Below are 57,076 nucleotides of genomic sequence, written 5' to 3' on the forward strand. Positions count from 1 at the left end.
GCGAAGGCCACCCGGAGGACGCCCCCTACGACCGGGTGATCGCCACCTGCGCCGTACGGGCCGTGCCGTACGCCTGGATCGAGCAGACCCCGCCCGGCGGGATCGTGCTCGCGCCCTGGGAAACGCCCTGGCTCTCCCACGGACTGCTGCGGCTCACCGTGGAAGGCGACGGCACCGCCTCCGGCTGGTTCACCCCGCACTCCGCCTGCATGCCCCTGCGCGCCCACCGCGTCAACCTGCGCATCCTCCGAGACGTCGTACGCGAGGAGCACGTCCCGGAGGAAACCACCACCGGCGTCTCGCCGTTCGCCGCCACCGGCAACGACTGGAACGCCCGGTTCGCCATCGGCCTCCAGACCCGGGACATCTGGCACACCTGGCAACACGGCCCCGGCATCGACGGTGTGGCCTCCCGCCTCTGGCTCGCCACCACCGACACCACCTCCTGGGCCGCCATCGACCACGACGGCCGGAACGACGAGCGATTCGCCGTCCTGCAACACGGGCCCCGACGGCTCTGGGACGAGGTGACGGCCGCGCTCACCTGGTGGCACCAGACCGGTTCCCCCGGGCCCGAGCGGTTCGGGATGACCGTGCAGCCGGACGGGACCCATCACGCCTGGCTGGACACCCCCGTTTACCCCATCCCGCAGACCGGTTGAGGGACCCCGGAGGCCGGCCCCTGAGCAGTTGACCGGCGGCCGGCCGAGACGGGCCATGCCCCGTACGGCTGACCACCGCATCTGCCCGACACGTCAGACGAGTTCAGTACTCGCCGTCGAGGGCGGAGGCGGAGGCCGCGCGATAGCAGGCGGAGACCACCGAGAAGTTGAGCATCGTGTCAGGCCCCTCGTGCTTGAGGGCGGTGACGTTCATGGCGAACTGCTCGGCCTTGTTCTCCGCGTAGATTTCCGGGCTCTGGGCCTTGCTGTTGGCCTTGCCGTCCTTGGTGATCGTCCAGCCGTTCTCCTTGAGCGCCTTGCGCAGATTCGCCATGCCGGTGTCGACCTGCTCATCAGTCAGGCCGTACACCGACCACGGGTGCGTCGTGGAGAAGAGATCGTCGCCGTACTCGTAGCAGCGCGAGACCCTCGGCCCGGGCTCGGTGACTTTGCCCTTGACCCCGGTCATCTCCAGCAGACGACTGGAGACCTCCTTCGCCTTCTCGCGCGCAGGACCGGGATCCATCCGCACCGGCGTGTAGTCGAGACCCCGCATGCTCGAACACCCCACGGCCAGTGTGGAAAGCGACGCGACAATCACGGCAAGCGCCGGCACCCTCGCCCCGAAGACCGCACGCGCCCGGCCGGTCCTGCTCAACAAGTCATCCCCCAGTGGTCGGTGCGGTTGTCGAAACCGCCCGCCGACGCCATGGTATTGCCACTCCGGCAAGTCGACCGACTCGCCGGAGGCGGGCCATGGGCACCGATGAGGCGGCGCACAGTGTGGCACAGGCCGCCGAGCCAGCCGGCGGGGTCAGCCATGGTCATCCCGGTCGGTGGCGCAGAAACCGGGCCGCCGAGGCCCTTCGCCGGCCGGCCGGGCGGCCTCAGACCCCGAAGGCAGCCGGGTACTGGATCGTGCCGGTCGGGAGGGGGCGGGAAGGGGTGAGGGGGAGGGCGAGGAGAGCTTCGTCGGGCGCGGGGAAGGGGGCGCGGATGCCGAGGCGGGAGGCGGGGGTGAAGCCGAAGCGCGGGTAGTAGGCGGGGTGGCCCAGGACGACGACGAGGTCCTCGTCCAGGGCGCGGGCCGCGTCGAGGGCGGCACGGATGGCGGCGGTGCCGGCGCCGGTGCGCTGGGCGGCGGGCAGGACGGCGCACGGGGCCAGGGCGAGGGCGGGGGCGCCGTCGATGTGGCAGCGGGTGAGCAGGGCGTGCCCGGTGGGGGTGCCATCGGGGGCGGCGGCCAGCAGGGAGAGGCCGTCGATCCACGCTCCGGGGTCGGCGCGCAGGGCGTCCACCAGGTCGGCCTCGGCGGCCGTCGGGAAGGCGGCCAGGTTGATGGCGCGGACGGCCGGGAGGTCGCCGGGGGTCTCCGGTCGGGTGAGCCAGGCGGTCACGGGGTCCGCCCGGTCACCACCGCGCCCCGCGCCGGTGAGGTCGCCGTACGGGCGGTGCGGCAGGTGCCGGAGGCGCGGAGGGCGGCGGCCACGGTGGCGGCGGCCTCCTCGTCCTTGACCAGGAACGCCGTCGTGGGCCCCGATCCGGAGACCAGCGCGGCCAGGGCGCCGGCCGAGGTGCCGGTGGCGAGGGTGTCGGCCAGCGCGGGACGCAGGGAGAGGGCTGCGGGCTGGAGGTCGTTGGCGAGGGCACCCGCCAGGGCGGTCGGGTCGCCGGACCGCAGGGCGTCCAGCAGGGCGGGCGCGGCGGCCGGGGGCGGGACGTCCGTCCCGGCGGTGAGGCGGTCGAACTCCCCGTACACCGCCGGGGTCGAGAGCCCCCCGTCGGCCACGGCGAAGACCCAGTGGAAGACGCCGCCGACCTCCAGCGGGGTCAGCAGTTCACCGCGGCCGGTGCCCAGCGCGGCGCCGCCCAGCAGGGAGAAGGGGACGTCGCTGCCCAGCTCGGCGCAGATGGCGAGGAGCTCCTCGCGAGACGCCGGGGACGAGGCGCCGGCCGACCAGAGGGCGTCGCAGGCGAGCAGGGCGCCGGCGCCGTCCGCACTGCCGCCCGCCATCCCGCCGGCGACCGGGATGTCCTTGGCGATGTGGATGTGCACGTCGGGCGCGATGCCGTACCGGGCGGCCAGCGCCTCGGCGGCGCGGGCGGCGAGGTTGGTGCGGTCCAGCGGCACCTGGTCGGCGTCCGGCCCGGAGCAGGTGATCCGCAGCGACTCGGCCGGGGTGACGGTGATCTCGTCGTAGAGGGAGACGGCGAGGAAGACATTGGCCAGGTCGTGGAAGCCGTCGGGCCGGGCGGCGCCGACCGCGAGCTGCGCGTTGACCTTGGCGGGCACCCGTACGGTCACCGAGGAGCCGGGGACGGAGAGGACGGTCACGGCGGGGGCGGCCCCGGAGGCGCCGGACGCGGCCCCCGGGCGGACGCTCCCCGGGCGGCCGGTCACGGAAGAGCCGGTCCCGGAGGAACCGGGCGTGGAAAGGAAGGGCCCGGCGGGGGGCGGGGTGGTGTTCACGCTGGACGGGCCTCCGCGACGCGGGCGAACTCTTCGACGGTGAGCGACTCGCCGCGTGCCTGGGGAGAGATCCCGGCGGCGGTCAGGGCGGCCTCGGCGGCGGCGGGCGAGCCTGCCCAGCCGGCGAGCGCGGCCCGCAGGGTCTTGCGGCGCTGGGCGAAGGCCGCGTCCACCACGGCGAACACCTGCCGCTTGGTGGCGGTGGTGGCGACCGGTTCGGCACGGCGGACGAGCGAGACGAGCCCGGAGTCCACATTGGGCGCCGGCCAGAAGACATTGCGGCCGATCGCACCGGCCCGCTTGACCTCGGCGTACCAGTTGGCCTTGACCGAGGGGACGCCGTACACCTTGTTCCCGGGCCGCGCGGCGAGCCGGTCGGCCACCTCGGCCTGCACCATCACCAGGGTGCGCTCGATGGTCGGGAAGCGGTCGAGCATGTGCAGCAGCACCGGCACGGCGACGTTGTACGGGAGGTTGGCGACCAGCGCGGTGGGCGCGGGCCCCGGCAGTTCGCGCACCAGCATGGCGTCGGAGTGCACCAGGGCGAACCGGTCGGCGCGGCCGGGCATCCGGGCGGCGACGGTGGCGGGCAGCGCGCCGGCCAGCACGTCGTCGATCTCCACGGCGGTGACCCGGTCGGCCGCCTCAAGGAGCGCCAGGGTCAGCGAGCCGAGCCCGGGGCCGACCTCCACCACCACGTCGTCGGGGCGCACCTCGGCGGTGCGGACGATCCGCCGCACGGTGTTGGCGTCGATGACGAAGTTCTGACCGCGCTGCTTGGTGGGCCGTACGCCCAGCGCCGCGGCCAGTTCGCGGATGTCGGCGGGGCCGAGGAGGGCGTCGGGCTCAGTGGTGCTCACCCAGTACAGCCTACGGCCCCCCGGACGGCGCTCCTCCCGGGCCCGCGCCCCGCGGGGCCCACCCCGTTCCCGCGTGCCCGGACGCCGTACCCGTACCCGTACGGTCCGCCTGCCCGCACGCCCCCCGTACGGCCCCGGACGCCTCAGGAGCGCAGCCGGATGCCGCAGTGCGGCCAGGGACTGGCGCCGCGCTGGATGTAGAGCTTCTTGGCCCGGTGGGTCTGCTCGGCGGCCGAGGCCTCCTGGGCGGTGCCGGTGCCGCCGAGGGCGTGCCAGGTGGCCGGGTCGAACTGGTAGAGCCCGCCGTACGTCCCCGAGGCGTCCACCGCGTCCGGGCGGCCGCCGGACTCGCACAGGGCGAGCGCGGCCCAGTTGAGCCCGTCGGCGCCGGGGACCGGGCCGTGGCCCGGGCGGGGCCGGGGCCGGGTGCCGACCCGGACCAGCCGGGCGACCGGCGCCCGGACCAGTTCGTCGGAGATCCGGCGCGGCTTCTGCCGGACCCCGTTGACCGTGCGGACGGCGTAGGTGATCCGGCGGGCGCCCGGGCGGCCCTGGCGGTCGATCACCTCGGTGCCGGTGAGCAGGGCGGGGTCGTTCCGGCGCTCCACCGGGTACGGGACGGCCACCTCCCGCACCTCCTCGCTCGCGCTGATCCGCATGACGGTGATCGTCTGGCCGTCGCGCGGGAAGCTGTCCAGCGGTACGGAGGTGGTGTCCTGCGGCCCGAGGGTGAGCCCGGCCCGCTCGACGGCCTCCCGGACGGTGGCGGCGTTGGTGCGGACGGTGCGCTCGCGGCCGTCGGCCATGAAGGTGACGGCGCGCTCGGTGCGTACGTCCAGGGTGAGGCCCTGGCGGGCGATGGGCGCCGAGCGGGAGACCGAGAGGTACGCCCCCTCCGCCCGGACGCCGAGCTGGCGCAGCGCCTCCGCCACGGTGCCGGCGGTGGTCCACACCTGGCGCCGCCGGCCGTCCAGGGTGAGGGTGACCGGGCGGCCGTAGCGGACCACCACCTCGTCGCCGTTGGCCAGGGCGGCGCCGGCTCCGGGGGCCACGATGTCGTGCGGGCCGACCGGTACGCCCTCGTGGGCGAGCAGCTCGTCCACGTCGTCCGCGAAGGTGTGCAGGGTGCGGGGCGTCCCGTCGACGGTGAGCAGCACCTCCTTGTCGTCGGCGACGAAGGCGGTGGTGCCGCCCGCGAGCGCGGCGACCACCAGCGCCCGGGGCACCAGCCGCCGCAGCGCCTGGGGCGAGGCGAGCCCGCGTCCGAACCCGGGCCCGAGCCCGAGCGCGGGTCCTAGTCCGAGCGCGGGTCCTAGTCCGAGCCCGGCGGCGGGGCGGCGGGCGGCGGGCCGGGGGACGATCACGGTCCTGGCCTCGTCCGGCACCGGGACGGGCGGGGGCGCCGCCGCCCGGGCCGCCCCCGGATGGACGAACCACGGCTGCTCGGGACCCCAGGAGGGAGCGGCCTCCGGCTGCGGCGGGGCGGCGGACCCCGCCGGGGCAGGGAGGGAGGCGGCGGGGACGGTGGGGAGGGAGGCGGCGGGGAGGGAGGCGGCGGGGACGGTGGGGCACTCGGCGAAGCCCCACCCGGGCGAGTCCGGAAGGCAGCCGGGAGGCGGTCCCTCGGGCTCGGGGGAGACGTGGCCGCCGCCCCAGCCGGAATGGTGGCCGGGGCCACAGCCGTCATCGCGGTCATAGCCGTAGTCGCAGCCGTAGCCGTAGTCATAGCCATAGCCGTCATCACGGTCGGCGGAGCAGTCGTCGGGGGCACCGAGGTAGGTGTCGTACAGCAGGGTGTACGCCTCGGTGGGGCCGGGCGGTGGACCGTACGCGGACGGCGGCGGGGCGTACGCCGGTGGCGGCGGGCCGTACGCGTACGCGGGCGGTCCGTACACCGGCGGCGCGGGCTCGTACGCCGGCGACGGGGACCCGTACGCGCCCGGGGGCCCGTACACCGGTGGCGGGCCGTACCCCGGGGGCGGGGGGCCGAACTCGTACGGCGGCGGCCCGTACGCGTACAGCGGGGGCCCGAAGCCCTCCCCGGGCGGCGGCCCGTACGCGTACGGCGGGAGGCCCGGCGGCTCGAAGCCGTCACCCGGCGGGCCGGAGCCGTACGGCGGGGGGCCGGAGCCGTACGGCGCGGTCCCGTCCTCGGGCGGCGGGGGCGCGGCCCCGGCGTGGGGGCTGCCCTGGGAGGTGCTCACGAGGCCCGGACCCTAGCGGAGCGCCCGTCACTCTCCAAAGCGGCTCGGCCACCCGGCGTCACCGACCGGGCGTCAGTACGTTTCGGTGCGCCCCGACGCGTCAGTAGTCGAACGCCCGGGCGGTGTTGTCCGCGATCGCCGCCGCCAGCACGTCCTCGTCCAGCCCCTTCACCGCCGCCATGGCGCGCAGGGTGACCGGGATCAGATAGGGCGCGTTGGGCCGGCCCCGGTAGGGCGCCGGGGTGAGGAAGGGGGCGTCGGTCTCGACCAGCACGAGTTCCGGCGGGGCGACCGCGAGCGCGCCCCGCAGCGGCTGGGCGTTCTTGAAGGTGACGTTCCCGGCGAAGGACATGAAGTAGCCGGCGCCGGCGCAGATCCGGGCCATCTCGGCGTCGCCCGAGTAGCAGTGGAAGACGGTCCGCTCGGGCGCGCCCTCCTCCGCGAGGATCCGCAGCACATCGGCGTGGGCCTCGCGGTCATGGATGACCAGCGCCTTGCCGTGCCGCTTGGCGATCTCGATGTGGGCCCGGAAGGAACGCTCCTGGGCGGCCATCCCCTCGGGCCCGGTGCGGAAGTGGTCGAGCCCGGTCTCCCCGACGGCCCGCACCTGGTCCAGGGCGGCCAGCCGGTCGATCTCCGCCAGCGCCTCGTCCAGGGCCGCGTCGCCGCCCGCCTCCCTGGCCCCCTGCCGCGACCAGCCGTCCTGATCCCCCAGGACGATCCGGGGCGCCTCGTTCGGGTGCAGGGCCACGGCGGCGTGCACCCGCTCGTACTGGGCGGCCGTCTCCGCCGCCCACCGGGAGCCCTTGAGGTCGCAGCCGACCTGGACCACCGTCTCCACGCCGACGGCGGCGGCCTTGGCGAGGGCCTCGTCCACCGTGCCGGACTGCATGTCGAGGTGGGTGTGCGAGTCGGCGACCGGCACCCCGAGGGGCTCGGGCAGCGGCGGCGGGGCGTCCTTGGAGCTCATGCCCCGATCGTACGAGGGGGCGGGGGCGCGGGAGTCCGGAGGTATCGGGTGCACTCCGGTACGCGCCGGGGCCCGCACGCTCCGGTACGCGCCGGGGCCCGCGCCCCGTCGGCACGGGAGGCGCGGGCCCCGGTGGTTCTGGTCCCGGCCCCGGCCCCGGACCGGGTTCGGGTCCCGGATCCGGTTCGGTTCCGGTCCCTTCGGCTTCAGCGGCGGGGGAGCCGGGGGCGGCTCAGCGGCGCTGGAAGGGGTGGAACAGGTCCGAGAGGTGCCACTGCCTGCCCTCCGGCAGCACCGGTTCGGCGGGGAGTTCCCGGGCGGGCTCCTGGCCGAGCGGTCCGGCGGTGGCGATCGGGGCGGCGGCGGCCGCGGCGGGGTGGCTCCCCGCGCTGGTGGCCCCGGCACCGGTCCCGGTCCGGGTGCCGTTCCGGGCGTGCCGGGCGGCCCGGGTGGACCGGCGGGACTGCGCGGCCATCAGGTCGAGGACCGAGGACACCTGGCCCGAGCGCATGATGCGGACGACATGGCCGCCGCAGTTGAGGCAGGTGGGGCGGGAGAGCGGTGACGGCACCCGATTCCCGTTCGCCTTGTAGACGACGAACTCGCCCCCGTGTATGTCGGTGTGGTGCTCTATCTCGTACGCCTGCTCCCAGCCGTAACCGCAGCTCATGCAGGCGAAGGCATAGGCCTCGTGGGCGACCGGAGTGCTGGTGGTCTCGCTCATGCCGGCTCCTTTCCACTTGTCCCAGTGGACGCCTTCACCGGCGGGAGCGCCTAGCCACCTAGTCGAATGTTGGACCGGTCTTTTGGCTTCCCATGCCGAAGGGCGGGGCGCACGGTCAGGTCTTTGCTTTTTACGATAGTCCTTTACTCCGACCGGGGCCTTCCCGCTCCGCATTCTTTGCCGCCACCACGGCATCGAAGACCTCGCGCTTGGGTAGCCCGGTTTCGGCCGCGACCGCCGCGATGGCCTCCTTCCGCCGCTCCCCCGCCTCCTCGCGCACCCGCACCCTGCGTACCAGCTCAGCGGAGTCGAACGCGTCCGGCCCGGCCTCCGGGGCGCCGGAGACGACGACCGTGATCTCGCCACGTACGCCCTCGGCGGCCCAGGCGGCCAATTCGGCCAGCGGCCCGCGCTTGACCTCCTCGTACGTCTTGGTCAGCTCCCGGCAGACGGCGGCCCGCCGCTCCCCGCCGAACACCTCGGCCATCGCCGCCAGGGTGTCGTCCAGCCGGTGCGGCGCCTCGAAGTAGACGAGGGTCCGCCGCTCCTGGGCCACCTCGCGCAGCCGCCCGAGCCGCTCGCCCGCCTTGCGGGGCAGGAAGCCCTCGAAGCAGAAGCGGTCCACCGGCAGCCCGGAGAGCGCCAGCGCGGTGAGCACGGCGGACGGCCCGGGCACGGCGGTGACCCGGACGTCCCGCTCGACGGCGGCGGCGACCAGCCGGTAGCCGGGGTCGGAGACCGAGGGCATCCCCGCGTCGGTGACCAGCAGCACCCGGGCGCCACCGGTCAGCGCCTCGACCAGCTCGGGGGTGCGGGCCGCCTCGTTGCCCTCGAAGTACGAGACCACCCGGCCGCGCGTCTGCACGCCGAGCGCCTGGGTGAGCCGCCGCAGCCGCCGGGTGTCCTCGGCGGCCACCACATCGGCCGCCGCCAGCTCGGCGGCGAGGCGGGGCGGGGCGTCCGCGATCTCCCCGATCGGGGTTCCCGCGAGTACGAGCGTTCCGGTCGTTCCGGTCACCGTTCCAGTCACACCCGCCATCCTCCCAGGTGCGCGGCGCGCCCCCGGTCCCGCCCGGGGCGCCGGACCCGCACGGCTCGTGCGGCAGGTGCGCCTCCGGTCCCGCGCGGCCGGTGCGCCCGGCCGCCACCCGGCGGCGCGGGCCGGGACCGCGGTGGCCACCCGGTCGGCCGCCCGGCGCCCGCGACCGGTCCGTACGCCAGGCCCCCGGACGGTCCGCCGGCCGCCCGCGGGCCGCCCGGTGGCGGGGGCCCGCGCCCGTGCGGGATCAGTGGCGGAGACCCGGCCCCGGTGGCGGGTTCCCTACCATGGCGCGGTGACCAGTACAGCGCCCCAGGCCCGCCCGGCCCCCCAGCAGGACGCCCCACCGCCGCCGCCCGCCTGGCAGCGGCGGCTGCGCCGGTTCGGTCACGTGCCGGCGCCGGTCACCGGGCTGCGCGAGCGGCTGGTCCCCCCGTACGTCCGGCCCTCGGACCGGTTCCGGACCGTCCTCGGGGCCGGGCCCGAGCGGGCCGAACGGCTCTGGCGGCTGACCGCCTGGGCCGGGCCGCTGCTGGTGGCGCTGGTCGCCGGGGTGCTGCGGTTCTGGCGGCTGGGCGAGCCCCGGGCGGTGATATTCGACGAGACGTACTACGCCAAGGACGCCTGGGCGCTGATCCACCAGGGGTACGAGGGTGCCTGGCCGAAGGACGTCGACGCGTCGATCCTGGCGAACCCGGACGCGGTGCCGGTGCCGTCCGACCCCGGGTATGTGGTGCACCCGCCGGTCGGCAAGTGGGTCATCGGGGCGGGCGAGTGGCTGTTCGGCTTCGATCCGTTCGGCTGGCGGTTCATGGTGGCGCTGCTCGGCACGCTCTCCGTGCTGATGCTGTGCCGGATCGGGCGGCGGCTGTTCCGCTCGACGTTCCTCGGCTGTCTGGCCGGGCTGCTGCTGACGGTGGACGGCCTGCACTTCGTGATGAGCCGGGCCGCGCTGCTGGACCAGGTCGTCATGTTCTTCGTGCTGGCCGCGTTCGGCTGTCTGCTGCTGGACCGGGACCGGAGCCGGGCCCGGCTGGCCGCCGCGCTGCCGGTGGACGAGGACGGGGTGCTGCGGCCCGACAACCGGGTGGCCGAGAACCTGGGCCTGGGGTGGCGGCCCTGGCGGCTCGCGGCCGGGGTCATGCTGGGCCTGGCGTTCGCCACCAAGTGGAACGGCCTCTACATCCTGGCCGCCTTCGCGCTGATGGCCGTCCTCTGGGACGTGGGGGCGCGCCGGACGGCGGGTGCCTACCGGCCGTACCGCGCGGTGCTGCGCCGGGACGTGCTGCCGGCCTTCCTCTCCACGGTGCCGGTCGCCCTGGTCACGTACCTCGCCTCCTGGTCCGGCTGGATCCTCACCGACCGGGGCTACTTCCGCGACTGGGCCGAGCGGGACGGCGCGGGCAGCTCCTGGTCCTGGCTGCTCCCCGACTGGCTGCGCAGCCTCTGGCACTACGAGAACGAGGTCTACACCTTCCATGTCGGGCTGACCTCGGGCCACACGTACCAGTCCAACCCCTGGAGCTGGCTGGTCCTGGGCCGCCCGGTCTCCTACTTCTACGAGGACCCGGGCCCCGGCAAGGACGGCTGCCCGGTGGACGCCACCGAGAAGTGCGCCCGCGAGGTCCTGGCCCTCGGCACCCCGCTCCTCTGGTGGGCCGCCTGCTTCGCCCTGCTGTACGTCCTCTGGCGCTGGTTCTTCCGCCGCGACTGGCGGGCCGGCGCCATCCTCTGCGCGGTCGCGGCCGGCTGGGGGCCCTGGTTCCTGTACCAGGAGCGCACGATCTTCCTCTTCTACGCGGTCGTCTTCGTCCCGTACCTCTGCCTGGCGGTCGCCATGATGATCGGCGCCCTGCTCGGCCCACCCGGCCCCGACGGCACCCGGGAACGCCGCCGCACGGTGGGCGCCGTGGCCGCCGGCGTCCTGGTGCTGCTGATCGTCTGGAACTTCATCTACTTCTACCCGCTCTACACCGGGCAGCCGATCCCCATGGACGGCTGGCGGGCGCGGATGTGGCTGGACACGTGGGTGTGAGGGGGCGGGGGACGCGATCGGACTCGGTGCCCGCCGGGGTGCGCCGCGAGAGCGAGGCGGAAGCCCGGACTCACTTCGAGGAGTTGCTGGACGCGGCCGGTGAGGGCCGGGTGGTGACCGTGCGCCGGGGGCCGGGGCGGGCGGCGGCGGTCGTGGACGCCGAGCGGCTGCGCCACCACCTGGCCCTGGCCTGCCCGCCCAAGGCCCAAGCCGTGGCGGAGGGCGGTGGCTGGTCGATCTCGATCCCCGGGCTGCCGGTGACGGCCGATGGGGCGACCTTCGACGAAGCCGTCGCCGAGATGGCCGACGCTCTGCGCGAGTACGCCGAGGACTGGCAGGACCGGTTGCGCACAGCGCCCAACCACCGTGACCACTGGGGGCTGGTGCAGCTGATCGCCCTGAGCGACGACGAGCAGCTGACCGCGTGGCTGGTGGGGACGGGCCGTTGAGCCGACCGCTGCCGAACCGGAGCGCGGGGGGGGCGGAACTGGCCGGGAATCGGTGGGAGATGGCGGATAGTCGCGGCTGAACGGGCCGGTGATCGAACAAGGGTTCACGGTCGGGTAACGGACGGGCTCCGGTGGGTGGGTGTCCCGTACAGTGGTCGGCGCCTTTCTCTTGAACGCGTTCAAGGTGCTCGGGAGAGGCGGGCAGGGGGGTCGAGCCAACGGGGAGGGACCGGGAATGCGCAGTGGGGCCAAGACCGCCGTCATAGGCGGGGTGTTCGCCGTGGTGGCGAGCGGGGTGGGCTACGCGGGCTACAACCTGTGGAGCGGGATGACCGGCGGGACGGCCACCGCCGCCGCCGAGGCGCCGGTGAAGCGGACCGGGCCGGTGACGGCGGACGAAGTGGACGCCACCGTGAAGGACTTCTTCGGCGCCTGGGCGGAGGGGAACGAGGCAAAGGCGGCCCAGTTCACCAACGACCCGGTCGCCGCCGAGCCGGTGCTCGCCGCGTACCGGGCGGACGCGCACATCGGGGCGCTGAAGCTGACCCCGGGCAAGGCGACCGGGCCCAAGGTGCCGTTCACGGTCAATGCCACGCTGTCGTACGAGGGTGTGACCAAGCCCTTCCGGTACGCCTCCGAACTCACCGTCGTCCGGGGCCTGTCCACCGGGCTGCCGCGCGTCGAGTGGCAGTCGTCGGTGGTGCACCCGCAGTTGAAGGACGGTGAGCAGCTGCGGATCACCACCACCGGCGCGCCGCCCGTCAAGGCGGTGGACCGGAAGGGCCGGGAGCTGACGGCGAAGGCGTACCCCTCGCTGCGTCCGGTGCTGGAGCAGCTCCGGGTCGCGTACGGCACCAAGGCGGGCGGCAAGCCGGGCATGGAGCTGGTCGCCGCCCCGGCGGACGGCGCGGCCGGCGCGGGCACCACCGCCGCGCCCCGCACCCTGCTGGCGCTGCGCCCGGGCACGGCGGGCGAGCTGCGTACGACGATCGACGCGGAGGTGCAGGCGGCGGCCGAGCGGGCGGTGCGGGGCTTCCCGGAGTCCTCGGTGGCCGCCGTCGAGCCGAGCAGCGGCGCGATACGGGCGGTCGCCAACAACCGGTCGGACGGCTTCAACGCCGCCTTCCTCGGCAAGCAGGCGCCCGGCTCCACGATGAAGATCGTCACGGCGGCGCTGCTGCTGGAGAAGAACCTGGTCGCCGCCGACCGCCCGGCCGAGTGTCCGCGCGAGGCGATGTACCAGGGGCGGGTCTTCCACAACCTGGACAACTTCGACCTGCCGGCCGGCAGCCCCTTCAGCGAAAGCTTCAAGCGCTCCTGCAACACCGCCTTCATCAAGCTGATCGACGACACCAAGGACGACGCCGCCCTCGCCAAGGAGGCCCGGGACGTCTTCGGCATCGGGCTCGACTGGGGCACCGGCGTCCCCTCGCAGGACGGCTCGGTGCCGGAGTCGAGCGGCGGTGAGGCGGCGGCCCAGTACATCGGACAGGGCACGGTCCAGATGAACGCCCTCAATGTGGCCTCGCTGGCCGCCACCGCCAAGAGCGGCGGCTTCCGGCAGCCGGTGCTGGTGGACCGCTCCCTGAACGACAAGCCGCCCGCCACCGCCGCGCGCCCGCTGGACCCGTCCGCCGCCCGGCAGCTCCGCGCGCTGATGCGGGCGACCGCGACGAGCGGCACCGGCGCCAAGGCGATGGCCGGGGTCGGCGGTGACAAGGGCGCCAAGACCGGTTCGGCCGAGGTCGACAACCAGGGCCAGTCGAACAGCTGGTTCGCGGGGTACGCCGACGACCTGGCCGCCGCGGCGGTGGTCCAGTCCGGCGGCCACGGCGGCGACGCGGCCGGCCCGGTGGTGGCGGCGGTGCTCAAGGCCCGGTGAGGGGGCTGGGCGGGGTTCGGTCCGGAGGCCTGCCGGGCCGGAGGCCTGCCGGGCCCGGCAGCCTCAGGGCCCGGACTGTGGTCGCGCCGGACTGTGCCGGACCGGGGCCGCGCGGAACCCGGTTGGACCGGGACCGCGCCGGTCCGGGACCGTGCCGAACCCGCGGCGGGCCGCCGGGCCCACGACCCGGCTCCCCGGCCCCACCCCCCGGGCCCGGACCCGGCTCGGCCCCGGCGTGCCGAAGGTCACTCGCGTGGCTGTTACATGTACCGCTAGCGTGCGGGGCATGAACGCCTCCGCGAACCACCGCGCCCGGGGCCGGGCGGCGCGCACCGGACGTGCCGAACGTAACGGACATACCGGACGTACCGCATGACGCCGCTGGTCGCCGCCGCCGTACTGATCGCCGCCGTGACGCACGCGAGCTGGAACGCCGTCGCCCATCACATCCGCGACCAGCTGCTCTCCTTCACCCTCATCTCCGGCGGCGGGGCGGCCATCGGCGCCGTCCTCGCCTGCTTCGCCCCGTTCCCGGCCGCCGGCGCCTGGCCGTACCTGGCCCTCTCGGCCGCGATCCACGTCGGCTACATGGGGCTGCTGATGCGGTCGTTCCGGCTCGGGGACTTCGGCCAGATGTATCCGATCGCCCGTGGTACGGCTCCGCTGGTGGTCACCGTGGTCGCCGCGCTGCTGCTGCACGAGGTGCCGGACGGCTGGGGCCTGACCGGGGTCGCGGTGGCCAGCGCCGGACTGGTGGGGCTCGCCCTCTGGGGCGTCCTCCCCCTGGGCGGCCGGCGCCGGACGGGAGGTCACCCCGGCTGGCCCGCCGTGACGGCCGCGCTGGCGACGGGGCTGGCGATCGCCGGGTACACCGTGGTGGACGGCATCGGCGTCCGCGCCTCGGGCACCCCGCTCGGCTACATCGCCTGGCTGATGATCGTCCAGGGCCTGGTCATCCCGCTGTACGCCCTCCACGCCCGCCGCGCCCGCCTCGCCGCCGACCTGCGCCCGCACGCCGCCCGCGGCCTGCTGGGCGCCGCGCTCTCGGTGGCGGCGTACGGCCTGGTCCTCTGGGCCCAGACCCGCGCCCCGCTCGCCCCGATCGCCGCCCTCCGGGAGTCCTCCATCATCGTCGGCGCGGCGATCGGCGCCCTGTTCTTCAAGGAACGCTTCGGCGCCCCGCGCATCGCCGCCGCCGGTCTGATGGTCGTCGGCATCGGCCTGATGCTGCACTCGGGCTGACGGCCGGGCGCACGCCGATCCTCCGGGTGCGTCCCGGGGCGTCAGCCCTCCCGCAGCCGCGTGAACCGTTACGGCGACGGGATGAGGCGCACTGCTGTCACGGTGAGTGCCGCCCGGGCCACGTAGTAGACGACGAAGGCGCCGCCGACTGTGACGGTGCGACGGTCCCGCTCACCGTTCATCGCCACGGATCCATGCCCGTAGGGGTCCCGTCCCAGGGTGCGCTCCATCGCGGACCGGAAGGAGTCGGGGTTACGCATCCGCTTGAGAGCATCCTCGGCGGGCGGCGCGTAGGCGATCACATATCGGCTCACGCGGCGCCCCCCTCGGCGCGCAACCGCGCGAAGATTTCCTCGTCCTCCTCGTCCGAGGCCAGTACCACGATCCACCGCCGGACGATGTCGTACAGCTCGTCCACGTCGGCGGCGTCGATCTCCTTGTCGAACCGCTCCCGATCCTCCGGCGGAAGTGCCGCGCGGATGCCGCCGATCGTGGCCGGCACCTCCACCCGCTCGCCCCGTCGCATCGTCCAACGGACATCGCCCTCGGCCATCGCCGCCTCCTGTCTGCCCCACCGAACTGTGGTCTCCACCACCGTAGTCAGCCCACCGGACCGGCTCAGGACAAACCACCCGAACGGGGGGCACGTGCGCTTCCAGGGCCGGGCGCCTGGTGTTCGCGCGGCCGGAACGGCGCTGCCGGCACCGGTGGGTGACCCGGCGACCCGTGCGCCGGGTGACCGAGCCCCGGGGCCGGTCGCGAGGGGGACACCCGTAGGGCCGCCGGCCGGGGGCGGGGTCAGCCGATCGACGTGCGGACGGCTCGGATCAGGGCCTGGGCGCGGGGGTCGGCGGTGACGCCCTTGCGCATGCCGTTGGTGACGTAGCCGAAGGCGATGCCCGAGGCCGGGTCGGCGAAGCCGAGCGAGCCGCCCCGGCCGGGGTGGCCGAAGCTGTCCGGGGAGAGCAGGGGCGCGGCCGGGCCGTGCAGCATGTAGCCGAGGCCGAACCGGGTGCCGACCACCAGCACCCGGTCCGGTCCCGCCGACTCCTCGGTACGGGCCATGGCCAGGGTGGCGGGCGCGAAGAGGCGGTGGCCGTCGACCGGGCCGAGCAGGGCGGCGTAGAACCGGGCCAGCGCCCGGGCGGTGGAGACGCCGCCGGACGCGGGGGCCTCGGCGGCCCGGTACGCGGGGTCGTTCTCGTCCGGCAGCGGGTCGATGACGCCGAACGCCCGGCGGGTCAGCGACTCCGGGTCCCGGTAGGCGTCGGCCACCGAGCGCTTGGGACGCAGCCGGAGCCCGCCGCCGCCCGCCGCCGTCTCGGGCTCCGCCACCGGGCCGATCCGGCCGACCCGGTGCGCCTCGTCGGGCGGCAGGCCGATCCACAGGTCCAGGCCGAGCGGGCGGGCGATCTCCTCGGCGACCCAGCGCCCGATGGTCCGGCCGGTGACCCGGCGCACCAGGCCGGCGAGCAGCCAGCCGTAGGTGTGGGCGTGGTAGCCGTGGTCGGTGCCCGGCTCCCAGACCGGCGGCTGCGCGGCGATCGCGGCCATGGTGGCGTCCAGGTCGCGGGCCTGCTCCGGGGTGAGCGGACGGTCCAGCACCGGGACGCCGGCGCGGTGGGCCAGCAGATGGCGGACGAGCGTCCGTTCCTTGCCGGCCGCCTTGAACTCGGGCCAGTAGGTGCCGACCGGGGCGTCCAGGTCGAGCTGGCCGCGCTGGTGGAGCAGGAGCGGTACGGCGGCGGCCACGCCCTTGGTGGCCGAGCGCACCACCTGGGCGGTGTCCACGGCCCACGGCCGCGTACCGGAGACGTCCCGGGTGCCGGCCCAGAGGTCGACCACCTTCCGGCCGTCCCGGTGGACGGCGAGGGCCGCGCCCCGCTCGCCGCGCTGCTCGAAGTTGCGGACGAACGCCTCCCGGACCGGCTCGAAGCCCGCCGCCACCGTGCCCTGGACGTCCACGTCCGCTCCCCTTCCCGCGCCTTCGGCCGCCATCGGCCCGGGTCCATGGTGCAACGGCTCAGTGGGCCGCCGGATTCCGGGTGGGCCGGGCGGTCGGGTCGAAGCCGAACGGCAGCTCCAGCCGGTTGCGGCGCATCAGCTCCTCGTCGGCCAGCAGCTGTCCGGTCGGGCCGTCGGCGGCGATGACGCCCTCGCTGAGCACCACCGCGCGGGGGCAGAGCTCCAGCGCGTACGGCAGGTCGTGGGTGACCATCAGCACGGTGACGTCCAGCGACCGCAGGATGTCGGCCAGCTCCCGGCGGGAGGCCGGGTCCAGATTGGAGGACGGCTCGTCGAGCACCAGGATCTCCGGCTCCATCACCAGCACGGTGGCCACCGCCACCCGGCGCCGCTGGCCGAAGGAGAGGTGGTGCGGGGGCCGGTCCGCGTAGCCGGCCATGCCGACCCGCTCCAGCGCCCGGGTGACCGCGCGCTCCAGTTCCTCGCCCCGCGTCCCGGCCGCCGCCGGGCCGAAGGCCACGTCCTCGCGGACGGTCGGCATGAAGAGCTGGTCGTCCGGGTCCTGGAAGACGATGCCGACCTTCCGGCGGATCTCCGCCAGGTGTTCCTTGCCGACCGGCAGCCCGGCGACCGTCACCGTGCCCGCGCCGCCGGTGAGGATGCCGTTGAGGTGGAGGACGAGGGTGGTCTTGCCGGCGCCGTTGGGCCCCAGCAGCGCCACCCGCTCGCCGCGCTCCACGGTGAGGTCGACGCCGAAGAGCGCCTGGTGGCCGTCGGGGTAGGCGTACGCGAGGCCGCGTACGTCCAGCGAGGGCACGAAGGACATGGTCATGGGGTCCATCCCACCAGACGGACGGGGGCGGGCGGACGGACACCGGTCGTCCGACGGACAAGGGCCGCCGGAGGGACACGGACGCCGACCACCCGAAGGACCGGGCCCGCCGCGCGGACACCGGTCGCCCGGCGGACCCGGCGAACCCGGACACCGGCCGCCGGACGGACACCGGTCGTCCACCGCACACCGGCCGCCGGACGCCCCGGGCTCGTCGCGCGGGCCGGGGCGGCGGTCACAGGGCCCAGCCCAGCAGGCAGACGGCGAGGGCGGCGGCCGGGAGCGCGGCGGCGGCCGTCCACTGGGCGCGGGAGGCGGTGACCTCGTCGATGACCGGCATGGAACCGGCGTAGCCGCGGCTCACCATGGCCAGGTGGACGCGTTCGCCGCGCTCGTAGGAGCGGATGAACAGCGCGCCCGCCGTCTTGGCCAGGACGCCCCAGTGCCGCACCCCGGTCGCCTCGAAGCCGCGCGAGCGCCGGGCCACCGACATCCGGCGCATCTCGTCCGAGATCACATCGCCGTACCGGATCATGAACGAGGCGATCTGCACCAGCAGCGGCGGCAGCCTCAGCCGCTGGAGGCCCAGCAGCAGGGCGCGCAGCTCGGTGGTGGCGGCCAGCAGCACCGAGGCGGTGACGCCCAGGGTGCCCTTGGCCAGGACGTTCCAGGCGTCCCACAGCCCGGGGACGGAGAGCGGGACGCCGAGGACCGAGATGTGCGCGCCCGGCACCACGAACGGCATCAGGAACGCGAACGCCACGAACGGCACCTCGAAGACCAGCCGCCGCAGCAGGAAGCCGGCCGGGACCCGGGCCAGCACGGCGACGGCGGCGAGCAGCCCGGCGTACAGCGCGAAGGCCCAGATCGCGGTGCGCGGGGTGGAGACCACCACGAGCACGAAGCAGAAGACGGCGGCGAGCTTGCAGTGCGGGGGCAGCGCGTGCACCGGCGAGTGACCGTGCCGGTAGAGCTTGTGGGCGTGGCCCGCACCCATCTCAGACGGTCTCCCTGGGCGCCTCGGACGACCGGGCGGGCCGGTCGTCGTCGCCCCCGGCCGAGCGGCGGCGCACCACCCGGAAGACCCCGGTGCCGACCGCGACCGTGGCGCCGACCCCGATCACGCCCGCCAGGCCGCCGGAGACCCGGGGGTCGCTGATGCCGCTGACGCCGTAGTCCGCGAGCGGGGAGTCGGCGGACGCGTGGTCCCGGACGTTCTTGTCGATGCCCTGGTCGGCGGCGACCTTCTCCAGGCCGTCGGGGCTGGCGGAGGCGTAGAACGAGACCAGACCGGCCAGCACCAGCGCGGCGCCCAGGCCGGCGGCCCAGAGCGCCCGCACCGACCGGTGCGCGGGGGCGGGGGCCGGGGTGGGGGCCGGGGAGGCCGGGGCGTCGACCAGTTCGCCGTTGACCCGGAGCTTGAGCGGGGCGGTCAGCCCGCGCGCCCCGTACACCAGGTCCGGGCGCACCGCGAGGACGGCGCTGACGGTGGCGGCGGTGATCAGTGCCTCACCGACGCCGATCAGCACGTGCACCCCGACCATGGCGGTGAACACCTGGCCCAGCGGCACACTGGTGGTGCCGCCGACGGCGTAGATCGCCGTGAAGGCCACGGCCGCGGCCGGCACCGACACCAGGGCGGAGACGAACGCGGCCACGGTGACCGAGCGGCGCTTGCGCGGGAGCAGCTTCACCAGGCCGCGGAAGAGCGCGTACGCGACGACGACGGTGACCACGCCCATGTCGGTGATGTTGACGCCCAGCGCGGTGAGGCCCCCGTCCGCGAAGAGCACCCCCTGGAGCAGCAGGACCACCGAGACGCACAGCACCCCCGTACCCGGGCCGACGAGTATCGCGGCGAGCGCCCCGCCGAGCAGATGACCGCTGGTGCCGGCGGCCACCGGGAAGTTGAGCATCTGGACGGCGAAGATGAACGCCGCCACCAGGCCGGCGAGCGGGGCGGTGCGTTCGTCCAGCTCCCGGCGGGCGCGGCGCAGCGCCACGGCGACGGCCCCGGCGGCGACGACACCGGCTGCGGCGCAGACGGGCGTGTTGATGAAACCGTCGGGTACGTGCATGACGGGCACCGCTTTCGGACACGGGGTGCGGCGGGGTACCGCGCGGGGACCCTTCGATGATGGTTCCTCCTGCGAATCGGTCGCAAGAGCGAGCAGGTCACAAATGCGCCGGAGCCGCGCCGGAGCCGTCCGGGGTGCCCGACCGGGCCGGGCGGGCCGTACCGATCAATGGGACATTGGTAGACGAATACCGCGCAGTGGTGCCGGAAGGCGAACACCGGGCAGGCGGAGAGAAGACAGCAGAAGCGAAGCCGGAAGAGAAGACGGAAGAAGCGAAAACGGAAGACGGAAGACGGAAGCCGGAGACAGAAAGCCGGAAGCCGGAAGCCGGAAGAAGAACCGAACAGCACGGAGCAGCACGGAAGAGCACCGCAGTGACGCAGCAGTGAAGGTGTGGAGTGTGAGGAGCGGACCCATGTGCCCCGGCGACGGAGCCCCGCTGGACGAGCCGCGTGCCGGACGCGCGTACGCGGACACCGACGGGGGCGTGGAACTGTACGAGTCCGGCGAGGACGAGGAAGCCGGGGGCGGCGGCCCGGCCGGCGCGACCGCCGCCACCGTCGGGCGGGTCGAGGAGCGGGCCCGAGCGCTGATCGTCACCGAGGGGCCGCTCTCCCGGCCGGTCCCGGTGGCGCTGCGGTACGACCCGGACGACGAGCCCGGAGTCGTACTCCTGGGCTTCCCCGGCGGTGCGGAGTGGGTGCTGCCGCGCGCGCTCCTGGAGGACGGGCTGCGGGCCCCGGCGCACAGTGGCGAGGTGGACGTCTGGCCGTGCGGGCGGGTGCAGACGGTGGTGGAGCACCACTCCACCGACGGGACCGAGATCGCCCAGTTCGACTCCGCCGCGCTGCTGCGCTTTCTGCGGCGTACGTACGCCGCCACCGCGTCGCCCATGACACGGTGACGGCGTCCCGCCGACGGGAGGACCGACCGGAAACCGACCGGAAGGCCGGCGTCCGCCACGGCATTCGTACGAGTGCGGTGACCGGGGCCGCCGGGGCGGTCAGACCCGGCTGAGCTCCCGGTCGGTGTCACCGGCGGCCGGGGCCGGGCCGGCGGCCAGGGCCTCGCCCTCCACGTCCACCCGGGGCAGTATCCGGTCCAGCCAGCGCGGCAGCCACCAGGCGGCGCGGCCGAGCAGGGCGAGTACGGCGGGGACGATCGCCATCCGCACCACGAAGGCGTCGAACAGCACGGCCACGGCGAGCCCGAAGCCGATCATCTTCACCATCTGCTCGCTGGAGCCGATGAAGCCGGCGAAGACCGCGATCATGATCACGGCGGCGGCGGTGACCACCCGGGCGCCGTGCCGGAAGCCGGTGACGATCGCCTCGCCGGGCCGCTCCCCGTGGGCGTACGCCTCCCGCATCCGGGTGACCAGGAACACCTCGTAGTCCATGGCCAAACCGAAGACCACGCCCACCATGAAGATCGGCATCATGCTCATCACCGGGCCGGTCTGCTCGACGCCGAAGACCTGGCCGAGCCAGCCCCACTGGAAGACGGCCACGACCGCGCCGAGCGCCGCCACCACGGAGAGCAGGAAGCCCAGCGCCGCCTTCAGCGGGACCAGCACCGAGCGGAAGACCACCGTCAGCAGCACGAAGGCCAGTCCCACCACGAGCGCCAGATAGGGCACCAGGGCGTCGTTCATCTTCTGCGAGAAGTCGATGTTCATCGCGGTCGCGCCGGTGACCAGCACCTGGTCGCCGCTCCGCTCCCGGATCGTGTGCACCAGGTCCTCGGTGCCGGCCGAGGAGGGCCGGTCCCCGGGGACGACGGTGATGATCGAGGTGTCGCGGGCCTCGTTGGTCATCGGCGGGGTGACGGCGACGACCCCGTCCAGGCCCTTGATCTCCCGGACCGTGCGGTCGGCGGTGGCCCGGTCGCCGTCGACCACCACCATCAGCGGGCCGTTGGCGCCGGGGCCGAAGCCCTCGGAGATCAGATCGTAGGCGCGGCGCTGGGTGGTGGAGGTGGGCTGGGCGCCCTCGTCGGGCAGACCCATCTCCAGCGAGGCGGCCGGTACGGCGACGGCACCGAGGCCGATGACCCCGGCCAGCAGCACCGTGACCGGGCGGCGCAGCACCAGCCGGGCCCAGCGGGTGCCCGCGTTGGGCTTGCCGGGCCGGGCGGCGGACGGGTCCGCGGGGGCGGTGCGCGCCTCACCGCTCTCACCGTTCGCATTGTTCTCGTTGCTTGTGCGGCTCTTGCGGCTCTTGCGGCTCTGGATGAAGCGCCCGGCGTAGCCGAGGAAGGCCGGGATGAGGGTGAGCGCCACCAGGACGGCGATCACCACCGTACCGGCGGCGGCGAAGCCCATCTTGGTGAGCATCGGGATGTCCACCACCGCGAGCCCGGCCAGCGCGATGACCACGGTGAGCCCCGCGAAGACCACGGCCGATCCGGCGGTGCCGACGGCCCGGCCCACGGCCTCCTCGCGTTCCCGGCCCTCGGCCAGCTCGGCGCGGTAGCGGGAGACGATGAACAGCGCGTAGTCGATGCCGACGGCGAGGCCGATCATCATGGCGAGGGTGGAGGTGGTGGAGCCGAGGTCCAGGGTGCTCGCCAGCGCGGTGATGGCCGAGACACCGATGCCCACCCCGATCAGGGCGGTGACCAGCGGCAGTCCGGCGGCGACCAGCGAGCCGAAGGTGATGACCAGGACGATGCCCGCGAGCACCACGCCGACGATCTCGCCGGCGCCGGTCTCCGGCATGGTCTGGAGGGCGTCACCGCCGATCTCCACGGTGACCGGGCCCTTGCCCGCCTCGGCGCCGGTGTGCTCCAGCGCCTCGCGGGTGGCGTCGGTCAGCTCCATGTTGCCGGCCTTGTACGACACCCGGACGTAGGCGATGGCGCCGTCCCGGGAGACCGCGCCCGAGGTGTACGGGTCGGTGACCTCGCCCACCTGGTCGGAGCCGGACTTCAGCTCACCGACCGTCTTCATGACCAGCGCCTTGTTGGCGGGGTCGGTCATCTTCTGCCGGTCGGGCGCCCGGAAGACGACCCGGGCGGTGGCGCCGTCGGCACCGGCGGCCGGGAAGCGCTCGTCCAGCAGGTCGAAGGCGCGCTGCGCCTCGGTGCCGGGTATGGAGAAGGAACTGGAGGTGGCGGCGGGCGCGGAGGCCGCGCCCACTCCGGCGAGTGCCAGCAGCGCGATCCATAGCAGGGTCACGAAGTGGCGCCGCCGGAAGGCGAAGCGGCCGAGTCGGCTGAGGAAGGTGGCCACGGGGCGTCTCCCGGTGGTTGGAACGGTACGGGACATGGGGAGCCGGCCCGACGCGCGAGCGGTACGTGTCAGGTGGGTGGGGGTGGTGCTGGGTGGGGGGGTGCTGAGTGGGGGTGTCGGCCACGGGGTGGGGAGCCCCGGGGCGGTCAGGGGGTGGTCAGGTGGCGGTCGGGACAGGTGGGATCGGAGGGTGAGGTGAGGGTGCGGGCCCGTGTCCCTCGGGAGGTCAGACGCCGAGAGCGGGAAGCACCACCGCGTCCACGTACTCCGCCAGGAACGCCCGGTCGACGTCCCGGCCCTCGATCAGCGGGAGGGCGGTGAAGGCCCCGACGAGCATGTGCGGGACGAACTTCAGCGCCGGGTTGTCGGCGGCGACCTCACCCCGCGCCACCGCACGTGTCAGCACCCCGTGCAGCCCCGTCACCTCGGGCTCCACCAGCAGCTCGCGGAACGCCGTGAGCAGATCGGGGTTGTCGTGCACGGCGTGGGCGAGGCCCCGCATCAGCGCGCAGTCCCGCTCCATCCGGCTGTCGTCGGAGAGCTCCACCATGGCGTGGAAGTCGCCCCGGAGCGTGCCGGTGTCGATGTCGCCCATGTGAAGGGGCTTGTCGTGCCGCAGGGCGTGCGCCACCAGCTCGGGCTTGCTCCCCCACTGGCGGTAGAGGGTGGCCTTGCTGGCGCGGGTACGGGTGGCGACGGCGTCCATGGTGAGGGCGTCGTAGCCGACCTCCCGGAGCAGGTCGAGCACGGCCCCGTACAGCTCGGACTCGCGTTCCGGGGTGAGTCTGCTGCGGGGCGGGGTCATGCGCGGCCTCTCGGAGGGGTGTCGCGGTGCGGTCGGACGCGCCCGCGCAGCACGGGATATGGCGCTGCGCGCCCGCGCACCAGGGGGTACGGGCTCCATCGAAACGAAACCGTTTCGTACAGCAGAGCCTAGATCAGGTCTCCGCGAAACGAAACCGTTTCGCACGTGTTCCGCCTCACGCCGCCCCACGCCGCCCCACGCCGGTTCCCGGGGCCCGGCGGCGCCCGGCGGACCGCCGCCGGCAGCACCTACGCGGCCCGCCCGGTACGACCGCGCACGCCCGGCCCGGCAGCCCGTGCCCGCCCGGGCCCGGTGCCACCGCGCTGGTCAGGCGGCCGAGTTGCCCCGCTCCCGGTGCGCCGAAAGCATGGGCCATGTGAGCAGCGAGCGCGCGTACCTCAGGTACCCCCATCTCCACCAGGACCTGCTGTGCTTCGTCGCCGAGGACGACCTCTGGGTCGCCCCGCTCGGCGACGGCGACGATCCGCCGGGCCGGGCGTGGCGGGTGACCGCGGACCGGACCCGGGTCGGCCACCCGCGCTTCTCGCCGGACGGGCGGTTCCTGGCGTACACGAGCTGGCGGAGCATGGCCCCGGAGATCCATCTGACCCCGGTGGACGGCGGCACCGCGCGGCGGCTGAGCCACTGGGGGTCGTTCGACACCCGGGTGTGCGGCTGGAGCCCGGACGGGGACATCCTGGCCGTCGCCTCGCACGGGCAGCCGTTCTCCCACTTCTCCTGGGCCTACACCGTGCCGACCAGCGGGGAACCCGGGAAGCGCCTGCCCTGGGGGCCCGTCTCGGACATCGCCGTCGCGGAGCTGGACGGTCAGCACCGGACCCTGCTGCTGACCGGCAAGCCCCCGCACGAGCCGGCGGCCTGGAAGCGCTACCGGGGCGGGGCGACCGGGCGGCTGTGGCTGCACGGCGAACGGCTGCTGCCCGATCTCGAAGGGCACCTGGACTGCCCGATGTTCGTGGCCGGCCGGATCGCGTTCCTCTCCGACCACGAGGGCGTCGGCAACCTCTACTCCTGCCTGCCGGACGGGACCGGCCTCACCCGCCACACCGACCACGACGCCTTCTACGCCCGGCACGCCTCCTCGGACGGGCGCCGGGTGGTCTACCAGTGCGCGGGCGACCTGTGGCTGGTGGACGCCCTGACGCCGGACTCGGTCCCGCGCCGGCTGGGCGTACGGCTCGGCGGGCCGCGCACCGGACGCCGTACGTACCAGGTGCCGGCCGCCAGCCATGTGGACGCGGTGTCGGTGGACGAGACCGGCCGGGCCAGCGCGGTCGCCGTGCGCGGCAGCCTCTACTGGCTGACCCACCGGGACGGCCCGGCCCGCGCCATCGCGGACACCCCGGGGGTACGGGTGCGGCTCCCCGAGATGCTGGGCAGCGACGGGCGGATCGCCTATGTCACCGACGCCGAGGGCGAGGACGCCGTCGAGGTCGCCCGGCTGCCCCGGGTGAGCGGTGACCACCCGTCGCTCCGGCTGGCGGCGGGGCGGCTGGGCCGGGTGCTGGAGATGGTGGCCGACCCGGAGGGCAAGCGGCTGGCCATCGCCGCGCACGACGGCCGGCTGCTGCTCCTCGACACGGCGGAGGAGGACGGCGGGACGGAAGGGGAGGACGAGGGGAACGACACGGCGGACACCGCGCCCGGGCCCACAGCCCAACCGGCCACCGCCCCGGAGGACACCACCGACACCCCCACGGAAAGCACCGCCGCCACGGACCCGGCGAACACCGCCGATACCGGCCCGGCGAACACCGCCGCCACCGACACCACCGCCATCGCCACGGCCACCGCCACCGCGAACACCGCCGCCACCGACACGGAGACCACCGCCACGACCGGCACCGAGAAGACCCCCACCCCCCGCACACCCCCCGGCACCGTCACCGAGCTGGCGCGGTCGCTCAACGGGCCGGTGCGGGACCTGGCGTTCTCGCCGGACGGGGCGTGGCTGGCCTGGTCGCATCCAGGGGTCGGGCGCTCGCTGCGGCAGATCCGGATCGCCCGGATCGCGGACGGCACCGTGGTGGACGTGACCGACGGCCGGTTCGAGGACGAGAACCCGGTGTTCACCCGGGACGGCCGGTATCTCGCCTTCCTCTCCTGGCGGGGCTTCGACCCGGTGTACGACGTCCACACCGGCGACCTGTCGTTCCCGCTCGGCTGCCGCCCCTATCTCGTACCGCTCTCCTCCACCACCCCGTCCCCCTTCGCGCTCTCGCCCGAGGGACGCCCGGCGGCGGGCGGGCTCGACCCGCTGGACGAGGAGACCGGCGACGGAACGCCCGTGGTGGAGACGGAGGGACTGGCCAGCCGGGTGACACCGTTCCCGGTGGCCGCGTCCAAGTACTCGGGGCTGCACCCGGTGAGCGGCGGCGGCCTGGTGTGGCTGCGCTGGCCGATCTCGGGCGCGCTGGGCGAGACCTTCGCCAACCCGGCCGACACCTCGGGCCGGCCGACCCTGGAACACTTCAACCTCGCCAAGGCCCGGCGCACCGAACTCGTGGACCATCTCGACTGGTTCGCGGTCAGCGGTGACGGCAGCAGGCTGGTCGTGGTGGACGAGGGCGAGCTGCGGGCGGTCCCGGCGACCGAGGGCGGCGACGGGGACACCACCGTCTATCTGGACCTCCGGCGGATCAAGCACGAGGTGGAACCGGGCGCCGAGTGGCGGCAGGCGTACGCCGAGGCGGGCCGGATCACGCGCGCCTACTTCTGGGAGCCGGACATGTGCGGGGTGGACTGGCCGGCGGTGCTGGACCAGTACCGGCCGCTGGTCGAACGGGTCGCCTCGCCCGACGAGTTCGCGGATCTGCTGCGCGAGGTGATGGGTGAGCTGGGCACCTCGCACGCGTACGTCACCCCCGCCCGCCGCAGTGAGGGCCCGCCGCACTATCAGCGGGCGATGGGCCTGCTCGGCGCCAATCTCGTCTGCCGGGACGGCCGTTGGCTGGTCAAGCGGATCCTGCCGGGTGACTCCTCGGACTCCAGGGCCCGTTCCCCGCTGGCCGGTACGGGCATCCGCGAGGGCGCGGTGCTCACCCATGTGGACGGCCGGCCGGTCGATCCGGTGGCGGGCCCGTATCCGCTGCTGGCGGCGGCGGGCGGCACCACGGTGGAGCTGACCTTCCTCCCCGGCGCCGGGGAGGGCGGGACCGAGGGGCGGGCCCGGCGGGTGGCGGTGGTGCCGCTGATCGACGAACGGCCGCTGCGCTACCAGGACTGGGTGACCAAGCGCCGCCAGGTGGTGCGGGAGCTGAGCGACGGCCGGTGCGGCTATCTGCACATCCCCGACATGGGCGGCTCGGGCTGGGCGCAGTTCAACCGGGATCTGCGGCGGGAGGTGTCCCGGCCCGCGCTCATCGTGGATGTGCGCGGCAACGCGGGCGGGCACATCAGCGAACTGGTGGTGGAGACCCTGACCCGCCGGATCCTCGGCTGGGACCTGACCCGGAACGCCCAGGCCGTCTCGTACGCCTCCAACGCCCCGCGCGGCCCGGTGGTCGCCCTGGCGGACGAGGCCACCTCCTCGGACGGCGACATGATCACGGCCGCCTTCAAGCTGCTGAGGCGCGGCCCGGTGGTGGGCCTGCGCACCTGGGGCGGGGTGGTCGGGATGACCGGGCGGCACCGGCTGGGCGACGGCACGGTGATCACGGTGCCGATGAACGCGGCCTGGTTCGAGGAGTACGGCTGGTCGGTCGAGAACCACGGCGTGGCACCGGACATCGAGGTGGAGCGCACCCCGCTGGACTGGGCCGAGGGCCGGCACGCCCAGCTCGCGGACGCGGTGGAGGTGGCCCTCGGGCTGCTGGCCGACCACCCGGCGGCCCGCCCGCCGGACTACTCGCAGGCCCCCTCCCGCCGCCGCCCCCCGCTGCCGCCCCGGTAACCGGGCGGTCGGACACCCCGGTGGCCGGACGGCCCGCCAGACCGAACAGCCCCGGCCACGTACCAGCGGGTGCGGGGCACGTACCGCGCACGCGAGAGGCGCACCCGGCGTCCCGGGTGCGCCTCTCGGTCTCACGGACGTACGCCCCCGCGCCGAAGGCGTACGGGCACGTACGGACACGTCATGCGCGGGTCGGCGCCCCCAGGGGCGGACGGCCCGTGCCGGACGCCGGAGGACCGGTTACTGGCGCTCGTCCAGCATCTCGTCCGCCATCCGGCGGTCGGGGCGCTGGTCCTCGTCCTGCTGGCGGTCCTGCCGCGCGCGCTGCTTGCCCTCGCGCTGGACCTGCTCGGCGCGCTGCTTCGCCTGGTCCTTCAGCTCCTGCGACTTGTCCTTGAACTGGTCTGCGATGCCCATCGATTCACTCCTGGATGGATGTGTGGGGGGACACGGGAACCGTTCTCCGGCTCCCGGGCAGGACCAGCCTGGCACGGGGGGACGACCCGTGCATTTCGATCAAGAGCCGACCATCCGCTCCCCCGTCCCGCGCGCCTCGTGGCCGCCGCGCTCCAGTTCGTCGGCGGCCCCGCCGGCTCCGACCAGCCCCCGGGAAGTGCCCGCGACCCGGGGGCCGAAGCGCTTCATCTCCCGCCGGGCGCCCAGCGCGACGAGCGCCGGCAGATAGCCGCGCACCGGCTGCATCCCGCGCAGCCACCACTGCGCGTACACATGCGCGGAGCGCCGTTCGATGCCCGCCACCAGCCGCTCCACGGCCGGGCCCAGCGGATAGGTGCGGTTGGCCGGCCAGGGCAGCCGCTGCCGCAGCTCCCGCATCACGTCGTCCTGGTCGGCGCCGCGCACCATGTCGGTGTCGGTCCAGGAGAGGTAACCGACGCCCACCCGGATGCCCTGGTGCGCCACTTCGCCCCGCAGGCTGTGCGCGAACGCCTCGACCCCCGACTTCGAGGCGCAGTACGCGGTCATCATCGGCGCCGGGGTGATCGCCGCCAGCGAGGCGATCTGGAGGAAGTAGCCCCGGCTCTCCGCCAGTACGGGGAGGAAGGCCCGCGCGGTGACCGCGCCGCCGATCAGATTGACCTCGATCACCCGCCGCCAGGCGTCCGGGTCGGAGTCGGCCAGCGGACCGCCCGTCGCCACCCCGGCGTTGGCGACCACGATGTCCACCTTGCCGAACCGCTCCTTGACCTCCCCGGCCACCCGGCGCATCGCCGCCTGGTCGGTGACGTCCGCGTGCCACCAGTCGCTCTCGCTGTGCAGCCGCCCCGAGACCCGCTTCAGCTCGTCCGGCTCCAGGCCCACCAGCGCCACCCGGGCGCCGCGCGCGGACAGCTTCCGGGCCAGCAGCTCGCCGACCCCGCGCGCCCCGCCGGTGACGACCGCGACCTGCCCCTCCAGCGCCACCCCGCCCATGACCCCGCTCATACCACTTCCTCCGTCGTCCTCGTGGGTTCGGTCGTGCTCGTGGGTACGGCCGCGTCCGGCGGTTCGGGCGCTCCCGGCGGTTCAGTCGTGCTCGCGGGTCCGGTCTTCGCGGCTCCGGCCGTCCGGGGCTGCCCGGGAAGCCCCGGGAGGTACGTCTCCGCCAGCGCGCGGATCCGGGCCGTGACGGCCTCCGGCGCCTCGACCGGGGACATGTGGCCGACCCCGGGCAGCACCTCCACCCCGAGGCACTCCGGCAGTTCGGCCGCCAGCGCGTGGGCGTGCACCGGCGGGGTGAGCCGGTCGGCGGCACCCGCCACTATGGCGGTCGGCACCCGCAACTCCCGTACGGTGTGCCCGATCTCCAGCTCCTCCAGCACATGCGCCCAGGCCACCCGGATCGGCCGGGGGCAGGCGTGCACGATCCGGGCGCACTCGGCCACCCGGTCCGGAGCGGCACCGGGCCCCATGGTCCCGTACTTCAGCAGCGCCCGGGAGACCGGCGTCACCGGCCCCAGCGGGGCGCGGGCGCCGAGTATGACGGTGGTCAGCAGGTCGCGCAGCCGGCCGGCCCGCAGCGGCAGCAGCAGCGACTCGGCCACCAGCCGGCTGGAGCCGGTGCTGCACAGCAGAGCGGCGGCCGCGTGCCGGCGCAGTCCGGGCCGGCCGGCGGCGGCCATCAGGGTCATCCCGCCCATCGAGTGGCCGACCAGCACCGCCTTCTCGTCCGGCTCCAGGGTGGCGGCGAGCACCGCCTCCAGGTCGTCGGCCAGGGCGTCGGTGGTGCAGCCGGCCGGGCCGACGGTACGCGACCGGCCATGACCGCGCTGGTCGTAGACGACCACCCGGTGGTCCCCGGCGAGCACCCGGAGCTGGTGCGACCAGAACAGGGTGGAGCAGGTCCAGCCGTGCGACAGCACGACGGCGGGGGCGCCCTCGGGGCCGTACACCTCGGCGTACAGCACCGTGCCGTCGGCGGAGACCGGGCGCAGCTTCCGTACCGGCGCGGGGACCGGCCCGGACGCGGGCGCCGTTCCGGTGAGCACGCCGGCCGTCCCCGAACGGGACCGCGTCCCGGAACTCGTACGGGAACGCGTGCGGTTGCTCACCCGGGGAGTCGTACCGGAATCCGTACGCGGGTTCCTGCGGGGGCTCATGCCAGGGCCTCCTCGGTCCGGGAGCCACGGTCGCGGACCCGTACGACCTCGTACTCGGAGAGGTCCACCGCCCGGGTGGCGCGCCGGAACTCGGCCGTGGTGCCGGGCCAGATGGTGGTGTTGCGGCCGTTGGCGTCCAGGTACCAGGAGTCGCAGCCGCCGACGTTCCAGACGGTGCGCTTCATCCGGTCCTGCACCCGCCGGTTCCAGGCGGCGACGGCGGAGGGACGGGCGGCGAGCGTGGTGCCGGGGCCGAGCCGGTCCAAGTGGCGTATGTAGTCGGCCAGATAGTTCAGCTGGGACTCGATCATCAGGATCATGGAGGAGTTCCCGAGGCCGGTGTTGGGGCCGATGATCGTCATCCAGTTGGGGAACCCGGCGGCGGTGGCGCCGCGCAGCGACTCCATGCCGTCCTTCCAGCTCTCCGCGAGGGTGATGCCGTCGGCGCCGGTCACCCGCTCGGCTATCGGCATGTCGGTCACATGGAAGCCGGTGCCGAAGACGATGGCGTCCACCTCCGCCTCCGAACCGTCGGCGCCGATCAGCCGGTTGCCCCGGATCTCGGTGAGCCCGGCGGCGACCACGTCCACATTGGGCCGGGCGAGCGCCGGGTAGTACTCGCTGGAGAGCAGGATCCGCTTGCAGCCGATCCGGTAGTCGGGGGTCAGCTTGGCCCGCAGCTCCGGGTCCCGGACGGCACGTGCCATGTTGGCCTTGGCGATGTTCTCCACCAGGCCCAGCTCGTTGGGCCGCTTGGTGAAGGCGCTGACCTGCAACTCCCGTATGCCCCACAGGAGTCCGCGCCGGGCCGTGGCGGTGGCGGGGACCTTGCGGTGCAGCCAGCGCTCGGCGGCGGTGATCGGGCGGTCCATCCGGGGCATCACCCAGGCCGGGGTGCGCTGGAAGAGGGTCAGCCGGCGGACCTCCGGCTGAATGGCGGGGATGATCTGGATCGCGGAGGCCCCGGTACCGATCACCGCGACCCGCTTGCCGGTCAGGTCGTAGCCGTGGTCCCAGCGGGCCGAGTGGAAGACCCGGCCGCCCTGCTCCTCGAAGGCGGCGAGCCCGGGGATGTCCGGGATCTTCGGGTCGGAGAGCGGTCCGGCCGCGCAGACCACCACATCGGCGGTGAGGTCGCCCCGGCCGGTCTCGATCTCCCAGCGCAGTTCGTCGTTGTCCCAGCGCATCCGCCGCACCTCGTGGCCGAGCCGCAGATGCGGGCGGAGCCCGAAGGTGTCGGCCACCCGCTCCAGATAGGCGCGGATGTGCCGCTGCCCGGAGAAGGTGCGCGGCCAGTCGGGGTTGGGCGCGAAGGAGAAGGAGTAGAGGTGGGACGGTACATCGCAGGCGCAGCCGGGGTAGCTGTTGTCCCGCCAGGTGCCGCCGACCGAGTCCGCCCGCTCCAGGACGACGAAGTCGGTGACTCCTTCGCGGCGCAGCCGGATCGCGGCCCCCAGGCCGCCGAACCCCGATCCGATCACCGCCACCCGTACATGCCGTTCATGCTGGCTCATGCCGCCTCCGCCTCCGCTTCCGCCACTGCCTTCGCCGCTGCCGGCTCACCTCACCCACAGGGCGCCGGAACCGCGCCAGTAAACACTGGCACGGTTCGGAGAGTAGAGCAGTCGGCTACCGGGCGGTAGGGGTAGGACCGAGGAAGTTACCGGGGGTACGGCATAGGGTGGCGGCCGTGACGAGTGAGCAGGCGGCCACCCGGGGCCGGCCCCGGCGCCAGACCCGGCGTTCTCCGGGGACCCCGGGAGGTCAGGGAAGCTCGGGAACCCCGGAGACCCCGGGCATCCCCGAGGCCCCGGGAGCCCCGGGGAGCCCAGGGACTCCGGGAACGGCAACCGGAACGTCCGGCGATCCGGGGCCCCGGGGAGGCCCCGGCGGCCCGAACGGCTCCGGTGCACCCGGCGGCTCCGGCGATCTGAAGGGCCCCAACGGCTCCGGCGGTCCCGTCAGTCCCGGGGCGCCCGGTGGCTCCGGCGGCCCCGGGGCGCCCGGTGGCTCGGCCGCCGCACCCGGGGCCCGGGAGTACCGGATGGAGGAGCTGGCCGAGGCGGCCGGCATCACCGTCCGCACCCTGCGGTTCTACCGCGAGCGCGGCCTCATCCCGCCGCCCCGCCGGGAGGGCCGGATCGCCTGGTACGGGCCCCAGCACCTGACCCGGCTCCGTACCATCGCCGCCCTGCTGGAGCGCGGCCACACCCTGAACGGCATCGCGGACCTGGCCACCACCCTGGAGAGCGGCCGGGACATGGGCGAGGCGCTCGGGTTCGTGGAGCCGACCGAGGAGGAGCCGGTCCGGCTCACCCCGGAGGAGCTGGCCGACCACTTCGGGGACCAGGTGACCCCGGACAACTTCGCCGCCGCCCTGGAACTCGGCTATCTGGCCGCCGACGGCGAGGAGATCGTCCACATCAGCCGCCGGCTGCTGGCCGTCTCCTCCGCACTGGTCGGGGAAGGCGTCCCGCTGGCAGCCGTACTGGCGGCGGCGGGCCGGGTGCGGGAGCACGCGGACGCGCTGGCCGACCTCTTCGCCGAGCTGCTCGTCACCCACCGGGGCGGCACCGAGGACGCGGACCGGCTGCGCCCGCTGGCCAAGAGCGTCGTGGACGCCGAACTGTCCCTCGCGCTCGACCGCCGCCTGCGCGACCGCCCCGCCGCACCCGACACCCCCTGACCGCCGGGCACCGGGCACCGGGCCCACCGAAGCGGGGAGCGAGGGAACCGGGAACAGTCGATCAGGGATCAGTTCCCCGCCCGCCACCAGCGGGCCTTGTAGATCCCCCCGCCCTCGAACCGGTACGCCCCCTCCGGGCGGTGCACCGCGGCCGTCCGGGTCCACCAGGTCTCCGGCAGCCCGGGCTCCGGGACGGTGGACAGCACCTGTCCGGTGCCCGGGTCGTCCCCGACCGACTTGACGTCGGCGCGGCTGATTCCGGCCGCCCCGGGGAAGTCCCGCACGAACTCCCCGGTGCTCTTCACGTACTGGTACACCGCCTTGCCGGTGCTCACCCACAACCGGCCGGTGTCGCCCGCCACTTGGCCCAGGTCGTGGCCGCCCCGCTCGGGCAGCGGCACCTCCAGGAGCCGGGTGAGCACCGGCGCCCCGCCGGCGGGGCCCGGCTCCGGGCGCAGCGCCACCAGCCGGTCGCCGCCCAGCGCCCACAGCACCCGCAGCCGGGCGTCCCAGCGCAGCCCGTGGGCGTCGGCCAGCGGGTAGCTGGTGTACGGCACCCCGGCCGGGCCCCGGGAGGCCGCGTACAGCCGGACCAGGCCGCCGGTGCTCGCGGCCACCGCCACATCGCCGTTGGGCAGCAGCTCGATGCTGTGCGGGTTGTCCGCGATGCCGCCCGGCGAGAGCGCGGCGCCCCAGTGCCGGCCGCCGCCCGGGTAGGCCACCACCGCCGCGAAGCCGTACGAGGCGGTGAGCAGCACATAGGTACGCCCCCGCCAGACCCGCAGCTTGGCCTCGTCCGGGTAGACCCAGCTCCGCTCGGGCTCCAGATCCGCGTACCGGGCGTCCCCCACCGGCGAGAACGCCCAGCGCACCGCCGCCGGCCCCCACTCCCGGCGCCGCCCGTCCAGCCGCAGCACCCGCCGGGACGCCTGGTCGGCCAGCAGCACGTCCGGTGTCCCGGCGGGCACCCCGGTCGCGCCCGCGGGAGCCGCACGCGCGCCGGGGCCGGGCGCGCCGGAGGGGGAGGCGCCGGACGCGGGCGCACCGGTCGCCGGAGCGGCGGACCACCCCAGCAGCGGCAGCAGCAGTACCAACGGACTGAGTACGGACGGCCGGAGCCGTACGGCGACGGGACGCACGACCGCCACTGTGCCAGCCACCGCCCCGCCCGGACCGCCAACGCCCCGGAACCGTCCGGAAGTCGCCCCCGGCCCCGGCAGCCGCCGCCCCGGCCCGGCAGCCCAGGGCCCTGGCCGCGCCCCTGAGAACCCCCGGACCCTACAGCTCGTACACCGCCGAGACCGGGGCGTGGTCGCTCCACCGCTCGTCGTGGCTCGCGGCGCGCTCCACCCACGCCTTCACCGCGCGCCCGGCCAGCCCCGGCGTGGCCACCTGGAGGTCGATGCGCCAGCCCGAGTCGTTGTCGAAGGCCCGGCCCCGGTAGGACCACCAGGAGTACGGCCCGGCCTGGTCCGGGTGGAGGGCCCGGACCACGTCCACGTACCCCGCCTCGTCATAGACCCGGGAGAGCCAGGCGCGCTCCTCCGGGAGGAAGCCGGAACTCTTGCGGTTGGCCCGCCAGTTCTTGAGGTCCGCCTCCTGATGGGCGATGTTCCAGTCGCCGCAGACCAGCACCTCGCGCCCGTCGGCGGCGGCCCGCTCCCGCAGTTCCTTGAGGTACGGCAGGAAGGCGTCCATGAACCGGACCTTCTCGTCCTGCCGCTCGGTGCCCACCTCGCCGGACGGCAGATACAGACTGGCGACGGTGACACCCGGCAGATCCGCCTCCACATAGCGCCCGCCGGTGTTGAACTCGCTCACCCCGAAGCCGACCCGCACCGCGTCCGGCTCCCGCCGGGTGTAGAGCGAGACGCCGGCCCGGCCCTTGGCGAGCGCCGGGGCGTGGACGGCGAACCAGCCCTCGGGCGCCCGGACGGCCGCCGGGATCTGCGACTCCTCCGCGCGGACCTCCTGGAGGCAGACGACATCGGCCGCCGTACCGGCCAGCCATTCCACAAAGCCCTTTTTGGCGGCGGCGCGCAGTCCGTTTACATTCGCGGTGGTCACAGTGAGCATCCCGGCACCCTACCCACCACTCCCCTCCCCCGCCTCCCCCATAGAGATACGATACCCCGTATGATTATCCGCCCCACCGCCTTCGACCACCCCGACGCCGTCAAACTCAATGACGAGGTGCAGCTGGAGTACGCGCGGCGGTACGGCGACGAGGGCGATCTCACACCGCTGGACCCCTCGATGTTCCGGGCGCCGCACGGGCTGTATCTGCTCGTGTACGACCCCTTCGAGCGGCCCGTCGCCACCGGCGGCTGGCGCCGACAGGACCTGAACGGCGAGGGGTACGCCGACGGGGACGCCGAGCTGAAGCGGATGTACGTGATCCCCGAGGCGCGCGGCCGGGGGCTGGCCCGGCGGGTGCTGGCGGAGCTGGAGGAGGACGCCCGGGCGGCGGGGCGCGTCCGGATGGTGCTGGAGACCGGCGACATGCAGCCGGAGGCCATCGCCCTCTATGTGTCGAGCGGCTACGCACCCTGTGCCAAGTTCGGCTACTACCGCGAGTATCCCAGCAGCCGCTGTTACGCGAAGCTCCTCTAAAAACCCCTGGAGCAGCCGGAATTGACCTCCGGCACTCCCCGCCCCGGCACCCGCGCGGCCGCCGTCCGGCCCGCCGGGGAATGGCCGACACCCCGCTGCCCGGGGCGCCGCGCCCCGTGGCACGCTGCCTCACGTACGTCGATCCGCTCCGCTTCCCGTTCCCCACCCCGTCCGGGCGTGCCCCGGCACGTCCCCCGGGCACGGCAGAAGGAGATCCGCGTGAGACGCCCCCGCCGCACCCCCGGCACCACCCCCGCCCGGCCGGCCACCGCTCCGGCCCTGGCAGCGCTGTCCGCGCTTTCGGTGCTGTCAGCCCTCTCGATGCTCTCGGCTCCCGCCGCCACCGCCGCCCCGGTCCCCGCCGAGCCCGCCGCTTCGGCCCCGGCCCGTACCGTCCCGGCCGCCGAGCAGCGCGGCGCCCAGGTCTTCTGGACGGCCGCCCGGATGCGCGCGGCCACCCCGCTGGACCCGCCGCTCGCCGGGACCGCGCGGAGCGGTCAACGGGCGCCCGCCGGAAGGCCGGTCACCGTCCCGCCCACGTCCCCGGCCGCCTCGCGGACCGCCTCCCCGGCCGCCGGTTCGCTCGCCTTCCCGCAGCCGGGCGGCCCCTGGACCGGCGCCAAGGCGGTGACCACCACCTCCGGCCGGGTGTTCTTCACCCTCAAGGACCGGACGGCCTCCTGCTCCGGCAACGCGGTGACCAGCAAGAACGGCAGTACGGTGCTCACCGCCGGGCACTGCGTCAAGTACCAGGGCAGCTGGCACACCAACTGGATCTTCGTCCCCGGCTACGACAACGGCCAGGCACCGTACGGCCAGTGGCCGGCGGCCCGCACGCTGACCACCCCGCAGTGGGAGGCGACCGAGGACATGAACAACGACATCGGCGCCGCCGTGGTCGCCCCGCTGAACGGCCAACGGCTCACCGATGTCACCGGGGCACAGGGCGTCCAGTTCAACGGCGGCTACAACAAGCGGATGTACAGCTTCGGCTTCCCGGCCGCCGCCCCGTACGACGGGACCAGACTGATCTACTGCAGCGGCAACTCGTCCAAGGACTTCCTGCTCACCCAGGACCACGGCCTCGGCTGCGACATGACCGGCGGCTCCAGCGGCGGCCCCTGGTTCACCGACTTCGACGAGGCGACCGGCACGGGGCTCCAGGTGTCGGTGAACAGCTTCGGCTACGTCTTCCTGCCCAAGCGCATGTTCGGCCCCTACTTCGGCGACGAGGCCAAGGCCCTGTACGACCGGGCCCAGACCTCCTGACACCGTCCGTCGCCCGCGCTCCCGTCCGCCGACGGCACCGCGGGCGACGGCCCAGTCCCCGTCAACGACCGTCAACACCCGCGGCACGTACGCACGGTGGCGGTCGTCCCGACCGGGCGACGAGTACGACGACCCGCATCAGCGCAGCAACTGCCGCACCAGCGCGTCGGCGGCCCATCGCTCCCAGCGCTCCGGCGACCAGCCGCGCCCGTCGACCAGCAGCCCCCAGCTCTCCGGCCCCAGCACGGCCAGCGCCACATCGGCGGCCGCCTCCGCGTCGAACCCCGCCCGCAGTTCCCCGGCCTTCCCGGTCAGCGCTCGGGCGAAGTGGAGCTGCGCCGCGTGGCGTTGCTCCTGATTGGTCCGCCACAGCGCGGCCAGCTCCGGGTCGGCGGCCGCGGCACTCCGGACCACCTCCAGCACCGGTGCGGCCCGCTCCAGCACCGCCCGCGCCCCGGCCGCCTGCCGGGCCAGCTGACGGGCCGGGTCGGGCTCGGCCACCACCTCCCGGGCCCAGGGCCGGTCCAGGGTGGTGACCGGCTCCGCGTCCCCGGCGACCGCCAGGTCCAGCAGCTCCTTCAGCAGGGCCCGCTTGCTGCCGAAGGTGAAGTACACGGTCTGGGTGGCGACTTCGGCGGCCCGGGCGATGCCCTCGACGGTCGTCCCGACCCAGCCCTGCTCGACGAAGAGCCGGCCGGCCGCGTCCAGCATCCGCCGCCGGGTGCGCCGGGCCTTCTCCGCACGCGTCACCGGACGTTCGCCCACATCGACCACCTCACCCGCACCACGGACCTTTGACTGTAGTGACACTACAGTGATATTTCACTAGAGCATGGCTACAGCCAACCCCCCTCCTCCCCCTCCCGGGTTCTCGTCGCCGGCGGCCACGGCGCCGTCGGTACGACCGCGGCCGGGGCGCTCGACGCCTGGTTTCCCGGCCGGGTGCTGACCGGTGGCCGCAGCCGGGGCGTCCGGATCGATGTGACCGACCCGGCCGCCTTCGGCCGCACCCTGGACGAACTGCGGCAGGAGCCCGGCGGTCTGACCGCCGTCGTGCTGTGCGTCGAGCCGCCCGACGCCGGCATCGCCCGGGCCTGCCTGGAGCGGGGCATCGGCCTGGTGGACGTGGGAGCCACCCGCGAGCTGCTCGACGGGACGGCGGCACTGGACGACCTGGCGCACTCCACCGGGGCCACCGCCGTGCTGAGCGTCGGCGTCGCCCCGGGCCTCACCAATCTGCTGGCCCGCCGGGCCCATGAGGCGGTGGGCGGGGCCGAGCGGATCGACCTGACCGTCCTGCTGGGTGCCGGGGAACGGCACGGCGCCGACGCGGTGCGATGGACGGCGGCCGGGCTGGCCGAGCCGGTCACCGGGGCGCCGGGACGGTACGACCTGCCCGGGTACGGGGCGCGTACGGCCCACCCGTTCCCGTTCTCCGACCAGCACACCCTGCGCCGGACGCTGGGCGTCCCGGAAGTGACCACCCGGCTGGCGCTGGACTCACGGCCGCTCACCGCCGCCCTCTTCGCCCTGCGCCGCACCGGATCCGCCCGCCGGCCGGCCGTACGGCGCCTGCTCACCGAGGCGTTCCGCCGGATCCACCTGGGCGGGGACGGCTTCGCGATCCGGGCCGACGCCGTACGCGGCACCCGGCACGCCGCCTTCGCCCTGGCCGGCCGGGAGCAGAGCCGTATCACCGGCCTGACCGCCGCCCACACCACCCGCGCCCTGCTGACCGGCCCCCTCCCGCCCGGCGTCCACCACCTGGAGACCCTCCCCCACCTCACCGACCTCCCCGAGCGCCTGGACCTGGTCGTCCACCGGGTCGGATGACCCCCGCGCCCCCTCTCCTGCCACGCACCATCCACGCCTGTGCAAGGCGCAGGCCACACGCTCTGACTGCGCTGGGACGACTCCGGCTCATAGAGCGAGGCAGGTGGAGGCAGATCTTCCGAGCAGACTCCAGAACTTGGGCAGCTGCAGACCCCACTGACAGACATAGGACGCCATGACGGAGCGCCTGTACGCAGCACTGGCCCCCTTCAGAGATGCGGCTTCACTCGGCAAACACACGGAGGTGGAGGGGCCCACCGAGGACTGAGCTCTCTCACAGGGTCCCACGTCTCCACGGGTGCCCAACTCCCCTACTTGCAGGCACCTTTGCCGCCCACCCCGCGTACGAAATGGTTTCGCATTCCGTCCGATCACCTCGCAGCCACTCCCCTGATTACTGCCGCAACACCTCAGGGTGCGATTCTCTGCGCTTGCGTGTCTACCCCGATTCTGGCGTCACGCATGCCTAAATTGATATCGAGGGCTTGAGCATGGTGACCCAAATTCCATGCTCGGCGCTCAAGAGGAGGCCAGATAGTGAACGACACGGTAATGCAACTGCTAAGGGAAGAAAAAAAACGGGCCAGCGCTCGGCTTGAGCAGATTCGAAACGAGGCCGCCCAGCTGACGGAATATCTCGCGCACCTGGCCATCAGCGAGCGAACCGTGACCAAGGTCATGGCCGTAGTACCCGATAAGCCGGCCCCCGCCCGGCATGATGCTCAGCCCGCAGAGCAGACTGCGATCGACTCCGGGGGTGCAGGCGAGAAGCAGCCGGACGTGGAGGGCGTCGGAGTAGCTGCTGCACCAATGCCTAATCAGCGGGCGGCCTCGGCCCCTACGGATGGATCGCCCCTGGGCCCGGTGAGCGCAAGAATCCGTCTCCTCGTCTGCGGCACTGCCCGCCCCCTCACGGCGAAGCACATCACCCTGGCGCTGGGACGGGATGCTTCGAAGCGCACAAATGTCGAGAGTGTTCGAGCGGCCCTCGAGAAACTCGTTTCGAACGGCCACTTGGCCAAGGTCGGGCCCGGCCTGTTCGCAGCACCGCACGAGCGTTCGGGGGGCACCGTGCCGTAAAAAACCAGAGGCGCCTCAGTAGTTTGATTGGTGCCGCTGAGGGCTCAGCTCAGCGGCACCGGCGCACGTGACCCCGACAACGGGCTCCGACATGCCCTCTGAGCGTAGCCCACGAATGGGCCAATCCGAGGGCATGTTGAATCCCATTCACCCTGCCTGAGTACAGACGGCGGACGTTCGAAGGGATCAACAATGCATAGACGCTGGCCCACGGGCCCGCAGCCGCATTCCGGCTCAGAAGTTTTCCTCCAGACAGCCCAAAGCATCCTCGTCCGACCGATTATCACCGGGGCGAACGAGACGCCACACACTCGACGGCTCGCAACCCCGGTCCGGCAGGGGCCGATGCGCGGCCCGGGACAGCTGGAAATCATCGCCGCCTTGCTGGCTCTCGGCTGGATGGTTCACGGCGGCGCACTCACCCGCCGTCTGGCCCGCGCCCACCGCGATCCGCTCACCGGCCTGCGCACCCGTGCGAGCTGGAACACCCGCGCCCAGCGCATCCTCACGATCTGCTCCACTGCCGTGGTGCTCCTGGTGGACCTCGACGACTTCAAGGCCATCAACGACACCCACGGCCACGCGGCCGGCGACGCGGTCCTGGTCGCGACCGCCACCCGGCTGTCCGACTGGTGCGGCTGGCGCGGCATTCCTGCCCGTCTCGGCGGCGACGAGTTCGCGGCCGTCACCATTGTCACCCTCGACGCCGGCGGGCTCGGGGCCGCACTGAACCGACCCGTCCTCCATGACGGCGCGCTCATCCCGGTCAGCGCGTCGGTCGGCTTCTGCCGCCGGGCCGACCTGCCGCAACCGTCACTGGCCGACGCCCTGGCCGCTGCCGACGCCGAGATGTACCTGACCAAAGGCAAACGCAAGAACCGCCTTCGCTGATCACCCCGCAGCGGCTGGATCATTGCACCCACCCCAACGCGATCGAGGCAACCTGAGGCAGGAAAGAGGGCAAAGCAAAGCCCCCGCCGGGTGAACCCGGCGGGGGCTTTGGTGTGCGTGGACCTGAGGGGATTTGAACCCCTGACCCCCTCGATGCGAACGAGGTGCGCTACCAGTCTGCGCCACAGGCCCTTGCGACGTGTGAAACCTTAGCATCCCGATCGGGGTGCTCGGAAATCCGCTCCCCGCCGGACTCCCCGCTGGTCAGTGCGGGGGCCGTCACTCGTTCGCCGCGCGGGGGCGGTCCTCGTCGGCGTACTGGTCGAAGAGGGGCGTCCGGCCGTGGTCGCGGGGGGCGCGGCGCGGGGGGTGGGGGTGGTCGCGGGTGGCCGGGGGCGGGGTCGGCTCGGCGGCGGAGGAGCGGGCGGCGCTCCAGGTCTCCGGGTCGGTGATGTCGACGCCGCCCGAGGCGCGGGGGGCGACCGGGGCGGTGACATAGGTGGGGAGCGGCACCGGGACCGGGTCCCAGCTGTCGCCCCGGGCCGGGCCCGGTTCGCGCTGCTGGTCCACCCACTCGGCGTGGTCGGTCTGCTCGACCAGCGCCCGGCGCCCGGCCTCCTGCGGGGAGACCGCGGCCTCCGGCACCGGCTGGGGCTCGGGCTCCACCGGGGCGGCGGGTTGGCGGCGGGTCTCGCGCAGCCGCTGGGCGGCGGCCTCCGCGCGGCGGCGGTCCATCACGTACACGAAGCGCTTACGCTCCTGGCGGCGCAGGTGCACGATGTACGCGCTCAGCAGCACGGCCGGCGCGGCGGGCGCCCAGAGGAAGGCCAGCCCGCCGACGGCCGCGACGACGGCGCCGAGCGTGAAGGCCACGAAGAGCAGGGTGGTGGTGCGCCGGCGCCGGGCCAGGACCTTGGAGCGGCGGGCCCGCTCGGCCGCCGCGCCGGGGCGGGGGCGCCGGGCCGGGCGCGGCTTGGCCGGCCGGGCCTCCGGGATCTCCAGGCGCGCCTCGGTGTGGTCCGGGGGCGCGGCGAAGGCCCGGACGTCGATCGGACCGAGATGCTCGGTCGCCGCTTCCGGGTCCACGCCGGTGACCGCCTCGGAGGTGCGCTCCCGCAGCTCCCTGGCGTATCGGCGCTCCATCCCCGCCCGTCCGGACAGGAGCCGGATGGCGGTGCTGAAGCGTTCCGTCGGACGGGCCTCGTTCAGCTCGTCCTGCCTGCGGAGCCACATCGGCACCAAGTAGGCGGCCCAGGCCCCGACGATGACTGCGTAAATGAGGCCGCTGCTGCTCACGCTTCACACCGTAGAGGGGTTGGCGCGGGCCCATCGGCCAATTGAGCCGGTGTGTCGCACGATCTGGCTGATATCACTGACTTCTTTTGTGATTGTTTGGAGCGATTACGGATGATTTGTCGCTCGATCAGCAGTCGGCCGATAGCCCGCCGGTCACTGTATTCGAACGTTTGACTTATTTCCAGAGTTTTTCAGCGGGCCGCCCCCGGACGGCTCCGCTGCCACCGGCGCAGCAGCCCGTCCGGCACCTCGTCGGCCGTGAGCGCGAAGACCAGATGATCCCGCCACGCGCCGTCGATATGGAGATAGCGCGGCCGCAGTCCCTCCTCGCGGAAACCGAGCTTTTCCACCACCCGGCGGCTCGGGCCGTTCTCCGGCCGGATGCAGACCTCCATCCGGTGCAGCCCGAGGCCCCGGAAGCAGTGGTCCACCGCGAGCGCCACCGCCGTCGGTGTCACCCCGCGCCCGGCCACCTCCCGGTCCACCCAGTAGCCGACGTGCCCGGAGCACATGGAGCCCCAGGTGATGCCGGCGACCGTCAGCTGGCCCGCCAGCCGGCCCCGGTACTCGACGACGAACGGCAGCATCCGCCCCGCGTTCGCCTCGGCCCGCAGGTGCCGGACCATCTGCCGGTAGGTCGGCCGCGGGACCGGCGGGGCGCCGGGCGCGGGCGGCGGGACGGTCGCCTCCCAGGGGCGCAGCCAGTCCCGGTTGCGCCGGTTCACCTCCCGCCAGGCCGCCTGGTCGCGCATCCTTATCGGGCGCAGCACGACGTCCCCGGCGGCGAGCGTGACGGGCCAGATGTGATTCATGACGGGCTGGACGACGGGCCGTACGACGAACCGGGTGCCGAGTCGGAAGCCGAGTCGGGCGACGGACCGGGCAACGGACCGGAAGCCGGGCCGGGGTGGTCGCCGCCCCGCAGCTGGTCGATCGCGTGGGCCAGCAGCGGCTCCAGCACGGCCAGCCCGTCGCGCACCCCGCCGGTGGAGCCGGGCAGATTGACGACCAGGGTCCGGCCCGCCACCCCGGCCACGCCCCGGGAGAGCGCGGCGGTCGGGACCTTCTCGCGGCCGTACGCCCGGATCGCCTCCGGGATGCCCGGGATCTCGTGGTCCAGCAGGGCCCGGGTGACCTCGGGGGTGCGGTCGGTGGGCGAGACACCGGTGCCACCGGTGGTGACCACCAGGTCGTACCCGGCGGCGACGGCGGCGCGCAGGGCGTCACCGACCGGCTCCCCGTCCGGGACCACCCGGGGGCCGTCCACCGCGAAGCCGAACCCGGTGAGCCCGGCGGCCAGCACCGGCCCGCTGCGGTCCTCGTACACCCCGGCCGCCGCCCGGTTGGAGGCGGTGACGACCAGGGCCCGGCGGGGGGCGGCGGGGACCGGGGTCACCGGCCCGTCCCCTCGGCGGCCCCGGTGGCCGCACCGGCTCCGGAAGCCCCGGTGGCCGGCGTGGCCGGGGAGCCGGGGGCCCCCGGGGCGGTCTCCGGGTCGCGGCGGTAGGTGCCGGACGTGCCGCCGGTCTTCTCCTCCACCCGGACGTCCGTGATCACCGCCGCCTTGTCCACCGCCTTGACCATGTCGACCACGGTCAGCGCGGCCACCGAGACGGCGGTGAGCGCCTCCATCTCGACGCCGGTGCGGTCGGTGGTCTTCACGGTCGCGGTGATCTCGACCGCGTCGTCCGCCACCGCCAGGTCGAGCCGCACCCCGGAGAGGGCCAGCGGATGGCAGAGCGGAATGAGGTCGGGGGTGCGCTTGGCGCCCATGATCCCGGCGATCCGGGCGGTGGCGAGGGCGTCGCCCTTGGGCACGCCCTCGCCGCGCAGCAGCTCGATCACCCGGGGCGCCACCCGCACCCGGCCGGTGGCGCGGGCGGTGCGGGCGGTGACGTCCTTCCCGGAGACGTCGACCATCCGGGCAGCGCCCGACTCGTCGATGTGCGTCAGGCTGCCTTGCGTACTCAACTGAACTCCGCCTCGCGTCCGGCGCCGGTTGCCCCGAGGGGTCCAGTGTCGCAGCCCCCGGGGGTCCGGGGTCGGCCCCCGGAAGGCACAGCGGGGACACCGTACCGCCACGGCGGGCGGGTCAGCCGATGAGGACCACCTCCAGCTCGGCACCGGGAGCGGCCTCCGTGACCTCCTCCGGTACGACGATCAGCGCGTCCGCGTGGGCCAGCGCGCCCACCAGGTGGGAGGAGGACCCGCCGACCGGGGTGACGGTGCCCTGCTCGGCGTCGTACGTCCCGCGCAGGAACTGCCGCCGGCCGGCCGGGGAGGTCAGCGGGGTCCCGGCGGCGAGGGCGGCCCGGACGCGCGGGCGGTGCACGTCCTCCAGGCCCATCAGGGTGCGGATCACCGGGCGGACGAACAGTTCGAAGGAGACGTACGCGGAGACCGGGTTGCCCGGCAGCGCCAGCAGCGGGGTGAGGTCGGGGCCGATGGTGCCGAAGCCCTGCGGCTTGCCGGGCTGCATGGCCAGGGTGCGGAAGTCGACCCCGGGGGCCGGTCCGCTCCCGTCGTCGATGGTGCTGCCGACGGGTTCGGCCGGACCGCCGGCGGCCGGATCCGGGTGGTCCCCGGGGAACGGATGGCCCGCCGGGTCCGCCGCCCGGTCGCCGACCGAGGACAGCGCCTCCTTGACGACGTCATACGCGCCCACGCTGACCCCGCCGGTGGTGACCAGCAGATCGGCGCGGATCAGCTGGTCCTCGATGGTGGCCCGCAGGGTGTCGGCGTCGTCGGTGACCGCGCCCACCCGGTAGGCGATGGCCCCGGCGTCCCGCGCCGCGGCGGCGAGCGCGAAGCTGTTGGAGTCGTAGATCTGGCCGGGGCCCAGTTCCTCACCGGGCTGCACCAGCTCGCTGCCGGTGGAGAGCACCACCACCCGGGGGCGGGGCCGCACCCGGACGGTGCCCCGGCCGATGGCGGCGAGCAGCCCGAGCTGGGGCGGCCCGAGGACGGTGCCGGTGGCCAGGGCCAGGTCACCCGCGCGTACGTCGCTGCCCCGGGGGCGGACATGGGCGCCGGCCCCGGCCGGGCGGTGCACCCGGACCTCGCCCGCCGCGTCCTCCGGGGCCCGGCCGGCCGGGCGCATCGCGGTGGCCGCTCCCCCGCCCGCGCCGCCGTCGGTCCACTCGACCGGGACGACCGCCTCGGCACCGGGCGGCAGCGGCGCACCGGTCATGATCCGGGCGGCCTCGCCGGGGCCGACCTCGATCAGGCCCGCACTGCCCGCCGCCACGTCACCGAGGACGGTCAGCACGGCCGGGAACTCCTCGGTGGCGCCGGCCACGTCCGCGACCCGGACCGCGTACCCGTCCATCGAGCTGTTGTCGAACGGCGGCAGGGCGGCCGGCACCGTGACGTCCTCGACCAGCACACAGCCCTGGGCGTCGGGCAGCTGGAGCTCGATGGGGTCGAGCGGGCGGACGGACCCGAGGACGTCCGCCAGATGGTCGTCCACCGACCAGACCCGGCTCACCTCGCCCCCGTCCCCTCGGACGCCCCGCCGAGGGCCGCCGTGCCGGAGCCGGAACGATCCGCCGGCCCGGGCACCGACCGGTCCGCCCCTTCGGTCCGGACGACCTGCTCGCTCCGGTCCGTCCCCTCGGTCCGGTCGCTCCCCTCGGTCCGCTCCGTCCCCTCGGCCCGCTCCGTCCCCTCGGCCCGCTCCATCTCCTCGGTGACGTACCGGCGCAGCCAGGCGCGGAAGTCCGGGCCCAGGTCCTCCCGTTCGCAGGCGAGCCGGACGATGGCCCGGAGGTAGTCGCCCCGGTCGCCGGTGTCGTAGCGGCGGCCCTTGAAGACCACGCCGTGCACCGGGCCGCCGATCGACTCGTCCGCCGCCAGCTTCTGGAGGGCGTCGGTCAGCTGGATCTCGCCGCCGCGCCCCGGCTCGGTCTCCCGCAGCACCGGGAAGACCGCCGGGGACAGTACATAACGGCCGATCACCGCGTAGTTGCTGGGCGCCTCGTGCGCCTCCGGCTTCTCGACCAGGCCGGTCACCCGCACCACGTCGGAGTCGGCGGTCGGCTCCACGGCCGCGCAGCCGTAGAGGTGGATCTGCGAGGGGTCCACCTCCATCAGCGCCACCACGCTGCCGCCCTCCCGCTCCTCGACCTCCACCATCCGGGCGAGCAGCGGATCGCGCGGGTCGATCAGGTCGTCGCCGAGCAGCACCGCGAACGGCTGCTCACCGACGTGCGGGGCGGCGCAGAGGACGGCGTGCCCGAGGCCGCGCGGGTCGCCCTGGCGCACATAGTGCATGGTGGCGAGGCCGTTGGGCTCCTTCACCTTGCCGAGCCGCTCCTGGTCGCCCTTGCGGTCGAGGGCCTCCTCCAGCTCGTAGTTGCGGTCGAAGTGGTCCTCCAGCGGACGCTTGTTCCGCCCCGTGATCATCAGGACGTCCGAGAGCCCCGCGCCCACCGCCTCCTCCACGACGTACTGGATGGCGGGTTTGTCGACGACCGGCAGCATTTCCTTGGGCGTCGCCTTGGTGGCGGGCAGGAACCGGGTGCCCAACCCTGCGGCGGGGATGACAGCCTTGCTGATCCTGGGGTTCGGGTGCGTCATGCAGGCACCTTAACCGCTGATTCTGGGAGGAAGATGAGTCCCCGATCGACTTCCGGCCGTAAAGTCGGGAGAGGCAGGTTTGCCCGTGTCTGAGCTGAATGGAGCCGCCGGATCCGGCCCCCTGACCGGCGGGGAAGAGGCCGCGCTCAAGGCCGCGTTGCGGCGGCGGCTGCTCGGCGCCCGGGCCCTGCTGGAGCCCGCGCGGATCCGTGCGGCGGCCGGTGAACTGGCCGGATCCGCGCTGGAGCTGCCCGAGCTGGCCGGGGCCCGTACGGTCGCCGCGTACGTCTCCGTGGGCACCGAACCGGGCACCCGGCCGCTGCTCGACGCGCTGCGCGCCCGGGGCGTCCGGGTGCTGCTGCCGGTACTGCTGGCCGACAACGACCTGGACTGGGCGGTGTACGAGGGCCCCGAGGCGCTGGTACGGGCGCGGCGCGGGCTGCTGGAGCCGGCCGGTCCCCGGCTGGGCCCGGACGCGGTGCTGGACGCCGGCGCGGTGCTGCTGCCGGGCCTCGCGGTGGACGCCCGGGGGATGCGGCTGGGACGGGGCGGCGGCTCGTACGACCGGGTGCTCGCCCGGCTGGTCCGCGCCGGGAAGGACCCGGCCCTGGTGGTGCTGCTGTACGCGGACGAGGTGGTGGAGCGGGTGCCGGAGGAGCCGCACGACCACCCGGTCCACGCGGCGGTGACCCCGGCCGTGACGCTGCGGTTCCGGGCGGTGCGGCGGGACTGAGCCCGGGGGGCCGGGGCGGGCCCGGCACCGGAACACGGGGCCGGACCGGGAGACGCGACACCGGGATACCGGGGCTACCCCTATACGGGCCGGCCCCGGCGCCGTACCAGGGGGTACGGGGCCGGGGCCGGACTCGGGATCACGGGGCCGGACTCGGGGGTTCCGTCACGGCTGGAGCTCCAGCCGGTCGGCGGTGGCGGTGTCCACCGCCTTGGGGGTGAACGACCAGTCGAGCAGCTCGCCCTTGGCCCACTTCTCCGTCTGGTCGGTGTAGTGGGCGCTGTAGGCGTGCCCGGAGGCACCGGTGAGGTTGATCCAGCGGGACTTGTCCCAGTCGCCCACGTTCACCACCATCCGCATCGACGGCACCCAGACCACGTCGTAGCCGGCGGCCGCGTTCCAGCCGGTGGCGTTGACCGCGGCCTCGCCGCCGGAGAGCCGCCAGGGGCCGCGGTTCAGCATGAACTTCAGGACGCCGGGGCCCTCCGTGCCGAGCGTCTGGTTCCGCAGCTCCAGTTGGTGCAGGCGGCCCCAGCTCCAGCTGGAGACGTCCTTGCCGAGCTTGGCGGTCAGCTCCCAGCGGGCGTCCTCCATGGCGCGGGCGAGCAGCTGGTCGCGGGTCTCGGTGGCGATGTGGCGGCGGCTCTTGGCCGAGTGCCACCACTCGTTCTTCTCGTCCTTCAGCAGCGGCCGGATCACCTCGTACCAGCGGTCGCCGCCGTCCGGCTGCGCGGCGCTCGGGTCCCGCCGGCCGCACTCCCGGACCAGCCGGTTCTGCTCGTCGACCGGTCCGGTGGAGTCGGCCGGGCGGACGGTGAGGCACTCGCCCTGGACCCGCACCTCCTTGGGCAGCTTGTTGCCGAAGGCCAGCTTCAGGACATTGCGCCAGACCGCGTTGAAGTAGGCGGCGGCACCGGAGTCGGCGTCCTGGGTGTAGTCCCAGCCCTCCAGGAGCTTCTGCGCCTCCCTGACGTGCGGGTCGGAGATGTCGAGCTTCAGCAGCAGCGGGTTGAGCAGCGCCGCGATCTCGCTGCGGTTGTCCATCTGCATGGTCCGCATGTCGTCCGTGGAGATCTTGCCGCCGTCCTTGATCTTCGACTCGATGAGATCGTTGATCCGCTGGCTGCGCGAGCCGTAACCCCAGTCCTCGGTGAGCAGGTACGGGTACTTCTCCGGGTCCACCACGGCCTGGTTGGCGGTGACGATGTAGCCGCGCTCCGGGTCCTCCTCGTACGGCAGCTCCGCGAACGGCACCGGCTTGGACTTCCAGGTGTACTTGGAGTCCCAGCCCGGCGCCGGGAGGGTGCCGTCGTGGCCCTTCTGCCGGACCGGTACGACGCCGGGGGCCTGGTAGCCGATGTGGCCCTCGGCGCCCTTGGCGTCGGCGTAGATCAGGTTCTGCGCGGGCACCGCGAAGTCCTTGGCGGCGGCGCGGAACTCCTTGAAGTCCTTGGCCCGGTCGAGTTCGAGGACGGCGTCCATGGACTTGCCGGGGTCGAGCGCGGTCCAGCGCAGCGCGACCGCGTAGCCGTCGCCGCGGTCCGGCGCCGCGTTGCCGACCGGGGCCTTCTGGCCGACCTTCGCCAGCTCGTCGCTGCGGTCGGAGACCAGCGGGCCGTTGTTGGTGGAGCGGACGGTGATGGTGCGGCTGCCGCCGCCCGCGACCCGGATGGTCTCCTCGCGGGTGGTGAAGGGGATTTCCTTGCCGTCGTACTGGTAGCCGGTGTCGGAGACCTTCTCCAGGTAGAGGTCGCTGACGTCGGCGCCGAGGTTGGTGAAGCCCCAGGCGATGTCCTGGTTGTGGCCGATGACCACCCCGGGCATCCCGGCGAAGGAGTACCCGGCCACGTCGTAGCGGCAGCTGTCGGAGACGGACCGGCAGTGCAGGCCCATCTGGTACCAGACCGAGGGCAGCTGGGGCGACAGGTGCGGGTCGTTGGCGAGCAGCGGCTTGCCGGTGGTCGTGTACTTGCCGGAGATCACCCAGGAGTTGGAGCCGATGCCGTTGCCGCTGGGGCCGAGCAGCGCCGGGATCTCGTCCAGGGTGTCGGAGAGCGAGGAGAGCTGGGCCTGGAAGCCGCGGGTGGCCCCGTCGGCCGTCCCCGCGGCGCCGGAGGACGGCTCGGTGGACTTGGCGGCCGGGTCGAACGCGCCGGTGGTCTTGTCGACGGCGCCCTTGTCGACGATCGGCCGGTGCAGCTCGGTCGGGTAGGCCGGGTAGAGGTCCTTGATCTGCTGGTCGGTGAGGCGGCTGCGCAGCAGCGAACGGTCGATCTCGTCCTGCATGTTGCCGCGCAGGTCCCAGGCCATCGCCTTGAGCCAGGCCACCGAGTCGACCGGGGTCCAGGGCTCGACGCTGTAGTCGTTGCTGAAGGAGAGGGCGGCGTACTCGACCGAGATGTCGCGCCCCTCCTTGCCCTTGAGGTAGGCGTTGACGCCGTCCGCGTACGCCTGCAGGTTCTTCTTGGTGTCGGCGGAGAGCTGCTTGTCGTACTCCTCCTGCGCCACCTTCCGCCAGCCGAGCGTGCGCAGGAAGGCGTCGGTGGAGACCTGGCTCTTGCCGAACACCTCGGAGAGCCGGCCCGACGTCATGTGCCGGCGCACGTCCATCTCGTAGAACCGGTCCTGGGCCTGGACATAGCCCTGCGCCCGGAACAGGTCGGCGTCGGAGGAGGCGTAGATCTGCGGGACGCCGTAGCCGTCCCGCTTGACCTCGACGGAGGAGCGCAGTCCGTCGAGCTTCAGCGAGCCCGTGGTCTGCGGCAGCGAGGCGCGCACGGTGCCGACGCCCCAGTAGACGCCGTACCCGACGCCCGCGACCAGCGCCAGCACCAGAACGAACACGAGCAGGCGGGCGCGTCGCCCCTTCTTCTTACTGGGGGCGGCGGTGGAATTGGGCGGCATCGCTGTCCTTCAGGGCGCAGATCGGTCCAGGGAGTGCTGGGAGCAACCATAGGCGCCCCGCCCGGCGGGCCCGGACGCGGTATCGACAAAGATCCCCGGCCGGCGGGGGCGGTGCGCCCGGTCCGGTACCGGACCCCGGCGTCAAGAAGCCGTTAAAGATTAGGTAAGGTAACGAACTACCGGCGGGCGGCACTTCGGCGATCGGGCCCGCCCGTGAGGGAAGGATCGGCCACTGACTGTCCACCAGCTCAATGAACTCCTTTTCGTCTGCGCGCTCGTCCTGCTCGTCGCCGTGGCGGCGGTCCGGATCTCCTCGCGCAGCGGGCTGCCCAGCCTGCTCCTCTACCTCGGCATCGGGGTGGTGATGGGCCAGGACGGCCTGGGCCAGGTCGCCTTCGACGACGCCGGGCTGACCCAGGTGATCGGCTATGCCGCCCTGGTCGTGATCCTGGCCGAGGGCGGGCTCGGCACCAAGTGGAAGGAGATCAAGCCCGCGTTGCCCGCGGCGGCCGTCCTGTCGACCGCCGGCGTCGCGGTGAGCGTGGGGGTCACGGCGACGGCGGCGCACTATCTGGTGGGCCTGGACTGGCGGCCCGCGCTGATCATCGGAGCGGTGGTCTCGTCGACCGACGCCGCCGCCGTCTTCTCGGTGCTGCGCAAGGTGCCGCTGCCGTCCCGGGTGACCGGCGCCCTGGAGGCCGAGTCCGGCTTCAACGACGCCCCGGTCGTCATCCTGGTGGTGGCCTTCTCCACCACCGGCCCGGTGGACAGCTGGTATGTCCTGCTCGGCAAGATCCTGCTGGAGCTGGCCATCGGCGCCGCCATCGGTCTCGCGGTGGGCTTCCTCGGCTCGTACGGGCTGCGCCATGTCGCCCTGCCCGCCTCCGGCCTGTACCCGATCGCCGTGATGGCCATCGCGGTGGTCGCGTACGCCGCCGGCGCCATGGCCCACGGCAGCGGCTTCCTCGCCGTCTACCTGGCCTCGGTGATCCTGGGCAACGCCCGGCTGCCGCACGCCCCGGCGACCCGGGGCTTCGCGGAGGGCCTCGGCTGGCTGGCGCAGATCGGGATGTTCGTCCTGCTCGGCATGCTGGTCACCCCGCACGAGCTGGTGGACGACTTCTGGCCGGCGGTGATCGTGGGCCTGGTCCTGACCATGGTGGCCCGGCCGCTGTCGGTCCTGGTCAGCCTGGTGCCGTTCCGGATCCCCTGGCAGGAGCAGGCGCTGATGTCCTGGGCCGGGCTGCGCGGCGCGGTGCCGGTCATCCTGGCGACCATCCCCATGGTGTCCGGGATCGAGGGCAGCGAGAAGCTGTTCAACATCGTCTTCGTGCTGGTCGTGGTCTACACCCTCGTCCAGGGCCCGACGCTGCCCTGGCTGGCCAGGGCGCTGCGGCTGGGCGACCCCGCCGGGGCGGCCGACCTGGGCGTGGAGTCGGCCCCGCTGGAGCGGCTGCGCGGCCATCTGCTGTCGGTGGCCATCCCGGAGAAGTCCCGGATGCACGGGGTGGAGGTCGCCGAGCTGCGGCTGCCGCCCGGTGCCGCGGTGACCCTGGTGGTACGGGACGAGCGCAGCTTCGTACCCGGTCCGACGACCGTGCTGCGGCGCGGCGACGAGCTGCTGGTGGTGGCGACGGACCCGGTCCGGGACGCGGCCGAGCGCCGGCTCCGGGCGGTCGGCCAGGGCGGCAAGCTCGCCGACTGGCTCGGCACCGGCGGCGGTGGCGCGGGGGCGGGGACAGGGCGGTAGGACCCGGGGGCGGTGGGGCCCGGGGGGTGCACGGCGCCGGGGGCTGGTTTCCGCTGCGGCTGCCGGGGCGGGTGTCCGTTACGGCACCGGGCGGGCTGGGGGCTGTCCCGGTGGCGGGTCGGCGGGGGCCGGGCGGGGGGGCTCATGGCCTGCCGGGCGGGGGCCCGGTCCGGTGGGGCGTCGACGAGGGCCGGACGGGTGCGTGAGCGGAGCCGTATCGCAGGTGTGAGGCAGAACCCACGACCGTTTCCCAGGCGCCACGCGGGCACACCCTGTATCGTAAAGGTGCAATGATCGACCAACTCTGCCTGAAGCAGAGCTGGCGCGACCGTATGGCGGCCGTGACGCCCCTCCTCGACTCCTCGACGGGGCCCGGTATCTACCGCAGTTCCGCGCAAGAGGACAGCTCTCGGCGTCTTCTCGGTCCCCCCGCGGGCGGCCGGAAGAGCGCTACCAGGCGGTAGAAAGGCACGGGCCGTGGAGTCCACGGTCAGTTCTGAGAACGAGACGGCGGCGCGGCGGGCCGGGACGGCCGGACAGCCGCCCGAGACGGCCGTACGGGCCGGGGCCGCCGGGCAGCGGGCCGGTACGGCCACCGCCGCCGACGGCGACGGGAAGCGCCCCGGGTACGGGCAGCTGCTGCGCACCCCGGGCGCCTGGACGTTCCTCCTCCCCGGCTTCGCCGCGCGGCAGCCCTTCGCCATGCTCACCATCGGCATCGTGCTGCTCGTCCAGCACACCACCGGCTCCTACGGCAGCGCCGGCGTCGTCTCCGCCGCGACCGGTGTCGCCATGGCGCTGTTCGCCCCGCAGAGCGGCAAGCTGGCCGACCGCTACGGCCAGCGGGCCGTCCTGGTGCCCGGCGTCCTGCTGCACGCCGCCGCCGTCTCCGTACTGGTGACCCTCGCCCTGGCGGGCGCGCCGCTCTGGGCCCTGGTGGTGGCGGCGGTGCCGACCGGCGCCTCGGTGCCGCAGGTCGGTCCGATGGTCCGCTCCCGGTGGGCGGCGAAGCTCCAGGGCTCGCCGCTGCTCGCGACGGCGGCGGCCTTCGAGTCCGTCACCGACGAGTTCACCTTCGTGGTCGGCCCGGTGCTGGCCACCGCCCTCTGCACCGGGGTGCACCCGGCCGCCGGACTGATCGCCGAGGCGACGCTGACCCTGGCCGGCGGCCTGCTCTTCGCCGCCCAGCGCCGCACCCAGCCGCCGCACGGCCGGCTGGAGCGGCACGCGGCCGAGGAGCACGTCTCCGCGCTCTCCGTGCCGGGCGTGCGGGTCCTGGCGGTCGCGCTGCTGGGCATCGGCACCGTCTTCGGCGGCATGCAGGTCTCGCTGACCGCCTTCACCGAGGAGATCGGCAACCCGGGCGCCAACGGCCTGCTGTACGGCGTGTTCGCGGCCGGCAACATGCTGGCCGGCATCGCCTGCGGGGCCATCGCCTGGAAGATCGCGCCGCGCCGCCGGCTGCTGATCGGCTACACCGCGCTGACCGTCGCCGCCGCCTTCCTCTGGTCGGCGCACTCCATGGTGCTGCTCGGCGGGCTCGGCCTGCTGGTGGGCCTCTGCATCGCGCCGTCGCTGATCACCGGCTACACGCTGGTCGAGACGCTGGTGCCCGCCTCGGCCCGTACCGAGGCGTTCACCTGGCTGACCGGCGCGGTGGCGCTGGGCCAGGCGGCGGCCGTCTCGGTGGCCGGCCGGCTGACCGACGCGTACGGCTCGACCGCCGGTTTCCTGGTGCCGCTTGGCGGTACGGCGCTGGCGCTGATCACCCTGCTGGCCCTGCGCTCCCGGCTCTCGCCGCCCGCCCAGGGGCGCACGGTGGCACGTGGCGTCGGTCACCGCGTGTCGGTCACGGTGGACTGATCCGGCGGAATACGTCACTATGGACCGTCGTTAGCACTCATCGAGTGAGAGTGCCAGGAGGAAGACAAGTGCCGACCTACCAGTACCAGTGCACCGAGTGCGGCGAGGGCCTCGAGGCGGTCCAGAAGTTCACCGACGACGCCCTGACCGTGTGCCCGAGCTGCGACGGACGCCTCAAGAAGGTGTTCTCGGCGGTCGGCATCGTCTTCAAGGGCTCCGGCTTCTACCGCAACGACAGCCGCGGCTCGTCGTCCAGCAGCTCGCCGGCGTCGGGATCCTCGGGTTCGTCCGGGGCCTCGGGCTCGAACGGTGCGAAGACGTCCGCCTCGGAGTCGTCGTCCTCGGCTTCGTCCTCGTCCTCTTCGTCCTCCTCTTCTTCGTCCTCGTCGTCGGCCGCCGCCAAGCCGGCCGCGTCGAGCACCTCCGGGAGCAGCGGCTCCGCCGCCTGATCCCCGCCCCACCTGCCGAAGGGCCCCGCCGTGTACGACGGCGGGGCCCTTCGGCGTTCATGCTCTCGGGGGCACGTCGACGTGCGGGTGGCGGGCTGGGCTGGGCCGCTAGGGTGACCCGCATGGTGACGGTGACGACGAGTGCAGAGACAGCCGCGGAGACGTACGCCGAGATAGGCGTGATCGGCGGGTCCGGCTTCTACTCCTTCCTGGACGACGTGCGGGAGGTCGCCGTCACCACCCCGTACGGCAGCCCCAGCGACTCCCTCTTCCTCGGTGAGCTGGCCGGCCGCCGGGTCGCCTTCCTCCCCCGGCACGGCCGTGGCCACCATCTGCCGCCGCACCGGATCAACTACCGCGCCAATCTGTGGGCCCTGCGCTCGGTCGGCGTCCGCCAGGTCATGGGGCCGTGCGCGGTCGGCGGGCTGCGCCAGGAGTACGGCCCGGGCACCCTGCTGGTGCCGGACCAACTGGTGGACCGGACCAAGGCGCGCGTCGGCACCTACTTCGACGGGGAGCCGCTGCCGGACGGCACGGTGCCCAACGTGGTGCACACCACCTTCGCGGACCCGTACTGCCCGGAGGGCCGCGCGGTGGCGTTGGCGGCCGCCCGGGGACGCGGCTGGGAACCGGTGGACGGCGGCACCATGGTGGTCATCGAGGGCCCGCGCTTCTCCACGCGCGCCGAGTCGCGGTGGCATGCCTCGATGGGCTGGTCGGTGGTCGGCATGACCGGTCACCCGGAGGCGCCGCTCGCCCGTGAACTGGGCCTCTGTTACACCTCGATGGCCCTGGTCACCGACCTGGACGCGGGCGCCGAGACCGGTGAGGGGGTCTCGCACACCGAGGTGCTGCGGGTGTTCGGCGAGAACATCGGGCGGCTGCGCGAGGTGCTGTTCGACGCGGTCGGGGCCCTGCCGAAGACCGAGGGCCGCGCCTGCCTCTGCACCCGGGCGAACGAGGGCTGGGACCTGGGCATCGAGCTGCCGTAGGCCCGGGGCGCCCTGACATCGGGGCTCTCCCGGGTCGGCTCGGAGGCTGCCCGGAGGCTTCCCGGGGTCGGCTCGGAAGTTCCCCGGGGGCTTCCCGGGGTCGGCTTGGGGCCCCTCCCGGGTGACGGGGTTTTCCCCAGCCGGCCGCTCGTCCACAGGCCCGAGCGGGATCGGACGGAACCGTGGATCGTGAGGGACGGACACCGGTGCGGCAGCGCCGGTCCCGTCCCTCATCCATTTCCCTCCCCCGGATCCCGGTGGTGCCTCATGCAGCCCCTCCCGCTGTCCCGTCCTCTCTCCCCCGCTCCTCCTGATCCCGCCGCCGGAGGTGCGGCCCCGCTCACCACCGTCCCCGGGCCGTACGAAGTGCCGCCGTTCGCACCGCTGCGGGCGCGCGGAAGGCGAGCGGGGCTGCGCCGGGCGCTCCGGCGCGGTCGACGGGTGCTGGTGGCGCTGGTCGCCGCGGTGGCCGCCGCGCTCGCCGCCGCCGGGCTGCGCGGCCCCGACGACGGGGCCGGCCGGGCCGTGACGGCCGCGCCGAAGCCGGTGCGGAAGGCCGTCGCGCTGGTGTCGGCCCCGGTGCGGATCGCGGACGCCGAGACGGTCCGGCTGCTCCGCCCCGGCGACCGGGTGGACGTGATCGCGACGGGCCCGGCCGGCTCCCCGGGGCCTGCGGCCGTCCCGTTCCCGGGTGGTGCGGCCGTACGGGGCCCGGCGGCCGGGGCCCGGGTGGTGGCGGCGGGGGTCCGGGTGGCCGAGGTCCCGAAGGCGCCGGGCGGCCCGGGGCCCGGCGGCGAGGGCGGGGGCGGCGCCCTGGTGGTGCTCTCGGTGCCGCGCCCGCAGGCGGTGGCGCTGGCGGGCGCGAGTGCCACGTCCCGGCTGGCGGTGGCCGTGTGCTGAGCCGCGTGCTGAGGCGGCGGGCGTACGCGACGGGCTGGTGGCGGCTCAGCGGCCGACAGGCGGCAGCGGCTCAGACGGCCGGCGGCGGCTCGGAGGCCGAGGAGCGGCAGCGGCTCAGAGGTGGTGCGGCGGCTTCTCGTCCAGGAAGCGGGCGAGGTCGGCGGCGGAGTCCGCGGGCGGCCGCTCGCCCCACCCGCGGTCGGTGTCGTCCGACGACTGCTGGTCCAGCGGGTCGTCGAAGACCAGGACCGGCTTCCGCGGCGGCGCCGGTTCCGGCCGGGTCGCGCGGGGCTCGGGGGTGGGGGTGTCGCTCATGCCCCCAGCGTACGCCGGGCGGAGACACCGGCGGCCGGGCCACCGGGACCCGCCCCCGCCACGCGGCTTCGTTGCGAGCCGCGAACGCGGGCTGTGATGATGGAGCGCATGTCTGACAACGGGGGCAGGGCGGGGGAACCGCCGCGCACGGTGCCACGCTCACGGCTGGCCGACCTGGCCGACCACGCCGGGGTGACGGAGCGACCACCGGCAGCGGATCCGGCAGCCGCGGCCGGTCCGGCGCCGGAACCCGAACCGGCAGCGGAACCCGCGGCGAATCCGGAACCGGCAGCGGCGGCGGCACCCGGGGATGCGGCGCCCACCACCGTGCCGGCCTCCGACGCCGGGGTGGCCGCGCGCCGCCGGGCGTTCGCGGAGCTGCTGGGCGAGTTCCGGCGTACGGCGGTGCTGGTGCCGCTCGGGGACGGCCCGGGCCCAGACGGCGAACGGGGTGAACGGGGTGAACAGAGCACACGCGGTGAACCGGGCCTGCTGACCGCCGACTTCAACGGCATCCGGTTCATCCTGGCGTTCTCCGACGAGCAGGCGCTGGCCCGCTATGCCCGGGCCCGGGGCGAGCAGGCCAGGGAGTGGACGTACCGGACGGTCCTGGGCGCCCGGCTGCTGGACGTGGCGGTGCCGGCGGCGGGGGTGCCCTGCGGAGTGGCGCTGGACTGCGCGGACGGGCCGGACGGCATGGTCTTCCCGCCGGTGCGCGGGATCGTGCCGGACGCGGCGGCGGTGGACATCGACGACGAGGGGGACGTGGCATGACCGGCGGAGGCGGCAAGGACCTGAAGGCCGACGGCCTGCATCTGATCGCCAAGGGCCTGACCGAGGCGCTGGGCGAGCTGAAGGAACTGGGCATGGTCGGCACGGCCGGCGCCGGCCGGGGCTTCGGCGACCTGGCCCTGTCCGGCCTGGAGCTGGGCCACGAGGGGCTCACCGAGACCTTCTCCTCGTTC

At 74.2% G+C, this 57,076-nt stretch carries 52 protein-coding genes, 1 tRNA gene and 1 pseudogene (1 of these 54 cut by a window edge); 22 read left to right on the top strand and 32 right to left on the bottom strand.

Annotated elements, in window-relative coordinates:
- Positions 1-662, top strand: a 662-nt coding sequence (locus NX801_RS27400; RefSeq protein ID WP_487403421.1) for a methyltransferase domain-containing protein, incomplete at its 5' end; no start/stop codon positions are given.
- 103 nt (positions 663-765) lie between these two features.
- On the opposite strand, the gene NX801_RS27405 is transcribed toward NX801_RS27400, so the two are convergent.
- The 8 genes from NX801_RS27405 to rsmI all read right to left on the bottom strand — a co-directional run bounded on the left by NX801_RS27405 (position 766) and on the right by rsmI (position 8,908).
- Positions 766-1,218, bottom strand: a complete 453-nt coding sequence (locus NX801_RS27405) for a hypothetical protein (protein WP_258790632.1) — start codon at positions 1,216-1,218, stop codon at positions 766-768.
- A gap of 331 nt (positions 1,219-1,549) precedes the next feature.
- Positions 1,550-2,059 carry a GNAT family N-acetyltransferase gene (locus tag NX801_RS27410; protein WP_258790633.1) on the bottom strand — a complete coding sequence of 170 codons (510 nt, stop codon included), beginning with the start codon at positions 2,057-2,059 and terminating at the stop codon, positions 1,550-1,552.
- Entirely contained in the window at positions 2,056-2,997 is a 942-nt protein-coding gene (locus tag NX801_RS27415; protein ID WP_258790634.1) for a 4-(cytidine 5'-diphospho)-2-C-methyl-D-erythritol kinase, read from the bottom strand. The genes NX801_RS27410 and NX801_RS27415 overlap by 4 nt, the downstream gene beginning before the upstream one ends.
- A 131-nt stretch (positions 2,998-3,128) precedes the next feature.
- Positions 3,129-3,992 (bottom strand): 16S rRNA (adenine(1518)-N(6)/adenine(1519)-N(6))-dimethyltransferase RsmA, encoded by an 864-nt coding sequence (gene rsmA, locus NX801_RS27420; protein ID WP_258790635.1) that lies wholly within the window; start codon positions 3,990-3,992, stop codon positions 3,129-3,131.
- Between the two features lie 143 nt (positions 3,993-4,135).
- A complete protein-coding gene (locus NX801_RS27425; RefSeq protein WP_258790684.1) occupies positions 4,136-5,377 on the bottom strand; it encodes a resuscitation-promoting factor in 1,242 nt (413 codons plus the stop codon).
- A 919-nt stretch (positions 5,378-6,296) separates the two neighbouring features.
- Positions 6,297-7,166, bottom strand: coding sequence for a TatD family hydrolase (locus tag NX801_RS27430; protein WP_258790636.1), 870 nt, complete (start codon positions 7,164-7,166; stop codon positions 6,297-6,299).
- A 232-nt stretch (positions 7,167-7,398) separates the two neighbouring features.
- A complete protein-coding gene (locus NX801_RS27435) occupies positions 7,399-7,890 on the bottom strand; it encodes a hypothetical protein (RefSeq protein ID WP_258790637.1) in 492 nt (163 codons plus the stop codon).
- 130 nt (positions 7,891-8,020) lie between these two features.
- On the bottom strand, positions 8,021-8,908 hold the full coding sequence (gene rsmI / locus NX801_RS27440; RefSeq protein WP_258790685.1) for a 16S rRNA (cytidine(1402)-2'-O)-methyltransferase: 888 nt from the start codon (positions 8,906-8,908) through the stop codon (positions 8,021-8,023).
- Positions 8,909-9,224: 316 nt separating this feature from the next.
- Between rsmI and NX801_RS27445 the strand changes: the two genes are divergently transcribed.
- The 4 genes from NX801_RS27445 to NX801_RS27460 all read left to right on the top strand — a co-directional run bounded on the left by NX801_RS27445 (position 9,225) and on the right by NX801_RS27460 (position 14,537).
- Positions 9,225-10,964, top strand: a complete 1,740-nt coding sequence (locus NX801_RS27445) for a dolichyl-phosphate-mannose--protein mannosyltransferase (protein WP_258790638.1) — start codon at positions 9,225-9,227, stop codon at positions 10,962-10,964.
- A 38-nt stretch (positions 10,965-11,002) separates the two neighbouring features.
- Entirely contained in the window at positions 11,003-11,413 is a 411-nt protein-coding gene (locus NX801_RS27450) for a prevent-host-death protein (RefSeq protein WP_258790639.1), read from the top strand.
- Positions 11,414-11,648: 235 nt separating this feature from the next.
- A complete protein-coding gene (locus tag NX801_RS27455) occupies positions 11,649-13,295 on the top strand; it encodes a penicillin-binding transpeptidase domain-containing protein (RefSeq protein WP_258790640.1) in 1,647 nt (548 codons plus the stop codon).
- A gap of 372 nt (positions 13,296-13,667) precedes the next feature.
- Positions 13,668-14,537, top strand: coding sequence for a DMT family transporter (locus NX801_RS27460; protein WP_258790641.1), 870 nt, complete (start codon positions 13,668-13,670; stop codon positions 14,535-14,537).
- 68 nt (positions 14,538-14,605) lie between these two features.
- On the opposite strand, the gene NX801_RS27465 is transcribed toward NX801_RS27460, so the two are convergent.
- From NX801_RS27465 to NX801_RS27490, 6 genes are all read right to left on the bottom strand, one after another.
- Positions 14,606-14,797, bottom strand: a complete 192-nt coding sequence (locus NX801_RS27465; RefSeq protein WP_258790686.1) for a hypothetical protein — start codon at positions 14,795-14,797, stop codon at positions 14,606-14,608.
- Positions 14,798-14,847: 50 nt separating this feature from the next.
- Positions 14,848-15,129 carry a hypothetical protein gene (locus tag NX801_RS27470; protein WP_258790642.1) on the bottom strand — a complete coding sequence of 94 codons (282 nt, stop codon included), beginning with the start codon at positions 15,127-15,129 and terminating at the stop codon, positions 14,848-14,850.
- Between the two features lie 206 nt (positions 15,130-15,335).
- A complete protein-coding gene (locus tag NX801_RS27475) occupies positions 15,336-16,535 on the bottom strand; it encodes a serine hydrolase domain-containing protein (RefSeq protein WP_258790643.1) in 1,200 nt (399 codons plus the stop codon).
- Positions 16,536-16,560: 25 nt separating this feature from the next.
- Positions 16,561-17,334, bottom strand: coding sequence for an energy-coupling factor ABC transporter ATP-binding protein (locus NX801_RS27480; protein ID WP_258790644.1), 774 nt, complete (start codon positions 17,332-17,334; stop codon positions 16,561-16,563).
- Positions 17,335-17,569: 235 nt separating this feature from the next.
- On the bottom strand, positions 17,570-18,331 hold the full coding sequence (gene cbiQ / locus NX801_RS27485) for a cobalt ECF transporter T component CbiQ (protein ID WP_258790645.1): 762 nt from the start codon (positions 18,329-18,331) through the stop codon (positions 17,570-17,572).
- A 1-nt stretch (position 18,332) separates the two neighbouring features.
- A complete protein-coding gene (locus NX801_RS27490; protein ID WP_258790646.1) occupies positions 18,333-19,412 on the bottom strand; it encodes an energy-coupling factor ABC transporter permease in 1,080 nt (359 codons plus the stop codon).
- 176 nt (positions 19,413-19,588) lie between these two features.
- Here NX801_RS27490 and NX801_RS27495 point away from each other — a divergent pair, with 176 nt between their 5' ends.
- Positions 19,589-19,801 (top strand): hypothetical protein, encoded by a 213-nt coding sequence (locus tag NX801_RS27495; protein ID WP_258790647.1) that lies wholly within the window; start codon positions 19,589-19,591, stop codon positions 19,799-19,801.
- Positions 19,802-19,827: 26 nt separating this feature from the next.
- The gene (locus tag NX801_RS30875; protein WP_309505917.1) at positions 19,828-20,316 is read left to right on the top strand and encodes an SsgA family sporulation/cell division regulator; all 489 of its coding nucleotides are present in this window, start codon (positions 19,828-19,830) and stop codon (positions 20,314-20,316) included.
- A 99-nt stretch (positions 20,317-20,415) separates the two neighbouring features.
- On the opposite strand, the gene NX801_RS27505 is transcribed toward NX801_RS30875, so the two are convergent.
- A complete protein-coding gene (locus tag NX801_RS27505) occupies positions 20,416-22,644 on the bottom strand; it encodes an MMPL family transporter (protein ID WP_258790648.1) in 2,229 nt (742 codons plus the stop codon).
- 226 nt (positions 22,645-22,870) lie between these two features.
- Positions 22,871-23,449 (bottom strand): TetR/AcrR family transcriptional regulator, encoded by a 579-nt coding sequence (locus tag NX801_RS27510; RefSeq protein ID WP_258790649.1) that lies wholly within the window; start codon positions 23,447-23,449, stop codon positions 22,871-22,873.
- A 376-nt stretch (positions 23,450-23,825) separates the two neighbouring features.
- Between NX801_RS27510 and NX801_RS27515 the strand changes: the two genes are divergently transcribed.
- Entirely contained in the window at positions 23,826-27,362 is a 3,537-nt protein-coding gene (locus NX801_RS27515) for a S41 family peptidase (protein WP_258790650.1), read from the top strand.
- 240 nt (positions 27,363-27,602) lie between these two features.
- Here the strand turns inward: NX801_RS27515 and NX801_RS27520 are convergent, their stop codons facing one another.
- The 4 genes from NX801_RS27520 to NX801_RS27535 form a co-directional block, all read right to left on the bottom strand.
- Positions 27,603-27,779, bottom strand: coding sequence for a hypothetical protein (locus NX801_RS27520; protein ID WP_258790651.1), 177 nt, complete (start codon positions 27,777-27,779; stop codon positions 27,603-27,605).
- A 99-nt stretch (positions 27,780-27,878) separates the two neighbouring features.
- The gene (locus NX801_RS27525) at positions 27,879-28,793 is read right to left on the bottom strand and encodes an SDR family oxidoreductase (RefSeq protein ID WP_258790688.1); all 915 of its coding nucleotides are present in this window, start codon (positions 28,791-28,793) and stop codon (positions 27,879-27,881) included.
- Positions 28,794-28,801: 8 nt separating this feature from the next.
- A complete protein-coding gene (locus NX801_RS27530; RefSeq protein ID WP_428986250.1) occupies positions 28,802-29,848 on the bottom strand; it encodes an alpha/beta fold hydrolase in 1,047 nt (348 codons plus the stop codon).
- Between the two features lie 107 nt (positions 29,849-29,955).
- Complete coding sequence (locus NX801_RS27535; protein WP_258790652.1) at positions 29,956-31,473, bottom strand: flavin-containing monooxygenase; 1,518 nt, start codon at positions 31,471-31,473, stop codon at positions 29,956-29,958.
- Positions 31,474-32,003: 530 nt separating this feature from the next.
- Here NX801_RS27535 and NX801_RS27545 point away from each other — a divergent pair.
- The gene (locus tag NX801_RS27545) at positions 32,004-32,645 is read left to right on the top strand and encodes a MerR family transcriptional regulator (RefSeq protein ID WP_258790690.1); all 642 of its coding nucleotides are present in this window, start codon (positions 32,004-32,006) and stop codon (positions 32,643-32,645) included.
- Positions 32,646-32,713: 68 nt separating this feature from the next.
- Here NX801_RS27545 and NX801_RS27550 read toward each other — a convergent pair whose 3' ends face one another.
- Together NX801_RS27550 and NX801_RS27555 are read right to left on the bottom strand one after the other, a co-directional pair.
- Entirely contained in the window at positions 32,714-33,784 is a 1,071-nt protein-coding gene (locus NX801_RS27550; RefSeq protein WP_258790653.1) for a DUF6528 family protein, read from the bottom strand.
- A 139-nt stretch (positions 33,785-33,923) separates the two neighbouring features.
- Entirely contained in the window at positions 33,924-34,721 is a 798-nt protein-coding gene (locus NX801_RS27555; protein ID WP_258790654.1) for an exodeoxyribonuclease III, read from the bottom strand.
- 60 nt (positions 34,722-34,781) lie between these two features.
- On the opposite strand from NX801_RS27555, the gene NX801_RS27560 reads away from it, so the two are divergent.
- A complete protein-coding gene (locus NX801_RS27560; protein WP_258790655.1) occupies positions 34,782-35,258 on the top strand; it encodes a GNAT family N-acetyltransferase in 477 nt (158 codons plus the stop codon).
- Positions 35,259-35,579: 321 nt separating this feature from the next.
- Complete coding sequence (locus NX801_RS27565) at positions 35,580-36,527, top strand: trypsin-like serine peptidase (RefSeq protein WP_258790691.1); 948 nt, start codon at positions 35,580-35,582, stop codon at positions 36,525-36,527.
- Positions 36,528-36,665: 138 nt separating this feature from the next.
- Here the strand turns inward: NX801_RS27565 and NX801_RS27570 are convergent, their stop codons facing one another.
- Complete coding sequence (locus tag NX801_RS27570; RefSeq protein ID WP_258790656.1) at positions 36,666-37,292, bottom strand: TetR/AcrR family transcriptional regulator; 627 nt, start codon at positions 37,290-37,292, stop codon at positions 36,666-36,668.
- A gap of 177 nt (positions 37,293-37,469) precedes the next feature.
- Here NX801_RS27570 and NX801_RS27575 point away from each other — a divergent pair, with 177 nt between their 5' ends.
- The 3 genes from NX801_RS27575 (at position 37,470) to NX801_RS27585 (ending at position 40,331) form a co-directional block, all read left to right on the top strand.
- Complete coding sequence (locus NX801_RS27575) at positions 37,470-38,360, top strand: saccharopine dehydrogenase family protein (RefSeq protein WP_258790657.1); 891 nt, start codon at positions 37,470-37,472, stop codon at positions 38,358-38,360.
- A gap of 537 nt (positions 38,361-38,897) precedes the next feature.
- A complete protein-coding gene (locus tag NX801_RS27580) occupies positions 38,898-39,440 on the top strand; it encodes a hypothetical protein (protein ID WP_258790658.1) in 543 nt (180 codons plus the stop codon).
- Between the two features lie 345 nt (positions 39,441-39,785).
- Positions 39,786-40,331: a GGDEF domain-containing protein gene (locus NX801_RS27585; RefSeq protein WP_258790659.1), complete on the top strand. Its 546-nt coding sequence runs from the start codon at positions 39,786-39,788 to the stop codon at positions 40,329-40,331.
- Positions 40,332-40,449: 118 nt separating this feature from the next.
- Here the strand turns inward: NX801_RS27585 and NX801_RS27590 are convergent.
- The 7 genes and pseudogenes from NX801_RS27590 to galU form a co-directional block, all read right to left on the bottom strand.
- Positions 40,450-40,523 (bottom strand) — tRNA-Ala (locus NX801_RS27590).
- A gap of 87 nt (positions 40,524-40,610) precedes the next feature.
- On the bottom strand, positions 40,611-41,627 hold the full coding sequence (gene sepX, locus NX801_RS27595; RefSeq protein WP_258790660.1) for a divisome protein SepX/GlpR: 1,017 nt from the start codon (positions 41,625-41,627) through the stop codon (positions 40,611-40,613).
- A gap of 191 nt (positions 41,628-41,818) precedes the next feature.
- Positions 41,819-42,439: a GNAT family N-acetyltransferase gene (locus tag NX801_RS27600; protein WP_258790661.1), complete on the bottom strand. Its 621-nt coding sequence runs from the start codon at positions 42,437-42,439 to the stop codon at positions 41,819-41,821.
- Complete coding sequence (locus NX801_RS27605) at positions 42,436-43,023, bottom strand: MogA/MoaB family molybdenum cofactor biosynthesis protein (protein WP_258790662.1); 588 nt, start codon at positions 43,021-43,023, stop codon at positions 42,436-42,438. The genes NX801_RS27600 and NX801_RS27605 overlap by 4 nt, the downstream gene beginning before the upstream one ends.
- On the bottom strand, positions 43,020-43,598 hold the full coding sequence (gene moaC / locus NX801_RS27610; protein ID WP_258790663.1) for a cyclic pyranopterin monophosphate synthase MoaC: 579 nt from the start codon (positions 43,596-43,598) through the stop codon (positions 43,020-43,022). The genes NX801_RS27605 and moaC overlap by 4 nt, the downstream gene beginning before the upstream one ends.
- Before the next feature lie 121 nt (positions 43,599-43,719).
- Complete coding sequence (locus NX801_RS27615; protein WP_258790664.1) at positions 43,720-45,114, bottom strand: molybdopterin molybdotransferase MoeA; 1,395 nt, start codon at positions 45,112-45,114, stop codon at positions 43,720-43,722.
- A 191-nt stretch (positions 45,115-45,305) separates the two neighbouring features.
- A pseudogene (gene galU / locus NX801_RS27620) lies at positions 45,306-46,205 on the bottom strand (UTP--glucose-1-phosphate uridylyltransferase GalU); the annotation flags it as partial.
- A gap of 94 nt (positions 46,206-46,299) precedes the next feature.
- On the opposite strand from galU, the gene NX801_RS27625 reads away from it, so the two are divergent.
- On the top strand, positions 46,300-46,938 hold the full coding sequence (locus NX801_RS27625) for a 5-formyltetrahydrofolate cyclo-ligase (RefSeq protein WP_258790692.1): 639 nt from the start codon (positions 46,300-46,302) through the stop codon (positions 46,936-46,938).
- Between the two features lie 165 nt (positions 46,939-47,103).
- Here the strand turns inward: NX801_RS27625 and NX801_RS27630 are convergent, their stop codons facing one another.
- Complete coding sequence (locus NX801_RS27630) at positions 47,104-49,842, bottom strand: penicillin acylase family protein (protein WP_258790665.1); 2,739 nt, start codon at positions 49,840-49,842, stop codon at positions 47,104-47,106.
- Positions 49,843-50,074: 232 nt separating this feature from the next.
- On the opposite strand from NX801_RS27630, the gene NX801_RS27635 reads away from it, so the two are divergent.
- The 5 genes from NX801_RS27635 (at position 50,075) to NX801_RS27655 (ending at position 55,796) form a co-directional block, all read left to right on the top strand.
- Positions 50,075-51,592 (top strand): potassium/proton antiporter, encoded by a 1,518-nt coding sequence (locus NX801_RS27635; RefSeq protein ID WP_258790693.1) that lies wholly within the window; start codon positions 50,075-50,077, stop codon positions 51,590-51,592.
- 636 nt (positions 51,593-52,228) lie between these two features.
- A complete protein-coding gene (locus tag NX801_RS27640; RefSeq protein ID WP_258790694.1) occupies positions 52,229-53,455 on the top strand; it encodes an MFS transporter in 1,227 nt (408 codons plus the stop codon).
- Between the two features lie 68 nt (positions 53,456-53,523).
- Positions 53,524-53,904, top strand: a complete 381-nt coding sequence (locus NX801_RS27645) for an FmdB family zinc ribbon protein (RefSeq protein WP_258790666.1) — start codon at positions 53,524-53,526, stop codon at positions 53,902-53,904.
- A 122-nt stretch (positions 53,905-54,026) separates the two neighbouring features.
- Positions 54,027-54,896 carry an S-methyl-5'-thioadenosine phosphorylase gene (locus NX801_RS27650; RefSeq protein ID WP_258790667.1) on the top strand — a complete coding sequence of 290 codons (870 nt, stop codon included), beginning with the start codon at positions 54,027-54,029 and terminating at the stop codon, positions 54,894-54,896.
- A 267-nt stretch (positions 54,897-55,163) separates the two neighbouring features.
- Positions 55,164-55,796: a hypothetical protein gene (locus NX801_RS27655; protein WP_258790668.1), complete on the top strand. Its 633-nt coding sequence runs from the start codon at positions 55,164-55,166 to the stop codon at positions 55,794-55,796.
- A 114-nt stretch (positions 55,797-55,910) separates the two neighbouring features.
- On the opposite strand, the gene NX801_RS27660 is transcribed toward NX801_RS27655, so the two are convergent.
- On the bottom strand, positions 55,911-56,111 hold the full coding sequence (locus tag NX801_RS27660) for a hypothetical protein (protein WP_258790669.1): 201 nt from the start codon (positions 56,109-56,111) through the stop codon (positions 55,911-55,913).
- Between the two features lie 108 nt (positions 56,112-56,219).
- Between NX801_RS27660 and NX801_RS27665 the strand changes: the two genes are divergently transcribed.
- Positions 56,220-56,885 carry a hypothetical protein gene (locus NX801_RS27665; RefSeq protein ID WP_258790670.1) on the top strand — a complete coding sequence of 222 codons (666 nt, stop codon included), beginning with the start codon at positions 56,220-56,222 and terminating at the stop codon, positions 56,883-56,885.
- Positions 56,882-57,076 carry the beginning of a hypothetical protein gene (locus NX801_RS27670; protein ID WP_258790671.1) on the top strand. The gene runs 480 nt beyond the window's last position, so 195 of the gene's 675 nt are visible here — the first part of the coding sequence; it begins with the start codon at positions 56,882-56,884; its stop codon lies beyond the right edge, outside the window. Before NX801_RS27665 ends, NX801_RS27670 begins: the two co-directional genes overlap by 4 nt.

Origin of the sequence: Streptomyces pyxinae (assembly GCF_024756275.1) — a bacterium.
GTDB classification, from domain to species: Bacteria; Actinomycetota; Actinomycetes; order Streptomycetales; family Streptomycetaceae; genus Streptomyces; species Streptomyces pyxinae.

Coding starts and splice junctions, on each gene's coding strand:
- NX801_RS27405 (WP_258790632.1), bottom strand. CDS start 1,218: ATGCGGGGTCTCGACTACACGCCGGTGCGGATGGATCCCGGTCCTGCG.
- NX801_RS27430 (WP_258790636.1), bottom strand. CDS start 7,166: ATGAGCTCCAAGGACGCCCCGCCGCCGCTGCCCGAGCCCCTCGGGGTG.
- NX801_RS27435 (WP_258790637.1), bottom strand. CDS start 7,890: ATGAGCGAGACCACCAGCACTCCGGTCGCCCACGAGGCCTATGCCTTC.
- NX801_RS27455 (WP_258790640.1), top strand. CDS start 11,649: ATGCGCAGTGGGGCCAAGACCGCCGTCATAGGCGGGGTGTTCGCCGTG.
- NX801_RS27460 (WP_258790641.1), top strand. CDS start 13,668: ATGACGCCGCTGGTCGCCGCCGCCGTACTGATCGCCGCCGTGACGCAC.
- NX801_RS27465 (WP_258790686.1), bottom strand. CDS start 14,797: ATGCGTAACCCCGACTCCTTCCGGTCCGCGATGGAGCGCACCCTGGGA.
- NX801_RS27475 (WP_258790643.1), bottom strand. CDS start 16,535: ATGGCGGCCGAAGGCGCGGGAAGGGGAGCGGACGTGGACGTCCAGGGC.
- NX801_RS27480 (WP_258790644.1), bottom strand. CDS start 17,334: ATGACCATGTCCTTCGTGCCCTCGCTGGACGTACGCGGCCTCGCGTAC.
- cbiQ (WP_258790645.1), bottom strand. CDS start 18,331: ATGGGTGCGGGCCACGCCCACAAGCTCTACCGGCACGGTCACTCGCCG.
- NX801_RS27490 (WP_258790646.1), bottom strand. CDS start 19,412: ATGCACGTACCCGACGGTTTCATCAACACGCCCGTCTGCGCCGCAGCC.
- NX801_RS30875 (WP_309505917.1), top strand. CDS start 19,828: ATGTGCCCCGGCGACGGAGCCCCGCTGGACGAGCCGCGTGCCGGACGC.
- NX801_RS27510 (WP_258790649.1), bottom strand. CDS start 23,449: ATGACCCCGCCCCGCAGCAGACTCACCCCGGAACGCGAGTCCGAGCTG.
- NX801_RS27520 (WP_258790651.1), bottom strand. CDS start 27,779: ATGGGCATCGCAGACCAGTTCAAGGACAAGTCGCAGGAGCTGAAGGAC.
- NX801_RS27525 (WP_258790688.1), bottom strand. CDS start 28,793: ATGGGCGGGGTGGCGCTGGAGGGGCAGGTCGCGGTCGTCACCGGCGGG.
- NX801_RS27535 (WP_258790652.1), bottom strand. CDS start 31,473: ATGAGCCAGCATGAACGGCATGTACGGGTGGCGGTGATCGGATCGGGG.
- NX801_RS27545 (WP_258790690.1), top strand. CDS start 32,004: ATGGAGGAGCTGGCCGAGGCGGCCGGCATCACCGTCCGCACCCTGCGG.
- NX801_RS27555 (WP_258790654.1), bottom strand. CDS start 34,721: ATGCTCACTGTGACCACCGCGAATGTAAACGGACTGCGCGCCGCCGCC.
- NX801_RS27560 (WP_258790655.1), top strand. CDS start 34,782: ATGATTATCCGCCCCACCGCCTTCGACCACCCCGACGCCGTCAAACTC.
- NX801_RS27565 (WP_258790691.1), top strand. CDS start 35,580: ATGCTCTCGGCTCCCGCCGCCACCGCCGCCCCGGTCCCCGCCGAGCCC.
- NX801_RS27585 (WP_258790659.1), top strand. CDS start 39,786: ATGCGCGGCCCGGGACAGCTGGAAATCATCGCCGCCTTGCTGGCTCTC.
- NX801_RS27600 (WP_258790661.1), bottom strand. CDS start 42,439: ATGAATCACATCTGGCCCGTCACGCTCGCCGCCGGGGACGTCGTGCTG.
- NX801_RS27630 (WP_258790665.1), bottom strand. CDS start 49,842: ATGCCGCCCAATTCCACCGCCGCCCCCAGTAAGAAGAAGGGGCGACGC.
- NX801_RS27650 (WP_258790667.1), top strand. CDS start 54,027: ATGGTGACGGTGACGACGAGTGCAGAGACAGCCGCGGAGACGTACGCC.
- NX801_RS27655 (WP_258790668.1), top strand. CDS start 55,164: ATGCAGCCCCTCCCGCTGTCCCGTCCTCTCTCCCCCGCTCCTCCTGAT.
- NX801_RS27660 (WP_258790669.1), bottom strand. CDS start 56,111: ATGAGCGACACCCCCACCCCCGAGCCCCGCGCGACCCGGCCGGAACCG.
- NX801_RS27665 (WP_258790670.1), top strand. CDS start 56,220: ATGTCTGACAACGGGGGCAGGGCGGGGGAACCGCCGCGCACGGTGCCA.